Genomic DNA, 57671 nt, shown 5'->3' with positions numbered 1-57671 from the left:
GCAATCGCGTCCAGCTCAACTAAAGATCAACGCCCGGCGATCTCGCCGGGCGTTTTGTTCTTGATGTCCGTCAAACACGTCGCATAATCGACCACTAAAAAAATGGAGTTGAGCGAGCATGGATGGTCGTGCGGCAAGTTGATCGTCGCACGAAGTTTCATGATCCAATAACAACGGTGTGCATGGTGGCAGCCAGAGGTTGTCCTGTGCGATCAGTCATCGAGGGAAGGATTCGACATGGCACGTGTGGCGTTGGTGACGGGGGGAACGCGCGGTATCGGAGCGGCGATCAGCAAGGCGCTGAAGGCGGCTGGGTACAAGGTCGCGGCGAATTACGGCGGCAACGATGCCGCTGCGGAGAAGTTCAAGAGCGAGACCGATATCCCCGTCTACAAATGGGACGTCAGCTCGTTCGAGGCCTGCGGTGAGGGCATCAAGAAGGTCGAAGCCGATCTCGGTCCCGTCGATGTCCTGATCAACAATGCCGGCATCACCCGTGACACCGCCTTCCACAAGATGACGCTCGAGCAATGGAGCGCGGTGATCAACACCAATCTCGGCTCGCTGTTCAACATGACCCGCCCGGTGATCGAGGGCATGCGCGCGCGCAAGTTCGGCCGCATCATCAACATCTCCTCGATCAACGGCCAGAAGGGCCAGTTCGGCCAGGTCAACTACTCCGCGGCGAAGGCCGGCGACATCGGCTTCACCAAGGCGCTCGCGCTGGAGACGGCCAAGGCCGGCATCACCGTCAACGTGATCTGCCCGGGCTACATCAACACCGAGATGGTGCAGGCGGTGCCGAAGGACGTGCTCGAGAAAGCCATCCTGCCGCTGATTCCGGTGGGGCGCCTCGGCGAGCCCGAGGAGATCGCGCGCGCCGTGGTGTTCCTCGCGGCCGACGAGGCAGGGGCCATCACCGGCTCGACGCTGTCGGTCAATGGCGGCCAGTACATGGTGTGATCTGCGCCGGCGGCGTTGCCTCCGGCCGCCGTCTGCGGCTAAGGAAAACGTGATGCCCGCGCTCGCCGCGGGCATTCACGTCTTGGACGCTCCCCGCACGGACGCAGGCGTGGGTGGCCGGCATGAGCCGGCCGTGACGGAGCCTGCCGCCTGATGTCCCAGCGCACTGCGACCCTGATCGGTCTGACCGCGATCCTGATGTGGTCGCTGCTCGCCTTGTTGACGGTCGCGACCGGCACGATTCCCGCCTTCCAACTGGCGGCAATGACCTTCGCGATCGGCGGTGCGGTCGGCCTGGCCAGTTTGATCCGCCGAGCGGCCGGGCTGGAGGTGCTGCGGCAGCCGGTGGCGGCGTGGGTCGTGGGCGTGGGCGGGCTGTTTGGCTACCACGCGCTTTATTTTCTGGCGCTGCGCTTCGCGCCACCGGCCGAGGCCGGGCTGCTGAACTATCTCTGGCCGCTGCTGATCGTGCTGTTCTCGGCCTTTCTGCCGGGCGAGCGGCTCGCGGTTCATCACGTGATCGGTGCCGGGATCGGTCTCGTCGGCACCGCGCTGCTGTTGCTCGGCAATGGTGCGAGCTTCGCTGCGAGCCAGTTGCCGGGGCTTGCGGCCGCCTTCGTCGCGGCGTTCGTGTGGGCGATCTATTCGGTGCTCTCGCGCCGTCTGAAGGCGGTGCCGACCGATGCCGTCGCCGGCTTCTGCCTGGCGACGTCCGCTCTCGCGGCTCTGGTCCATGTTGCGGTCGAGCGAACGGTCTGGCCTGACGGTCCGATGCAGTGGCTCGCTGTTGTCGGTCTCGGCATCGGTCCGGTCGGTGCTGCGTTCTATGCCTGGGACATCGGCATGAAGCGCGGCGACATTCGGGTGCTGGGTGCGGCGTCCTATGCGACGCCGCTGTTGTCGACGGCGTTCCTGATCGTTGCCGGCTACGCGCGGCCGAGCGCGACGATCGCCGTGGCGGCGCTGCTGATCGCCGGTGGCGGTCTGGTCGCGGCCAAGGACATGTTCCTTCTGCGCAAGCGCTGAGCGCTCGGGTGAAGGGCGAGGTGAGCGGAGTCAGGCCTCGCATGCGAACTTCGGCGGCCCAATCCGACGGTTATCCTTGATGCGCACTTAACCGTGCGCAAAACCAGCGCGCCGGCCGGTAGCTCACAACCGTCGATTACAGTTTGACGCGTTCTGCACCTAACCCGCCCTTTACCCGTCCTGAGCGATAGTCCCTGCGAAATGGTGCTGACAACGGGGCGGCAATGCCGGACGTGAGACGTTACATGGCCCGCGCGGCGGAGTTGTTTCGCGTTCCCGCCGACAATCCCGAGCTGACGCGTGCGCAGTTCCAGGCGTTCTCCAAGCAGGTGCCGCTGCTCTATTTCATTCTCATCACCAATAGTCTGGCGCTCGCCTACACGTTCCTGCCGGTGGCGCCGGCGTGGCTGACGATTTCAGTGCCGGCGCTGCTGTCGACGATTACCGGCGTTCGCATGCTGTGGTGGCTGCGGCAGGGCGAGTCCGCCAGCAGCGACGCCGAGGTGCTGCGCAACCTCCGTGTCACCAACCGGATTGCCGGTCCGATCGGAGCGCTGTTCGTCGTCTGGTCGTTCGCGTTGTTTCCCTATGGCGATCCGTTCGCCAAGGGGCAGGTCGCGTTCTACATGGCGGTCACGGTCATCGGCATCATCTTCTGCCTCATGCATCTGCGCTCCGCGGCGCTGATCGTGACCCTCGTGGTCATCGTCCCCTATGTCGTCTTCTTCATGTCCACGGGCGTTCACGCGCTGCGGGCGATCGCGGTCAATCAGCTGCTCGTGTCCGGCGCCATGGTCACGGTGCTGTTCATCTACTACCGCGATTTCGCTGCGCTGGTTGCCAGCCGCAAATCGCTGCTCGCGGAGCAGGCCGCGACGCAAGCGCTGTCGGATGAAAACTTCCGGCTCGCCAATCTGGATTCGCTGACCGATCTGCCCAATCGCCGTCGCTTCTTCTCGGAGCTCACGCAAGCCTTCGCCGAGGCCGAGCGGGACGGCACGCGGCTTGCCGTCGGCATCATCGATCTCGACGGCTTCAAGCCGATCAACGACACCTATGGGCATACGGTCGGCGACCGCGTGCTGATGGAGGCCGCGCGCCGCATCCGCGACGCCTGTGCCGGCCATGGCGGCCAGGTCCATCTCGCCCGGCTCGGCGGCGACGAGTTCGGACTGGTGGTCGCCGGCAATCCAACGGACGACGATCTGCTCAACCTCGGACGGCAGATCACCGACCTCATCAAGCTGCCTTATCAGTTCGACACGACTCATACGGGCCTGTCGTGCTCGACCGGCTTTGCGCTGTATCCGCGCTCGGCCATGGTTGCGGATGCGCTGTACGAATGCGCCGATTATGCGCTCTACCACGCCAAGCGTCGCGCCCGCGGCCAGGCCATCATCTTCTCGACCGAGCTCGAGGCGGAGATCCGCAGCCGCAGCGTGATCGAGCATCTGTTGCGCACGGCCGATTTCGACGCCGAGATGGATCTGGCGTTTCAGCCGATCATGGACGCCACGAACTCACGCACCACCGGCTTCGAGGTCCTGGCGCGCTGGCACAGTCCCAAGCTGGGCACGGTGTCGCCCGCGAGCTTCATCCCGGCCGCCGAGCGGATCGGCGTCATCCGCAGCCTGACGCGTTGTCTCCTGGTCAAGGCGCTCGCCGCGGCGCGGACCTGGCCGGACGACATTCGCGTGTCGTTCAATCTCTCCGCACACGACATCTGTTCTCCAGACGGCGTTCTGCCGCTGCTGGCGGTCATCCATGCCAGCGGTGTGCCGCCGCGCCGCATCGAGTTCGAGATCACCGAAACCGCCGTCACCTTCGATTTCGCCCGCGCCGAGCAGTCGATCGCGGCATTGAAGGCGATCGGTTGCGGCATCTCGCTGGACGATTTCGGCACCGGCTACTCGTCGCTCAGCCACGTTCACCGGCTGCCGCTCGACAAGCTCAAGGTCGACCGCAGTTTCGTGAGCGACGTCAATGCCAATCCGATCAGCCACAAGATCATCAAGTCGCTGACCGGCCTCTGCGCCGACATGGAAATTTCGTGCGTAGTCGAAGGTGTCGAGACCAAGGAGCAGCTCGACAGCCTGCGGCGTCTGGGCGCGGACTACATCCAGGGCTACTACTTCGCCAAGCCGATGCCGGCCGATGCGGTTTCCGGCTTCCTCGCCCAGGAGCGCGAGCGCTTCGCCGAGCCGGCCGCGAAGGTCGTCGGCGCGAGCGCCTGACTCAGACCTCCGGCTCCCAGCCGGGCGGCGCGAGTTCGAATCCTTCGAACATGAAGCCCGGCGCCACCGTGCAGCCGACGAGCGTCCAATCGCCGCTGCTCTCGGCGGCCTGCCAGGCATGGGCGGGCACCACCGCCTGCGGTTGCTGGCCGGCTGCGAGGTCGATGCCCAGCGTCGTCGTTTGCAGCGCCTGGCCTTCGGCGGCGATCCGCAAGGTCAGCGGTGCCCCGGCATAGAAGTGCCAGGTCTCGACTGCATCGACCCTGTGCCAATGCGAACGCTCGCCGCGCGCAAGCAGGAAATAGATCAGCGTCGATGCGGCGCGGCCGGAGGCGTCGACGGCCGGATCGCGAAACGTCTCGCGAAAATGTCCGCCCTCCGGATGCGGCTGCAGACCGAGACGCGCGATGATGTCGGCAGCCGAGAGCGTAGCCATCGTCCTCAGCCCTACGACTTGTTCTTGCGCTCGCGCAACTCGCCGAACACCTGCTCGGCGCTCGCGCCCTTCATGCGCAGCCGCAGCGCGACGGCCGGATCGTCGGCGCGCAGGAACACGTTGGTGCTCTTTTCGTCGCCGAGCAGCGACGGGATGGTCGGCCGGTTGGCGGCACGGAGCCGCGCCACCTCGTCGGCGCGGGCTTTCAGTGCCTCGTTGTCGCCGTCGACGGTGAGGGCGAATTTGACGTTCGATGCGGTGTATTCGTGGCCGCAATACAGCCTGAAATCGTCCGGCAGGGCGCGCAGCTTGAGCAGCGAGTCCCACATCATCGAATAGGTGCCCTCGAACACGCGGCCGCAGCCGACCGAGAACAGCGTGTCGGCCGCAAACAACGCCTTGTCGGCATCGAACACGTAGGAGACGTGGTCGAGCGTATGGCCTGGCGTTTCCAGCACGCGCGCGAGCAATTCGCCGATCTTCACGACATCGCCATGGGCGACTCGCAGATCGACGTTGGCGATCGCCGTCGTCTTGTCGTGCGGCGCGACGACCCGGCAGCCATATTTCTGCTTGAGCTCGGCGACGCCGCCGACGTGGTCGTGATGATGATGCGTGATCAGGATGTCGGTGAGCGTCCAGCCTTCGGCGTCCAACTGCCGGACGATCGGTCCGGCCTCGGGGGCGTCGATCGAGGCAGTCGCACCGGTCGCAGGGTCATGGATCAGATAGCCGAAATTGTCGGACAGGCAGGTGAAGGCGCGGATGTCGGCGGCCATGATGTCTCCGTCGGCGGGACCGGGCGAGGCACGATGGTCGCGCTCGCGATGCCAGAAGGTCGTGGAGGCGGAGCCCGGGCGCGGCGTTGCGGGCGGCCTCCGATGTGCCGGGCAGAGATATGGCGTTAACGCTGGAGGCGCAACGCAATATTGGGCGCGCGGCGGCGCGCGCCCGCATGATACATTGACGTCATGGACGTGATCGATCTGCGAAATTTCTATTCGGGTCGCCTCGGGATCGTCGCGCGGCTCCTGATCAACCGCGGTATCCGCGCGCGCTGGCCGAGCGCGGCCGGGCAGCGGGTGCTGGGCATCGGCTACCCCACGCCCTATCTCGGCTTGTTCCGCGAGGATTCCGAACGCTGCATCGCCTTCATGCCGGCGGCCCAGGGGGTGCTGAAATGGCCGACGGCACGGCCGACGCTGGCCTCGCTGGTGGACGAATTCTCGCTGCCGCTGCCTGATGCGGCGGTCGACCGCATCCTGATCGTGCATGCGCTGGAGATGTCGGACGACCCGGCCGGGCTGCTGCGCGAGATGTGGCGGGTGCTGGCGCCGGCGGGACGCATGATCATCGTGATCCCGAACCGGCGCGGCGTCTGGACGCGGACCGACAACACGCCGTTCGGCCATGGCCGGCCTTATTCGCGCTCGCAGATCACGCAGCTGCTGCGGCAGACCTGGTTCACGCCGACCGGCTGGGGCGAGGCGCTGTTCATGCCCCCGGTTGGCGGCTGGTTCCTGAAATCGGCGATGGCCTGGGAGCGCGTCGGCGCGGCGCTGTCGCTGCCGTTCGCCGGTGTCCACATCGTCGAGGCGACCAAGCAGGTCTACCGGGTGATCCCGGCGCGCCGCGAGCGCATCCGGCTGATCCCGCGGCTCGAACCGGTGCTGGCGCCGTCGCCGTCGGCCCCCGGATCCAGTGGCTCCGGTCGCCGCGAGGTCGGTCCGCCGTCGCGCGAGGGATGATCCCGGGCCGTTCTCCTGCGCGCCTCCCGCACAAAAAAACGGGTGGGCTCTGAGCCCACCCGTTTCGTCATGATGGAGCGTAATCGCTATTCGCCCGGATTGAGATCCTCGCTCGGCGCCGGTGCAGCAGCGGCCGCTTCAGTGCGCGGACCATGCGGACGCCGGCGGCGGCGCGGATAGCGCTCGGCAGCGCCCTCGAAGGCGGCCGGGGGATTGGCGATCTGCGGCTGCGGACCGGTGATGAAGGACGGCAGCCGATCGACGCCGCTGTCGGCGATGACGGGCTGGGGTTGCGGCTGCGGCTGGTACTGGACGGGCTGCGGACGCTCGCGGTGCTCGCGCGGCTCCCGCTCGCGATGCTCCCGCGGTTCACGGTGCTCCCGCGGCTCGCGGTGTTCGCGCGGCTCGCGATGCTCACGCGCTTCGCGATGCTCGCGTGGCTGCTGCTCGCGCTGATAGGGCTGGTTGTCGCCGCGCTCGCGCTGGCCGCCTTCGCGGTCGCGCATGAAGGGCTGGGGCTGAGGCTGCGGCTGGGCCGGAACGAAGCCGGGCTCCTGGCCGAAATGCGAGAAGCTCTCGCCGTCATCATCGAGGTCGTCGACGGTCAGGTCCTCGGTGTTGCGCGGCTGCTGCGGCTGGTTCTGGCGGAATTGCTCCTGCGCGGCGGCAATCAGGCGGAAATAGTGCTCGGCATGCTGGTAGTAATTTTCGGCGGCAACGGGGTCACCCGAGGAGCGGGCGTCGCGGGCAAGCTGGACATATTTCTCGGCGACATGAGAGGCTGTGCCGCGGATCTTGATGTCCGGCCCGTTGGACTCGAACACCCTGGTCAGCGGATTCTGGCCGCGCCGGTTATTATTGTTGTTACCGCTGTTCCGGTTGCGCATCCGCTTGTTGTTCTGACCGTTTCTCATGTCCTGCCTTTATTCCAACCCTGCGTTAGGAGCACCGATTGTCTGAGCACTGATTGTTATGCACTGATTGTTATCGGAATACCGAGAGCGTATTGAAATACCTTTGCTGGGCTCGGGCGCCTCGCGCGCGGTCCAAATGGTCCCATCCGACCCATGTCGGTTCCGACATGCCGGTTTGATCCATGCCGATGTGATCGACAGCCGATTCTCTCGACAAAAGCGCGTTCAAAACGCGTTCCCCACCCGCCAGCCCCTGGGACCGGCGAACCACGTCATTCAGCCAGCCAAGGCGACATGCGCCACGACCACCCAGTTTGCTTAGCGTAAGACCTCAAGTGCAAAGTCAGGCTTTCGTTCGCTTTGCAGTCGCGGGCTGCGCAGCCATCCGGCTCTCGCGCTCAGCAGATCTGCGTTCTGGAACCTATCGCCCGGCGTGGCTCTCTGGCATCTGACCGCGGCGGTGTTCCGTGAATACCGCTCGTCGTGGCCTGCACCGGTGCTGTGAATGGAACGTAGTCGCTCCCGGGGGATATTCCAAGAGCTTTTTCCGTATCCCCGGACCTTTACCGGAGCTTTTTTAGGCCCATGACGGTTCGGGGAATACCGGCCAGATCGGCCCGGATCGTGGAGGAATCGGCCGCCAGGCCAGCCCTCACCATCAATGCAGCGGCGCCGTCACTCTGGCCAAGCCCGACCTCCACGATGACAGCGCCGCCCGGCCGAAGCAGGGCCGCTGCCTGCGGGATCAGCGCGCGGTAGGCGTCGAGCCCGTCCTTGCCTCCGTCCAGTGCGCGCAGCGGATCATGACTGCGCACCTCGACGTCGAGCTCGCTGATCTCGGACGACGGAATGTAGGGCGGATTCGACACGATCAGGTCGAAGCCAGCGGACAGCGCTGCTGCATAGGAGCAGGCGACGAAGCCGGCGCGGTCGGCCAATCCGAGCGCGCGCGCATTGTCCCGCGCGGTGGCCAGCGCGCCCACGCTGATGTCGGTGCCGACGCCATGGGCCCGTGGCAGCTCGGACAGCAATGCCAGCAGGATCGCGCCGGAGCCGGTGCCGAGATCGGCGATGCGCAAGGGGCGCGTCAGGGCGCCGCCGGCGGCGAGATGCTCGAGTGCCAGTTCGACCACGGTCTCGGTGTCCGGCCGCGGCACCAGCGTATCCGCCGAGAGCTGCAGCGGCAGGCCCCAGAACTCCTTGGCTCCGAGGAGGCGCGCCACCGGCTCGCCGACCAGCCGGCGTTGCACCAGCGCTTCCAGACGCTGCGCATCCGCGTGGGATAGCTGCCGTTGGCCATGCATTACGAGACCGGTGAGGTCGAGCTGAAGCGCATGGCCCAGTAGCAGCCGCGCATCGAGCTCCGGCGAATCGAGACCGGCGGCCGCAAAGCGGGCCGCAACCGCGCGCCGCGCCGAGTCGATGTTTGCGCCGGCGATGATCTCGGTCATCGCCCGCGCTCTCTCCACGGGTCATCCCCGCGAACGCGGGGATCCATACGCCGTGCCGTTGCGAGGCGGAAGGTCGGAGTTGCAGCCTTTGCTAGCCACGGATGCCTGTGGTGATGGGTCCCGGCGTTCGCCGGGACGACAGCTGATGTGCCGCAACACGGTCGCGCTTCGGTTGGCAGCGCGCAGGCGCCGCTCACGCCGCAGCGCCCTGCGCGGCAAGCTGTGCCGCCTGATGCTCCGTCGTCAGCGCGTCGATCAGTTCGCCCAGCGCTTCGCCCGCGATCACCTGCGGCAGCTTGTAGAGCGTCAGGTTGATGCGGTGGTCGGTGACGCGCCCCTGCGGAAAATTATAGGTGCGGATGCGCTCCGAGCGGTCGCCGGAGCCGACCTTCTCCTTGCGCTCGGCCGAGCGCGCCGCGTCGACCTTCTGCCGCTCGGCGTCGTAGATGCGCGAGCGCAGGATGTTCATCGCCGAGGCGCGGTTCTTATGCTGCGAGCGGCTGTCCTGCATCATCACCACGATGCCGGTCGGAAGGTGGGTGATGCGGATCGCCGATTCGGTCTTGTTGACGTGCTGGCCGCCGGCGCCCTGCGCGCGCATGGTCTCGATGCGCAAATCGTCCTGCTTGATGTCGACGTCGACATCCTCGACCTCGGGCAGCACGGCGACCGTCGCCGCCGAGGTGTGGATGCGGCCCTGCGTCTCGGTATCCGGCACGCGCTGCACCCGGTGCACGCCGGATTCGAACTTCAGCTTGGCGAAGGCGCCGCGGCCCTGCACCTCGGCGATGATCTCCTTGTAGCCGCCGACGGTGCCTTCGGACGCCGAGATCACCTCGACCTTCCAGCCCTGCAGGGCGGCGAACCGTTCGTACATGCGGAACAGATCGCCGGCGAACAACGAGGCCTCGTCGCCGCCGGTGCCGGCGCGGATTTCGAGCACGACGTTGCGGTCGTCCATCGCATCCTTGGGCAGCAGCGCGACACGGATCTTCTGCTCGAGCTCGCCGCGGCGCGCGATCAGCTCGTCGCGCTCGGCCTCGGCCATCGCCCGCATCTCGGCATCGGTGGCGGGATCGGCGATCAGCGCCTCGGTGTCGGCGAGTTCTTTGACTCCTGCACGATAGGCCTTCACCGCGTCGATCAGCGGATTGAGCTCGGCCAGCTCGCGGGTGATCTGCACGTAGCGGTCGGAATTGACCTGGCCGAGCAGCTCCGCCTCGAGCGAGGCGTGATGCGCGAGCAGGACATCGAGTTTGGCTTCGGGAAGCGACGACATGTTGCAATCTGATCTAGGAGCAAACGATACGGACGGAAGGCGGCCGGCGCGACAGGCCGGCTACAGCGCGAGGCCTTCGCTCTCGGCGAACTCGGTCAGCTTCTGCCGCATCGAGAAGCTGCCGGCCGGCGCGGCCAGCCATTCGGCCATCTTCGTCGCCGCCTTGCCGGCGTCGAGTTCGAGGATCATCGCCTTCACAGGGCCGTGCGCGGTGGCCGACAACGACAGCGAGCGGTAGCCGAGCGCGATCAGCGCCAATGCGCCGATCGGCTTGGAGGCCATCTCGCCGCACAGTGACACCGACCGTTTCGCCGCCTTGGCCTTGTGCACGATCTGCTGCAACGCCCGCAGGATCGGCGTCGACAGCGTGTCGAAGCGCTCGGAGACCTTGGCGTTGCCGCGATCGACCGCGAACAGGAACTGGAACAGGTCGTTCGAGCCGACCGAGATGAAATCGACCTTCGAAAGCAGCTCGTCGAGCTGATACAGCAGCGCCGGGACCTCGAGCATGGTGCCGACGTCGACGCGCTCCGGCAGCGTATGGCCGTGCTGGCGCAGATAGGTCAGCTCGCGCTCGACGATCGCCTTGGCCGTGTCGAACTCGGCGACTTCCGAGATCATCGGGAACATGATGCGCAGCGAGCGGCCGCCGCCGGCGCGCAGCAGCGCCCGGATCTGGCCGCGCAGCAGGCCCGGACGGTCGAGGCCGAGGCGGATCGCGCGCCATCCGAGCGCCGGATTCTCCTCGATCACGGTCTCCATGTAGGGCAGAGCCTTGTCGCCGCCGATGTCGAGCGTGCGGAACGTGACCGGCTTGTGGCCGGCGGCGTCGAGCACCGTGCGATACAGCGCCAGCTGGTCGCTGGAGCGCGGCAGGCTGGCGGACACCATGAACTGCAACTCGGTGCGGAACAGGCCGATGCCGGCGCTGCCGGTGTCCTCGATATGCGGCAGGTCGATGACCAGGCCGGCATTGATCATCAGCTCGACCGGCTGGCCGTCCTTGGTCACGCAGGGCTTGTTGCGCAGCTCGCCATATTGCGCCTGGCGGCGGGCGCGGAAGCGCACCCGTTCGGCATAGGCGGATTCGATCTCGGAGGACGGCCGAACGTAGATCGAGCCCGACGTGCCATCGACGATGATGGCGTCGCCGGGATCGGCGATGCCCGGCGCGTTCGGCACCTCGCCGACGGCGGGAATGCCGAGCGCACGCGCCACGATCGCGACATGCGAGTTGGCGGTGCCTTCCTCGAGCACGAGGCCGCGCAGCCGTTTGCGGTCGTAGTCGAGCAGCGCCGCCGGACCCATCGCGCGCGCAATCAGGATGGCATTGTCGGGCAGATGCTCACGACGCGGCGCGTGGTCCTGGCCCACCAGCTGGCGCAGCAGCCGGTAGCCGAGATCCTCGAGATCGTGCAGGCGCTCGCGCAGATACGGATCGGTCGAGCGCAGCATGCGGGCGCGGGTGTCGGACTGCACGCGCTCGACGGCGGCTTCGGCCGTGAGGCCGGTCGCCACCGCCTCGTGCAGCTTGTGCGACCAGCCCTGATCGTTGGCGAACATGCGATAGGCTTCGAGCACCTCGCGGTGCTCGCCGCCGTCGGCGACGTCACCGCGCTCCAGCATGCGGTCGAGGTCGGCGCGCAGCTTGAGCAGCGCGGCGTCGAGCCGCTTGATCTCCTTGGGCAGGTCCTCGGCGATGTAGTTGTTGATGACGACGCGCGGCTCGTGCAGCACGACATGGCCGAGCGCGATGCCATCGGACAGCACCGTGCCGGTCTTGTGGATCGAGTGCCGCGCCGCCGGCTCGGCGCCGGGCTGGGCGAGCGCTGCGAGCTCGCCGGAGGCGATCATCTCGGCGAGCACCATCGCGGTGGTCTGCAGCGCCTCGACCTCTTCCTCGACATAGGTGCGCTTGGCGCGGTTCTGCACCACCAGCACGCCGAGCGTGTTGCCGGCGCGCAGGATCGGCACGCCGAGGAAGGAGTGGTAGATCTCCTCGCCGGTCTCCGGACGATACGAGAAGGCGGGATGGCTCTGCGCGTCGTTCAGGTTGAGCGGCGTGGCCTCGCTGGCGACGAGGCCGACAAGGCCCTCATGCGCGCTCAGCACGGTCATGTGCACGGCGTCGCGGTTCAGACCTTCGGTAGCGTAGAGCTCGAGCGTGTTGTCGACGCGCAGCACATAGACCGAGCAGACCTCAGCGACCATGTTGGCCGCGATCAGCACCACGATCTTGTCGAGCCGCTCCTGTGCCGAGACCTGCTCCGCCATGGTCTCGCGAAGCCGTCTGAGCAGGACGCGGGGGCCTCCCGACGCGCTTCGCATGTGGCACAATCCCCCTTCCTGGGGCCAGCCCGGCACGCGGCCGGATCTGGCGCTAGACTCGCGGCATCGAACAGCTTTCTCGATTCGGCACTATCGCACGCTCAGAGTGCCGGCCCGAACCAGAACAACCATCACTGGAGCACAGTTTGCGGCTGCCATCCTGCGATGGCGTATAGCGAATTAGGGCTTGTTTTGCCAAGCAAAACGCCTGCCACCGCGGGCGGCGTCAACGGCTTTCGAACGATCTTCGGCCCGTCCCGCTGTCACATAACGGGACAGGTGTGGTCGCGGAGGAGGATTTTCTAGGCCTGGTCCAGTCCGTAGAGCGTATGCAGCGTGCGGACGGCGAGCTCGGTGTAGGCGGCGTCGATCAGCACCGAGAACTTGATCTCGGAGGTCGTGATCGCACGGATGTTGATGTTGCGGGCGGCGAGCGCGGCAAATCCCTTGGCGGCGACGCCGGCATGGCTGCGCATGCCCGAGCCGATCACCGAGACCTTGGCAACGTCGGTCGCGGTATCCAGGCGCTGATAGCCGATCTTGTCCTTGGCCGCCGTGATGGTCTCGCGCGCGCGATTGTAATCGGTGGCCGGCACCGTGAAGGTGAGATCGGTGGTCTTGCCGTCTTCGGAGACGTTCTGGACGATCATGTCGACGTTGATGTTGGCATCCGCCAGTGGTCCGAAGATCGAGGCGGCAACACCCGGCTTGTCCTCGATCTGGCGCACCGAGATCTGGGCCTCGTCCTTGGAGAAGGCGATGCCGGTCACGACGTGATTTTCCATGATTTGTTCCTCGCTGCAGATCAGCGTCCCCGGCGGCTGGTTGGCGTGCGGGTCGATATCCTCGGGCTTGTCGAATGAGGAGCGGACAAAGATCGGCATGTTGTGGACCATGCCCAGTTCCACCGAGCGGACCTGGAGCACCTTGGCGCCCTGGGACGCCAGCTCCAGCATGTCCTCGAAGGCGATCTTGTCGAGCCGCTTGGCCTTCGGCACCACCCGGGGATCGGTGGTATAGACGCCGTCGACGTCGGTATAGATGTCGCAGCGGTCTGCCTTGATGGCGGCCGCGATCGCCACCGCCGAGGTGTCCGAGCCGCCGCGGCCGAGCGTGGTGATTCGCCCGGTTTCGGCGTTGATGCCCTGGAAGCCGGCGATGACCGCGACCTCCTTGCGGTCGCGAAAGCGCTGGATCAGCTCGGAGCCGTCGATATCGACGATTCGCGCCGAGGCATGGGCATCGCTGGTCTTGATCGGGATCTGCCAGCCCTGCCACGAGCGGGCCTGGATGCCCATGCCCTGCAGCACGATCGCCAGCAGGCCGGACGTGACCTGCTCGCCCGAGGCCACGACGGCGTCGTATTCGCGCGCATCGTGCATCGGCGACGCCTCGGTGCACCAGGCGACCAGTTCGTTGGTCTTGCCCGACATCGCCGAGACGACAACGGCGACCTCATGACCGGCATCGACCTCGCGCTTGACGTGGCGCGCGACGTTGCGGATGCGGTCGATGTTGGCGACGGAGGTGCCGCCGAATTTCAGCACGAGGCGACCCATGACGACGCGCTCATTCCCATCAGGAGGATAAGTTGACCGACTGAGCGCGAAACCGGAGGCGCGCCAGCCGAAACGCGCGTATACATAGCGCCGCGGCTGGGGGCAAGACGGTTCCTTGTGGTGACAGGGTCAGGTTACAGGGTCAGGTTAGAGGCTTGGAATGGCGCGTTACATCGACGAAATCCTGCAACCCGGCGAGAAGGTGCTGTATTCGACCAATGCGCACTGGATGTTCTACCTTCCGGCGATCGGGGCCTGGATCGTCGTGTTCGGATTGCTCGTCCTCACCCGCATGACCGTGAACGACAATCTGGTCATGCTGTGCCTGGCCACCGCCGCCGTCATCGCCATTGTTGCGCTGTATTGGACGGTCCGGGCCTGGTTCCATCGTCTCACCACCGAGACGGACGTCACCAATCGCCGCGTCGTGCACAAAACCGGTTTCATCAAGCGCCGTACCTTCGAGATGGCCCTCGACAAGGTCGAGAGCGTCGACGTCAACCAGACCATCATGGGACGGGTTCTCAATTACGGCGATGTCACCATCTTGGGTGTGGGCGAGGGCAAGGAAACCATTTCGACCATCGCGGAGCCGCTGGCGTTCCGGAACGCCATCACGGCGCGTTAGCCCGGTACGGCGCCGCAGCTTCGATCATTGAGTATTCAGCGATGACAATGCCTCAGGATTCCCGCAGCCCTTCTGTTCCCTCCGGCTCGACCGTCGATCCGGCCGAGATCGCGAAGTTCTCGAAACTGTCCGAGACCTGGTGGGACCCGAAGGGCAAGATGGCGCCCCTGCACAAGATCAACCCGCTGCGCCTGACCTATATCCGCGATGCCGCCTGCCGGAAATTCGAGCGCAACGCCAAGAGCCTCAACTGCCTGTCGGGGCTGCGCATGCTCGACATCGGCTGCGGCGCGGGATTGCTGTGCGAGCCGTTCACACGGCTGGGCGCGCAGGTCGTCGGCGTCGACCCTTCGGCCAGCAACATTGCCGCTGCCAGGCTGCATGCCGAGAAGGGGCATCTGTCGATCGACTACCGCTGCACCACGATCGAGGAGATGGACCCGCGCGAGCGCTTCGACATCGTGCTGGCGATGGAGGTCGTCGAGCACGTCACCGACGTCAGTGCCTTCCTCGGCCGCTGTGCCGCGGTGCTGAAGCCGGGCGGCATGATGGTGGTCTCGACCCTGAACCGCAACTGGAAGAGCTTTGCGCTCGCCATCGTCGGCGCCGAATACGTGCTGCGCTGGCTGCCGCGCGGCACGCACGAGTGGAGCAAGTTCGTCACGCCGGACGAACTGACCAAATACCTGCTCGACAACCGCCTGGTCATCACCGAGCAGAGCGGCGTCGTCTACAGCCCCTTCGCCGACCGCTGGAGCCTGTCGACCGACATGGACGTGAACTACATGGTGGTCGCCGAGCAGATGGTCTAGCCGGCGCGGTGTGCCCGGCTGCCGCTCCACAACCGGTGTCGATGGGGTGCGATCCCGCGCCACATCCGGCGATTGCCGGCGTCGGCCGCGCTCACGCCGTCCGATCCGCCAGCCCCACCGCCCACAGTGCGAACGCATAGACGATTGCGACCTCATCCAGCCGGTTGAAGCGCCCGGAGGCGCCGCCGTGGCCGGCGCCCATGTTGGTGCGCAGGAGGACCGGCCCGCCACCGGTCATCGTCGCGCGCAGCCGCGCGATCCACTTTGCCGGCTCCCAATAGGTGACGCGCGGGTCCGTCAGGCCGGCCATGGCCAGGATCGCCGGATAGTCCTTGGCCGCGACGTTCTCATACGGCGAGTAGGACAGGATGGTGCGGAAATCCGTCTCGCTCTCGATCGGGTTGCCCCATTCGGGCCATTCCGGCGGCGTCAGCGGCAGGGTGTCGTCGAGCATCGTATTCAGCACGTCGACGAACGGCACCTCGGCGACGATGCCGGCGAACAGCTCACCTGCGCGGTTGGCGACCGCGCCCATCAGCATGCCGCCGGCACTGCCGCCATGGCCGACGATGCGCTTCGCGCTGGTGTAGTTGGCCGCGATCAGCGCCCGCGCGCAGGCCGCGAAATCATCGAAACTGTTGGTCTTCTTCTCGCGCTTGCCGTCGAGGTACCAGCCCCAGCCCTTGTCGGTGCCGCCGCGGATATGGGCGATGGCGTAGACGAAGCCGCGGTCGACCAGCGACAGCCGGTTGGTGCTGAAAGACGCCGGCATCGCATGCCCATAGGAGCCGTAGCCATAGAGCAGCAGCGGCGCCGAGCCGTCGGCCTTGAAGTCGCGCCGGTGCAGCAGCGACACCGGCACCTCGGCGCCATCATCGGCCTTCGCCATGATGCGCGTGGTGACGTAGTCGGCGGGATTGTGCCCGGACGGAATCTCCTGGCGCTTGCGCAAGGTTTTCGCGCGCGTCACCATGTCGTAGTCCCACACCTCCGACGGCGTCGTCATCGACGAATAGGCAAAGCGCAGGTTGGTCGTATCGAACTCGTAGGAGCCCATCGCGTCGAGCGAATAGGCGCCCTCGTCGAAGGCGATCGCGTGCTCCTCGCCGGATGTCAGGTCGCGGATCACGATCGACGGCAGCGCGTTGGCGCGCTCCAGTCGCACCAGATGGCCCGCATAGAGATCGTGGTCGAGCACGTAGATGCCGGCGCGGTGCGGAATGAGGTCGCGCCAGTTGGCGCGCCCGGGCGCGGACAGCGGCGCGGTGACGATCTTGAAGTCGATCGCGCCATCGGCATTGGTCAGGATGAACAGCTCGTCGCCGCGGTCGGCGATCGAATATTGCACGCCGTTCTCGCGGGCGGCGATGAGCCGCGGCGGCGCCTCGGGATGGTCGAGATCGATCAGCCGCTGCTCGGAGGTCTCATGGTCGCCGCCGGCGATGACGCAGAACCGGCCCGAGGTCGACTCGTGCACATGGGTGAACCAGCCGGTGTCCTTCTCCTCGTACACCAGCACGTCATCGGCCTGCCTGGTGCCGAGCCTGTGCCGCCACACCTGCATCGGGCGGTGGTTGTCGTCGAGCTTGACGTAGAAGAAGCTTTTGCAGTCGCGCGACCACACCGCGCCGCCGTCGGTCTCCTCGACGATGTCGGCGAGGTCATCGCCGCCATCCCAGTCGCGCACGCGGATGGTGAAATATTCCGAGCCCTTGGTGTCGGCGCTCCACGCCACGCGCTTGTGGTCGTGCGAATGCCGGCTGCCGCCGAACTTGAAATACTCATGCCCGCGCGCCAGCGCGTCGCCGTCGAGCCCGATCGTCTCCGCCCCGCCGTTGCGCGGCGTCCGGCAGAACAATTCGTGCTGGCCGCCCTCGCGGTACTTGCGGAAATAAGCGTAGGGCCCGTCCGGCGACGGCACCGAGGAATCGTCCTCCTTGATGCGGCCGCGCATCTCCGCGACGAGCTTCTTCTGCAGCGGTGAGGTGTGGCCGAGCACGGATTCCGCATAGGCGTTCTCGGCTTCGAGATAGGCGCGGATATCAGCATCCAGCAGCGACGGATCGTGCAGCACCTCCTGCCAGCGCGCGTCTTTCAGCCACGCATAGTCGTCCTGCACGGTGATGCCGTGGCGGGTGAAGCTGTGCTGATGGCGCGGCGCCACCGGCGCTGTTTTGCTGCTGTCTGTCATCTCGTCCTTTACGGGGTCACGCTCTCGCCGAGCCATTGGATCGCGGCGTCGAGGCCGCCGCGGCCGTGCGGGATCTTCAACGCCACCAGCGCCATTTCGATCACGCCGAGCGTGCCCAGCACCATCGGCGCGTTGACATGGCCCATATGGGCGATGCGGAACGCCTGGCCCTGCAGGTCGCCGATCCCGGTGCCGAGCACGACGCCGCACTGCTCCTTGCAGTAGGTCTGCAGCACCGCCGGATCATGGCCGCCGCCGACCAGCACCGTGGTCACGGTGTTGGAGCGCTCGGCGGCGTCTGCGATATTGAAGCCGATCACCTGGCCCTCGCTCCACTTCGCCACCGCGCGTCGCACGGCCTCGGCGAGCAGCTCATGGCGGCGGAAGGCGTGCGGCAGCCCTTCGTCGAACAGCATGTCCATGGCCTGGCGCAGCGCGAACAAGAGATGCACCGGCGCGGTGCCGCCATATTTGCGATAGTGCTCGGTGCCCTCGCGCTCGCTCCAGTCCCAATAGGGCGTGCGCATGTTGGCGCGCTTGTGCGCCTCGAGCGCGCGGGCGTTCGCGGCGACGAAGCCGAGACCGGGCGGCGTCATCAGGCCCTTCTGCGAGCCGGACATCGCGACGTCGATGCCCCATTCATCCATCTCGAACGGCATGCAGCCGAGCGAAGCGACGGTGTCGACCATGTAGAGCGCCGGATGGCCTGCGGCCTTGATGGCGCGGCCGATCGCCTCGACGTCATTGACGACGCCCGACGCCGTATCGATCTGCGCCACCACGATCGCCTTGATGGAGTGCTCCTTGTCGGCGCGCAGCCGCGCCTCGACCTCGGCCGGCCGCACCGCGCGGCGCCAGTCGCCACGGAGCACTTCGACCTCGGCGCCCATCGCGCGTGCCGCATTGCCCCAGCCGATCGCGAAGCGGCCGCTCTCCAGCACCAGCACCTTGTCGCCGCGCGCCAGCACGTTGGAGAGCACGGCCTCCCAGGCGCCGTGACCGTTGGCGATGTAGATGTAGGTCTTGCCCTTGGTCGCGAAGAGACGGCCGAGGTCGGACATGATGCCGTCGGTCAGCTCGACCATCTGCTTGGAGTAGATGTCGAGCGCGGGGCGGTGCATCGCCTGCAGCACCTCGTCGGGCATCGTGGTGGGTCCCGGGATGGCCAGAAACTCCCGGCCCGCGCGAACGGTCATTGTCAGTGTCCTCGGCGATGTGGTTTGGCGGTTGAGGGTGGTGATGGGCTCTCGCACACGGCCGGCCCAGCGCCGTTTTACGTGGCGGCGCCGCATAAGAAAAGCCGGAGAACCCGGGGGGCTGTCATGCCCCGGCGGGCCGGCGCGGCGGGGCTCAGCGCCGGGTCTCGCGGCAGCCGGCGGCCTCGGCCTCCTCGACCGAGCAGAACCAGCGCGTGCCCTTCGACACGTGCATCTTGATCTGCGCGTACCAGCGGCTCTTCTGCGTGTGATAGATGCATTCGCCGGCGCCGTTGACATTGCCCTTGATGGTGCAGTCCGGCGAGGGCGCGACCGGGCCCGAAGCCGAGGCGAGCAGGATCTTGCGCGCGCCCTCCGGCGGCTTGGTGGCGCCGAGGATCGCAGTCTTCTTGTTGCGTACGCGCCAGTCCCATGGCGCGATGAACGCGCCCTGCCACATGCCGGCCTTGGCGGCTCGCGCCTCCGCCTCGTCCGGCTCGTAGTCATGCGAGAGGGTGCGATAGGCCAGCGCCCAGCCGCTGCGCACCAGCCATTTCTGGATGTCCTCGCCGTCGACGTCGCAGCGCGCCACCTGGCGGCCGCGGCGATCGATCGAGCGCGGATGACAGGTCCAGCTCTTGCCGTCCGCGTGCTTGATCAGTTCGTCACGCGCGGCCACGCCGCAGGTCCAGCGCTCGCCGTTCTTGTTGAGGCAGAGCTGATCCACGGAGGGCGCGTCGATGCCGCCGAGCCGGATGCGGGTGGCCCCGATCGTGATCCCGTCGGCCTCACGGATCTTGGGAATCCCGGTGATGTCGGCCGCGGACGCGACGGAGGGCAGCAGCAGGAGGAGCGCGAGCAGGGCTGGTTTCATCGACATCAACGGGCGCGGGTCGTCCTTGGGGATGGGCAATAGCAGCGATAGTGCGGCGGATCGCCCGCCAGTTCCAGCGCCGCGATTGCCTGAGTCGCTCAACTTCGCGCGATGGCGGCCGAAAGTAGGAGCCGAGCTATGGCCAAGGCGTCGCTCTGCTCCCCTCCGCGCAAGGGGGAGGGGAGCACACTGCCCTTGCCGCCGAGATCGCGCTCGATCAGTTCACCGCCACCCGCCGGGCCAGCGCCAGGCCCATCAGCACAAACGCGGATGTCACCTCGGGGCCGCCGACCAGGATGCGGGTCGGGGTCTTCATCTTGTTCCATTCATAGGCGCGGTACGGATGGCGCCGGCCGCCCTCGCCGAACGACGTCACGATGCAATGCACCGCCGGCGCGAAGCTCGCTGCGGCGCCGCCGAGATGGCCGAGCGCGATCAGCGCCAGCGCGGCGTCGAACGGATTCATCTCGCGGCCGACCAGTTCGTCCTCGACATAGGCCAGCACGCGCAGCCGAATGAGCTCGAACGCGCCGTCGGGATCGATCGCCTGCCGCGCCGCCGGTGGCAGCGCCATGAAGGCGTGGTAGCAGCGGCCGAAATAGGCGCAGTACAGCTCCGGCAAATAATAGATGTGCGAGCGCGGATCGGCGAAGGCGCCGCTCAGCACCAGCCGCTGCTGGAAGCCGACGATCCGCCTGACGACGTCGAGCCTCGCTTGCGTCTCCAGGACCTGCCAGCGCTTGAGATTGCGGAACGAGACCTCGAGCACGTCGAGATTCAGCGTCGGATCGAGATCGTTGCCGTAGGGCCGCTCGCCGGCCAGGCTGTCGATCCAGGTCGCGACGCCGCCTTCGTAGTCGACGTTGTCGTTGATCGGCACCGTCACGCGCGGCTCGTTGCCGCCGGCGCGCACCTGGTAGCCGGCGTAGAAATCCAGCAGCGGCTGGCTCAGCATCGGATCGTCCGATCCGGCCTGCGTCGCCGCCGAGAACGAGCATGCCGTGGTGTCGCAATCCGGCACGTAGACGCCGAAGCCGAGGTCCTGCTTGATCTGGGTGAAGAAGCGCGAGAACCGCGGATGCGGATGCGGCGCCAGCGCGGTGACGACGTCGTAGCTCTTGCCGTCGGCGCCGCGCACCTGCTCGCGGCTGATGGTCAGGCAGAACTCGACCATCGCCGCGATGGCGCCGCGCGCCGCGCTCGTCTGCTCCGATGAGGCGAGGCCGGTCTCCAGATAGCTCAGCAGCGCCTCGGTGAAGAACGCGTCGTAATACGCCGAGCGGTGGCGGATCTGCACCGGCTCCCACATCGGCTCGGCGATGCCGCGCCACGGCGGATTGATCACCGCGGCCGCCGGCGAGCGCGCGATGAAGACGCGGGCGAGGTTGAACAGCAGGGTCGAGTTCTTGTAGCCGCGCGCGTCGAGCCCCCGCAGCGCCATCTGGACCTCGGAGCCCTTCATGTCGGGATCGCCGATCAGGTTGAAGGCGGCATAGGTCGGGATGAAGCCATTGCGGCTGAACGAGCCGAGCAGGTCGGCACCGCAGGCCCGGATCACCCGGTCGATCTCGCCGGCCGGCGGCATGGCCGCCGCCGCAGTCCGGCGCGGCGGGGCAGGGTGGTGCAAGGCGATGCTGTCGACGAGATCGGCGACCGGGCGGCCGACCTGCTCCCAGTCCGGCGTCGGATTGTCGCGGGCGAGAACCAGCGCGTCGCGCAGCGCATTGAGGCGAGCGGGATCGTTCAGCTCGGGCAGGCCGGCACGGCGCAGCAATGCGCGCAGCGCCGGGTTCCCCAGCGCGGTCCGGTAGAATTTCGACAGATGCGGGTCGCCGCTGCCGGGCCGGCGCAGGATGGGGTCGCAGACCTCGTACAGCGAGGGCCCATCCTTCCGGGCCGTCAGTGCGCGACAGGCCGCGCCGGCGAAATACTGGAAACTCAAGCGAGGACTCGCGGGTTGTCGGAGGCGGGACGAACGGCATGCGCTGCTCGAAACGCCCCACAAACGGCGCGCCGTGCGCATGCATGGGGCAAACTGACACGCTCGACCGCCAAAGACAACGTGACGGCGGTCACGGCGCGGGAGGCGGATTTGGCGGCAATGTGGCCTCCCGGCGGTCCGCCCAGGGCCGTTTGGAGATCGCCGCCATGGTTAAATTTGCGTTTCTCTTCAAGTGCTTGAAAAGTCAATGGTGTTCCGATGTTGCCCTGGGTGCTCGTTCGGGTTAATCCTTTCTTCGTTGCGGCGCCGCAATTTGCGCGCATTGGGACGACACATCGTCTCGCAACCCCTCAAACCTCAGAGGCGCCAGCGCGACCAAAGGGTGCACCCCTTTGGCATCGACGGGCAGGCTCGGACCAGGATTGACGTGATGACCGCAAGGCAGCCTTCTCTTTCCCGCCGATCGGCCGTGATCGCCGCCGCGCTTCTCTGCACGGTGTCGCTCGCGATCGGCGCGCATGCTGCCCTCAACAAGCGTTCGCTCGAGGCGCCCAAGGCGGCCGCCTCCGAGCAGAGCAGCGTGGCGACCGGCAACGGCGCGCGCCTCGCGCTCGTCATCGGCAATGGTCACTATCCCGATGCGAATGCGCCGCTCGTCCAGCCGATCAACGATGCCCGCGCGCTGACCGGCGCGCTGCGCCGCGACGGCTTCGATGTCGATGTCGTCGAGGATGCCAATAAGGACGACATGACCCGCGCGGTCGAGCGCCTCAAGGCCAGGATCAAGCCCGACTCGGTGGTGATGCTGTTCTTCGGCGGCTACGCCATCCAGGCGGGACGCGAGAGCTACATGATCCCGGTCGACGCCAAGATCTGGCGGGAATCCGACGTGCGCCGCGAGGGCACCAGCATCGAGCGTCTGCTCGATACGGTCCGCGAGCAGGGCGCGCGCGCCAAGCTGGTGGTGATCGACGCCTCCCGCCGCAATCCCTATGAGCGCCGCTTCCGCGCCTATTCGCACGGCCTCGCGCCGATCAACGCGCCGGCCAATGCGCTGATCCTGTCGTCGGCGACGCCGGGCAAGGTGTTGGACGATCCGAAGGGCCAGAACAGCGTGCTGGTCAGCGAACTGCTGAACCAGCTCGGCAGGAGCCCGAGCGCCGAGACCGTGTTCAACAAGACCCGCAACGCCATCGCCCGCAGCTCCGACGGCGAGCAGGTGCCGATGGTGTCGTCCTCCCTGGTCGAGGACATCCGCTTCAGCGCCGACGTCGCCAACGCCGGCAGCTGAGGCCTGGGGTTTCCATCTCTCGTTCAACGCGTCTGACGCTCAGAGCGCCTGAGCGTTTGCCCCCCTCTCACCAAGCTGACGGTCAGCTCCCCTCCCCCTTGCGGGGAGGGGTTGGGGGTGGGGGTCCACGGGCGCCGCGCGTCGTTGGCTTGAGCCTTTGCTGCAAACATCCTGCTTTGGCGGATGCGGGAGCGATCCCTCCCGCATGGCGCTGCCTTGGATCGCTGAAAACCTCCCAGGAGCGGGCTCGCAAATCACGTCGAGCGCGACTCGGAGAACCCCCACCCCCGACCCCTCCCCGCCAGGGGGAGGGGAGCCGACCGCCACTGGCGCGACCTCCCCATTTCATCCGTTCCGCAGGACTCGGCCGCCGCCCTCAATTGCTCGCCATCACCGGCCGCACCGGGTCGCCCTCGCGCAGCAGCGCGCCGGCGCGGGCGACGACGACGTCGCCCTCGGCGAGGCCGTCGCGGATCTCGACCTGGCCGCCGGCCATCAGGCCGATTTCGACCCGCTTGGTCTCGATGCGCTGGGCGCGCACCACCTGCACCACGGTGCCGTCCGGATCGTACAGCACGGCGGTCAGCGGCACCGCGACGCCGCAGCTCTGGCCGATCTTGATCACGGCGCGCCCGAACGAATTCACCAGCAGCCGCGCCGTGCCGTTGATGCCGATGAAGGCCTGGCCGAGCTGGCTGTTCGGCTCGACGGTCGGCGCCACCCTTCGGATCTTGCCCTCGACCTCGCCGGCCCCGACGATGCGGATCCGCGCGGTCTGGTTGACCGCGAGCTTGCCGAGCTGCGCTGATGGCACCAGGCCGACGAGATCATATTCGTTGCGGGCGAGAATGGAGAACAGCGCCTCGCCGCGACCGGAGGCGAAGGCGCCGATGGTGGCGCTCGACGACAGGATGGTGCCCGCGACCGGCGCCTGGATCATGATCGTGCCGCCCTCGGGCGGGGTCAGTCGTGCCAGGTTCTGTCCGGCCGTGACGGTGTCGCCGGCGTCGACCAGCACCTCCGCGACCTTCAGGCCGGGACGGTCGGGCCTGACGGCGGTCTCGTTGCGCGCCAGCACCATGCCGGACACCTCGACCGTGTTGTCGAAGCAGGCCTTGGTCGCCTTGAGCACGCTGACCGCGGCGCCCTTCGGCGCGCTGTCGTCGGCTGCCAGCGCAGGCTGGATCAGGGCCAGCACGCCGGCCGCGGCCAATAGCGGCATCTGGCGCATCGTGGCAATTGCGGCATGTCGCATGCGAAACCGATCCTCGCGAACTCACGTCAATTGAACGGCTGAAGTCGGGATAGCAGACGTGCAGCCGCCGGGCCAGCCGACCCGCGTCCCTGGTAGTCGCGCCAGCATGCTGCGACGTTCAGCGGAGGACCCCCGAACTTTCTCGGCAGGGTCCACGTTGACGCTGCCGAATGTCGGCCATCTCTATTTGGGACTCACGATCATGCTTCGGCTCTGGATACCACTTCTGCTCTGCGCCGCCCTCGTCACGCCGGCGGTCTCCGCCGAGCTCACCGCCGACGCCGTCAACGGCGCGGAGCTGCGCAAGCGGCCGCCGGCCGAAGAGAAGATGGACCCGGTGGCGATCCGCGCCCAGGTGCTGCTCGATCGCGCGCGTATCTCGCCCGGCGAGATCGACGGCCGCTTCGGCGACAATGCGCGCACGGCGCTCGCCGCGTTCGCGCGCGCCAAGGGGCTTGCCGGTGATGCGAAGCTGACGCCCGAGCTGTGGGACGCGCTGCTGCGCGGCGACCAGGCGCCGGCGGTCGTTCCCTACACGATCACCCGCGATGACGTGAAAGGGCCGTTCCTGAAGAAGCTGCCGCAGCACATGGAGGACATGAAGGACCTGCCGGCTCTCGGCTACACCTCGCCGCGCGAGGCGCTGGCGGAGAAATTCCACATGAGCGAACAGCTGCTGTCGGCGCTCAACCCGAAGGCCAGCTTCGACAAGGAGGGCGAGCAGATCGCCGTCGCCAACGTGATCCGGCCGGACGAGAAGGCGCCGGAGATCATGCGGCTCGACATCAGCAAGGACGCCGGCACGGTGCAGGCATTCGACAAGGACGGCAGGCTGGTGGCGGTGTTTCCGGCCACCGTCGGCAGCGAGGAGAAACCGACGCCCGACGGCACCTTCAAGGTCACCTCGCGCGATGCCGATCCCAACTACCGCTACAATCCGGACTACGAGTTCAAGGGCGTCAAGTCGCGCAAGCCGTTCACCATCAAGCCCGGCCCGAACAACCCGGTCGGCGCCTATTGGATCGGCCTGTCGGTCGGCAACGGCTACGGCATCCACGGCACGCCCGAGCCGTCCAAGGTCGGCAAGTCGGAATCGCACGGCTGCGTCCGCCTGACCAATTGGGACGTGCGCTTCCTCGGCGACCACCTGTCGAAGAAGGCGAAGGTGGAGCTGCATTGAGCGGGCACCGTTGCCTGGCGAAGCTACGCCATCATCCCGGCCGAACGACGTGACCCGGCTCGATCCACACCCACCGCCGTCATCCCGGCGAACGCCGGGACCCACAACCCCAGGGAGCGGTTTGAGGCAGGCCGGTCATTGACAGTTCGCCCATCGCGACCGCCGCCGCGTATGAGTCTCGGGTCGGCATCGCAACCACGCGATCGCGCGTCGCTACTTGCTCGGGACGGCGAGTGGCGGAGTACAGCAGCATCGCTGCAACGACCAATTCACCGCGTATGGTGGGCAAAGCGCGCAGCCATCGTGCGTGTCGCGAGGACGTGCCAGCGCCTTTGCCCACCCTACCGGCCGCATCGTCTTTCCTGCGCGCCGCGGCGAATTTAACGAGCAATGCCAAGCCGATCGGGCCTGTCCAGATCTTCCGATAAAAAGAATTCTCTTGCGCCGTCGGGCAAATCAGGTGGAGACTTCCGCCCGTCCCGCCTCATTGAAGAGGGGCGCTCGCGAACGTCACGACGCGTTGGGGTGGGATGCGATGGCCGCGAGATGGCGCAGCGTGCTCAATGCATGCCGACGTACGCCATGCCGCGGACGGTGAAGTCGCAGGGTCCTGACCTCCCGACGCTGAGGTCCGCGCAACGTGCGTGATGCGCGCGTTGTCGCCACGGTGGCAAACAAGCCGGTCACCGGGGAGACTGCGTATAAATCGTAAAGCCATCGCGCAGGGAGGGCCGGGTCGTTCCGGCTGTACCTGTGGTTCTGCCGCCTGCATTTTTTCTCGCAGGCGGGCCGCAGGCCTCAGCCGAGGCCTGGCTCTCCCTGCGCCCTCTCACAAAAGAGGGTGTCCCGATGATCACAGCTCGGACGCAAAACGCGCCGCGAGAACGCGGACCTGCAACCGCGTGGGCTGTTTGATAATTACATCAGAACAACAGGTCTCCGCCGCTACGTCGCAAACGACCGCGACGGTGCGACATGCAGCGCATAGACGTCGAGCTTGTCGCTCACGCGAGGATACAACTCGGTCACCAGCGGATCGTGCCCTGGGATGAATCGATCCGGATGGCCGGCGAGGCGTTCGATGATCTCCCAGCCCTGCGCCATGTCGCCGATGTTGTAGACGATCGGAAACGGGCTACGGCGCTGCAGATTGGCGTAGTAATGCGCGGCGTCGGAGGCGAGCACGACGGGGCCGCGCGCGGTGTCGACGCGCACCACCTGCAGCCCGTCGGAATGCCCGCCGACCCGGTGCACGGTGACGCCGGGCGCGACCTCGCCGTCGCCGGCGTGGAAGGTGACGCGGTCGCCATAGACGTGGCGCACCATCGTGGTGACGTGCTCGACCGTGAACGGGTAGCGCAGCATGCCGTTGCACATGCAGCGGCCGGTGGCATAGGCCATCTCGCGCTCCTGCAGGTGAAAGCGCGCGTTCGGGAAGCGGTCGAGATTGCCGGCGTGATCGTAGTGCAGATGGGTGACGATGATGTCGCGGATGCCGGCGGCGTCGACGCCGAACGAAGCGAGCGCATCGATCGGATCGCGCGTCAGGGTGCGGTGGCGGATCTCGGCCTCCGCGGCGTTGAAGCCGGTGTCGACCAGGATGTCGCGCCCGTCAGTGCGGATCAGCCACACGAAATAGTCGAGGTCCTGCGCCGTGCTGTCGTGCGGATCGGGCTGCAGGAAGTTCATGTGCGGCGTGCGCGGCGACATCGTCGCATAGCGCAGCGCGTAGATCTCGGTGGCGTTCCCCATGATGGCCTTCTCGTTGGTTGGGCACGGCAACCATCGAGCCATCGGCAGGCATCGAGGTCAATCGCATCGAGGTCAATCGCGGCGCGCGTCGAACCGGACGGTGCGCTGCCGCGACACAGCGTGAGGCATCTCACATTGCAAGACATTGGGATCGTTGCATGGTGCGCTCGTGTCATGGCCCGCAGCCCGCAACAGGCGCCTGCGGGCGGTCGCTGCCTCAGACGATTCTTCAACCGCTGCAATCGGTTGACGGACCGTCACGGCGATTTGATAATGCCTGACGCGTGGGATATGGTCGCCGCGGCGCAAGCTGGACGGCGCCTGATTGCTGACCGCTGGACCGCCATCGTGATGACTTTCCGCCTGCTGCTGCCGCTCGGCCTGATGTTCTCCGTCGCGTTCTCGGCCGTGGTCTCATGGCCCGCGCGCGCGGCCGGCGACCGCTTCGCCCTGGTGATCGGCAATGCGAAATATCCGGATGCCGAGGCGCCGCTCAAGGAACCGGTCAACGACGCCCGCGATCTCACCGACGAGTTGAAGCGCGACGGGTTCAGCGTCGAGACGCTGGAAAATGCCGGCGGCGACGCGATGCGCCGCGGCCTCGACCGGCTTTATGGAAAGATCAAGCCGGGCTCGGTGGCGCTGCTGTTCTTCTCCGGCTACGGCATCCAGTCGAGCCGGCAGAGCTACATGATCCCGGTCGACGCGCAGATCTGGCAGGAGGCCGACGTGCGGCGCGACGGCATCGGCCTCGAGCAGGTGCTGCAGGAGATCAACAGCCGCGGCGCCGGCGTGAAGATCGCGCTGCTCGATGCCTCCCGGCGCAATCCCTATGAGCGCAGGTTCCGCACCGCCTCGGCTGGGCTCGCGCCGGTCATCGCACCGAGCGGTACTTTGGTGATGTACTCGGCCGCGCTGTCCGCCGTCGTGTCGGATAGCGGCCGGGATCACAGCCTGTTCGTGCAGGAGCTGCTGAAGGAGATCCGCGTTCCCGACCTCACCGCAGAGGAGACGCTGAACCGCACCCGCGTCGGCGTAACCCGCGCGTCGCGCAGCGAGCAGGTGCCGTGGATCTCGTCGTCGCTGGCGGAGGACTTCTCCTTCGTGCCGGGCAATGGCGGCGTCAGGCCGCCGCAGGCCGAGAGCAATGCCGCGCCGATTCCGGCACCACCTGTCCCTGCGCCGACCCCGACGCAGGTCGTGGTGGCACCGCCGGTGCCGTCGCCGCTGCCGCCGGCTCCGCCCGCGCCGCAGCCGACGCCGGTGCAGAAGGTGGATACCCCACCGCCCGCGCCGGTTGCTCCGGCGCCGCCGGCGCCCGCGCCATCTCCCGTGATCGCGAACGTGGCGCCCGCCGCGCCTGCTGCGCCAGCGGCCCCCGCCGCTCCGGCGGAGGATGCGTTTGCCGACGATCCCACGATCAAGAGCCTGACCGCCAAGATCGCGGCCAATCCGGAGGATGCCGGCGCGCTGTACCGGCGCGGCCAGGTGTATGCGAGCAAGGGCGCCTACGCGCAGGCGATCCGCGATTTCGACGACACCATCCGGATCAATCCGAAGGACGTCGAGGCGCTCAACAACCGCTGCTGGGCGCGCACGGTCGTCGGCGAGCTGCAGCCTGCGCTGCGCGACTGCAACGAGGCGCTGCGGCTGCGGCCGAATTTCGTGGACGCGCTCGACAGCCGCGGGCTGGTCAACCTCAAGAGCGGCGCGGTCAAGAACGCCATTGCCGATTTCGATGCGGCGCTGAAGATCAATCCGCGCCTGACGTCATCATTGTACGGCCGAGGTCTCGCCAAGCAGCGTAACGGCGCCGCGCAGGAGGGCGCGCTCGACATCGCCAACGCCAAGGCGATGGACCCCAACATCGTCCGCGAGTTCGAAGCTTACGGCGTGCGCTGATTTGTTGCGCGCGTCGGCCGGCCGGCTCGAACCATGCGGCAGGCCGGACCGACATAACAGCGAACAGCCGGGTGTCGCGTGTGGGCGCGGCGGAGACCGGGACGATCAGTTCGCGTGAGGAGGGATTGGCAATGACCGCACCGAAAACGAATTCGACCATGACCGCCGGCCTTACGGCTCTCCTGGCCGCGACGGTCCTGAGCGCAGCCGCGTCGCTCGTCGCGATGCCGGCCTTCGCCGCCGATGACGTCAGCGAGGATCAGATCGTCCGCGCCCTGGCCGGGCAGAAGAAGCCGCTGACCCGGGGACTGTCGATGTCGCCGCCGTCGGAGGCTGCGCCCGCGGTTTCGCCGGAGCAGGACAAGTTCCTGCAGAGCATTCGCGGCCGCTCGACGCGGTCGCTGTCATCAGCCGAGCGCGAGGAGATCGCGGCGGTCGCCAAGACCAAGCCGAACATCGATCTCGAGATCACCTTCGACTACAACTCCGCCAACATCAGCCAGAAGTCGCTGCCGTCGGTGCAGGCGCTCGGCCGGGCGCTGACCAACGCCGAGCTGAAGGGGTCGACCTTCGTCGTCGCCGGTCATACCGATGCCGCCGGTGGCGAGGCCTACAATCAGGACCTGTCCGAGCGCCGCGCCGATTCGATCAAGCGCTATCTGGTCGAGAAGTTCGGCATCGCCGGCGCTGACCTGGTGACGGTGGGCTACGGCAAGAGCAAGCTGAAGGATCCGAGCCAGCCGCTCGCCGAGGTGAATCGCCGCGTCCAGGTCGTCAACATGCAGAGCAAGACGGCGGCGGCCAAGTAGCGCCGCGTCCATCAAGCGCCGTCGGAGGTCGCGTGGCCGGAGATCGAGGTGGCCGGATGCGTCCCGCAGGATTGCGGGGCGCATCGCCTTGTCGGAGCGTCCCGCGCCAAATTCGCAGCATCCATAACCCGCATCTCGCGCCGACCGGATCCCCCTGCCGATGAAGCTGCCAAAATCCCTTAAAACCGCGGCCAGCGCGGTGGTCTTCGTGGCCCTGTTCGCCGGCTATTACTGGTACGAGCATCGTCCCCATCACACTGCCGAGGAGCCGCCGATGCAGGCCCAGGTGCTGGTGACCAAGGCGGTGAAGGCCTGCTTCTCGGATCTCGTGCGCGTCACCGGCTTCGTCGTGGCCCGCCGCGAGGCGGTGGTCGGCGCCGATCAGGAGGGATCGCGGGTCATCGACGTTCTGGTCAAGGAGGGCGACACCGTCACCGAGAACCAGGAGCTGGCGCGCCTGACGCCGCCGCCGCAGCAGCCGGGAGCGCCGGCAGCGGCCGCGAGCCGGCCGGTGCCGCTGCGTGCGCCGGCGTCCGGACTCGTCACCGAGGTGCGCACGATCGCCGGTGCGCCGGCCTCGCCGCAGGCCGGCCCAATGTTCCGCATCGCCGTCAACAACGAGCTGGAGCTCGACGCCGAGGTTCCGAGCGTTCATCTCCTGAAGCTCGGCACGGGCGCGCCGGTGCGCATCACCCGTGACAACCTTCCCGACATTGTCGGCCGCCTGCGCGTGGTGGCGCCGCAGGTCGACCGGACCACCCAGCTGGGCCATGTGCGCATCGCGCTGACCAGCAATCCGTCGCTCAAGCCCGGCATGTTCGCGCGCGCCAATATCGATGCCCGGCGGAGCTGCGGCGTCGCCGTGCCCAATACGGCGATCGATCATCTCACCATCCAGGTCGTGAAGGGCAACACGATCGAGACCCGCCGGGTGCGGGTCGGCCTGGTGTCGGATACGTCGAGCGAGATCCTCGACGGGCTGACAGAGGGAGAAATCGTGGTGGCCGACGCCGGCAGCTCGCTGCACGATGGCGACCAGATCAAGACCATGTTTGCCGAAGACATCGATCGCACGCGGGTACGCTGATGGCACTGAATATTTCGGCATGGTCGATCCGGAACCCGCTGCCGTCGATCCTCTTCTCCATCATCCTGCTGATCCTGGGCTGGATGAGCTTCACCAAGCTCGCGGTGACGCGGCTGCCGAACGCCGACATTCCGGTGATCTCGGTCGCGGTGGCGCAATTCGGCGCGGCGCCGTCGGAGCTTGAATCCCAGGTCACCAAGATCATCGAGGACGGCGTCTCCGGCGTCGAGGGTGCGCGCCACATCCAGTCGCTGATCACCGACGGCCTGTCGGTGACGACGATTACGTTCGCGCTGGAGACCAACACCGATCGCGCCATCAACGACGTCAAGGACGCCGTCACGCGGGTCCGGTCCGACCTGCCGCAGAACGTCACCGAGCCGCTGATCTCGCGCGTCGACAAGATCGGCCTGCCGATCGTCACCTATGCGGCGATCTCGCCGGGCAAGACCCCGGAGCAGCTGTCGTTCTTCGTCGACGACGTGGTCAAGCGCGAGCTGCAGGGCGTGCGCGGCGTCAGCCAGGTCGAGCGCATCGGCGGCGTCGAGCGCGAGATTCTGGTCTCGCTCGATCCCGACCGTCTGCAGGCCATGGGCCTCACCGCCGTCAATGTCAGCCAGAGCCTGCGCGGCACCAATGTCGACGTCGCCGGCGGCCGCGCCGAGATCGGCAAGAACGACCAGGCGATCCGCACGCTTGCCGGCGCCAAGACGCTGAACGAGCTGTCCAACACGATGATTCCCTTGTTCGGCGGCGGCGAGGTCCGGCTCGCCGATCTCGGGACGGTCACCGACACGATCGCCGATCGGCGCACCTTTGCGCGCTTCAACGGCGAGCCGGTGGTCGCGCTCGGCATCAAGCGCGCCAAGGGCGCCAGCGACGTGGTCGTCGCCGCCGCGGTCCAGAAGCGCATCGACCAGGTCAGAGCCGCCCATCCCGATGTCGAGCTGAAGCTGATCGATACGTCGGTCGATTTCACCAAGGGCAATTACGAAGCGGCGATCTCGACCCTGTTCGAGGGCGCGATCCTCGCCGTCATCATCGTGCTGCTGTTCCTGCGTGACTTCCGCGCCACGATGATCGCGGCGATCTCGCTGCCGCTGTCGATCTTTCCGGCCTTCTGGGCGATGGATATTCTCGGCTTCTCGCTGAACATGGTGTCGTTCCTGGCGATCACGTTGTCGACCGGAATTCTGGTCGACGACGCCATCGTCGAGATCGAGAACATCGTGCGCCACATGCGGATGGGGAAGTCGCCCTATCGCGCGGCGCTCGATGCCGCGGACGAGATCGGGCTCGCGGTCATCGCGATCAGCCTCACCATCATCGCGATCTTTGCGCCGGCCAGTTTCATGTCCGGCATCGCCGGACAGTTCTTCAAGCAGTTCGGCATCACCGTCTCGGTGCAGGTGTTCTTCTCGCTGCTGGCGGCGCGCTTCGTCACGCCGATGCTGGCGGCCTACTTCCTCAAGCACCACGACCATGACGATCCGCCGCCCGGATTCATCCTGCGTGCGTATCAGCGCATCGTCACATGGTCGGTGAAGCACTACTTCATCACGGTTCTCCTGGGCATCGGGATATTCGCGGGCTCGATCTGGAGCACGACCCTGCTGTCGCAAGGGTTCCTGCCTGCCCAGGACGCCGCGCGATCGCTGCTCGCGATCGAGCTGCCGCCCGGGGCGCAGCTCGCCTACACCGAGAAGGTGACCGAGGACATCGTCGCGCGCCTGCGCAAGCGGCCCGAGGTCCGCAGCGTGTTCGTTGACGGCGGCCGGCTTCAGGGCGCGATGGAGGTTCGCCGCGCCGGGATGATCGTCAACTACACGCCGAAGACCGAGCGCAAGATCACCCAGAAGGAGCTCGAGCTCGAGATCACCAAGGATCTCGAGAGCATTCCGGACATCCGCTTCTGGTTCACCGACGAAAATGGTCTGCGCCCGATCAAGCTGGTGCTGACGGGCTCGGATCCCAAGCTGGTCGACAACGTTGCCAGCGAGCTCGCGTCGCAGATGAAGCGGATTCCGATCATCTCCAACGTCGTGTCGGACACCTCGCTCGACCGGCCGGAGTTGCGGGTGCAGCCGCGCGCCGACCTGGCCGCGCGTCTGGGCGTGTCGACAGAAAGCCTGTCGCAGACCATCCGCGTCGCCACGATCGGAGATGTCGGTCCCGCGCTGGCGAAATACGATGCCGGCGGCCGCCTCGTCCCGATCCGGGTGCAGCTCGAGGATGCGGCGCGCAGCGACGTCAAGATCCTCGAACAGTTGCGGGTGCCGCTCGGGCAGTACGGCGAAAAGGGCGGTGTGCCGCTGGCGGTGGTCGCCGATATCAAGCTCGATCAGGGCCCGACCAGCATCAGCCGCTACGATCGCGGGCGGCAGGCCACCGTCGCGGCCGACCTCGTCGGGCTTGCGGCGCTCGGCGATGCGACCAGGCAGATCGACGAGCTGCCGGTCAGAAAGAGCATGCCGGCCAGCGTCAAGCTGATCCCTTCGGATGATGCCGAGAGCCTGAACGAGCTGGCGTCCGGCTTCATCACGGCGATCACGGCAGGGCTGATGATCGTCTACGCCGTGCTGGTGCTGCTGTTCGGCACCTTCCTGCAGCCGATCACGATCCTGTTCTCGCTGCCGCTGTCGATCGGCGGGGCGATCGGCGCGCTGATGCTGACGGGCAAGCAGCTCACGATCCCGGTCTATATCGGCATGATGATGCTGATGGGCATCGTGACCAAGAACGCGATCATGCTGGTCGAGTTCGCGGTCGAAGCGATTCATGCCGGTGTCAGGCGCGACGAGGCGATCATCGACGCCGGCATGAAGCGGGCCCGTCCGATCGTGATGACCACGATCGCGATGGTCGCCGGCATGATGCCGAGCGCGCTCGCGGTCGGTGCCGGCGGCGAGTTCCGCTCGCCGATGGCGCTCGCGGTGATCGGCGGCCTGGTGTTCTCGACCGTGCTGTCGCTCTTGTTCGTGCCGGCGATGTTCCTGGTGATGGACGATGTCGGCGCGTTGTTCGCCCGCCTCGGCCGCAAGCTGATCGTCTCCTCCGGCGAGACTGCCGACGAGGCGCAGTCCGGCCATGGGCCGGAGGCGGGGCATCAGCCAAAGCCGCCGCCGTCGGCGATGTCGCCGGCTGCGGAATGAGATGACGTGCTGGTACGTGCTGTTTCAGTTCGCGGTCGAGGGCGTACGGCGGCGCGCGCTGAGATCGTGGGCCACGTTCGGCGCGCTGTCGACTGGCGCGGTGGTCTCAGGCGGAACGATCAGGGCAACGAAGCCCTGGCTCGCGCCCTCCAGGCCGAACAGCTTGGTCCGGAGCGTGAAATCGGCCCGTACCGAACGTCGCGCCTGCGCTGCCGCGGCTTGCATGCCGGAGATGCAGGAGGTGTCGGTGTCGTAGCACAGCGCCGCCCAGCCCTGCGCAGTCAGCTCTTCCGACGGAGGGTGCAGCTCGTGCGGGTGCACAAGCGCCATTTCATAGTGCGGGTGGTCGGGACTGTAGAACGCGGCGGCAAAGGCGAGGCCGTCATCGCCGCCGACGGCGACAAGGGCTCCGTTCGACGCCGTATGCCACAGGCGGTCGAGCTCGGTCACGGCCGGCTCGTAGAAATCGCGGCCCTCGTTCAACGGAACGTAGTTCCGGTACAAGGCATGGAAGGGCGCTACGACTGTGGCCGCGAATGCCGCGATCGCGATCGTCGCAGCGGCGAGATTGATCGTGACGTCGCGGGGAGCGTGATAGCTCGCGCCACACACGATCACGATGACGAACAGGAAGACGCCCTGCAGGCCCCAGAGCGGCGGCATGTCGGTGCCGAACACGATCGAGACCAGCGCGGGGAACACCACGGTCCCGATGCTGATCATCGCCAGCAGCCGGAGTCCGGGGTCGAGGCTGAGCGAATCGTTCAGCACGCGGGTGGCGCGGGGCCGGGTCATGGCGAGCCATATGAGGCCGGGGATACCGGCGATGCCGGCCATCGCCAACAGGAAGCCGCTGCCCTCGACCAGGGCGGCCGAGGCGGTCTTGCCGACGTGATGCTCGATCGCATGCGAGAACGGCTGGGCGCCGGTCGTGGCGAGCCAATAGATATGGGGGGCGAGCGCGACCAGGCCGGACAGCGCCGCGATCCAAGGCGCGGACGAGGTGAAATAGGCCCGACGCTCGCCGTGGCACAACGCCGCGACCGCAAAGCCCGCGATCAGGAAGACCGAGTAGTACTTGCCGAGCATGGCGAGTGCCGCGGTCAGGCCGGCCGCGACGGCCCAGCCGACGTGACGTGTCTCGAACGAGCGCAGGAAACACCAGGTCGCCAGCGGCCAGCTCGACAGCAGCACGGCGTTGGCGTTGAAGCGTTGCGCGTGCAGTTGATAGACCGGCAGCAGCATGAGCAGCAGCAGGACGACCAGGCGCTTGTCACCGCGCGCGAAACGCCGGGTGATGAGGTCGACGGCCCAGAGGCCGACCGCCGCGTTGGTCAGCGCCAGCAGGTTGAACGACCAGTTGGTCAGCGGAAACACGGTGGTCCAGGCCCGCGCGGCCCAGCCCATCAGCGGCGGATGCTTGGTCGAGCCCCAGTCGAAGCTGCGTCCGAGCGACCAGGTCTCGATCACATCCTGATGGAGATCGCCCCCCAGATAGGCGACCGAGAAATACACCATCCAGACCGCGACGAACCCGACGATCAGGGCCGGAACGGCCCAACCGTCCTCCACGGCGTCGATCCAGATCGTGAGAGCTCTGCGCCACCGGCCTACCGAACCACTGGCCTCGATCGCGATCGCCGGCAACGCAAGACTCATGACTTCGCTTCCACCACGCTTGTCTGGCGCGCAAAGCCCCACCCCGCGCACCGTCCGTGCGCGAGCCCGTGGAGTTCATCGCTGCCGGATTGAACCCTGTTAGAACTGTTAAAAAGAGTTCATGTCGCAAATTGTGAGGCGTGGTGGCCCAATTGCGATCATCTTTGGCCGATGCTGATACGAAACGATGCACGACGGGCAGTTCCCGCCATGGACTGGACCCGCAATCGACAAATTCGCGGTGAACGACGCTGCGCGCTTGCCGCGCTCGGCCAACTAATCGTTGCGTGCGATCGTGTTCAGCCTGGTCAGGTCATGCAGCAGGATGCGGCCGCGTTGCAGATCCAGGATCTTGTCCTTGCGCCAGGCCTGCAACTGGCGGTTCACGCTTTCGCGCGCCGCGCCGACGAAGACGCCGAGCTGTTCCTGCGAGATGTGAACCTCGGAGCCGAAATCCTCCGCCAGCGCGCACAGCCGGCGTGCCAGCCGCACCGGCAGCGGCTGCAGCACGGATTCCTCCATGCGCTCGCTCTGCCAGCGGATGCGCTGGCACAGCAGCTGAATGATCCTGATCGCCACCTTGGGCTCGCGTTCCAGGAAACTGAGGAAATCCTCGCGGCGGAGCACGAACAGCTCGGTTGCTTCACCGGCGGTGGCGTCCGCCGTGCGCTCCTGCCCGTCGAGCACGGCGACCTCGCCGAACAGATCGCCGGGCCCCATGAAGTTGAGCGTCAGCCGGCTGCCGTCAGTGGCACCGGTCTCGATGCGAATCTGGCCGCGCCGCACCCCGAACAGGGCATTGCCGGGGTCGCCCTTCTGGAACAGTACCTCGCCCGACGACAGATGCTGAGTGTGGCAGAGGCCCGAGATTCGCTGCAACTCGTCCGCACCGAGGTCGGCGAACATCGGGTTCATCTTCAGAATGACCGCAAATTCGGCCTGCTTGCTCATCACTATACCTTCGGCAATGGTTCAAAGCCTCAGTTACAGAAACCCCCCGGTCGGAAGTGTGTCATAAGTCACATAATGACGCACGGGCTTCCGACTATTTTGGTCGCGCTGGGAGCGGTCTTCGTTCCGAGAAAATTTCGGATTGAACCGGGTCGGCATTGCCGCACGCTAACCGGTGGAGACCGCTCGCGCCTCGCGCTTGGGACATCGACATGAAGGCATTGAAGATCGCAGGCGGTTTGATTGGCGCCGTCATCGTCGTGCTGGCTCTGGCGCTGGCTTTTGGACTTCCGGCGAGCTTCCTTACGGTGGCCATCCAGGACCGCGTCGAACGTGACACCGGCTATCGCCTGAGCATCGCCGGCTCGGCAAGCGTCAGCCTGTGGCCGTCGCTGCATGCAACCCTGACGGACATCACCGTGCAGGATCCGAAGGAGCGGGACGGCAACAATCGGCTGACGATCGGCAAGCTGCAGGCTGACGTGGCGCTGTCGAGCCTGTGGTCCGGCCGGCCCGACATCGGCGAGATCATCATCGACAAGCCCACACTCTATCTGCCGCTGCTGCGCGAGCGGCTGCGGGATAATGCGCCGCGCAGCCGTGCCTCGGCGAAGCCAGAAGCGGCGCCTGCGGCCCGGATCGAACGGGTCACCGTCAGGGACGGCGCCGTCATCCTGTCCAACCCGCGCGACCGCGTCGAGAATCGTCTCGAGGGCATCGGCGCGACGGCGTCTCTGTCCGATGGCAAGGTCAAGATCACGGGTACGGCCCGGGCCGGCGACCGCCCGGTCACGTTCGACGTCACAGCGCCGGCGCCGGCGCTGCCGATTGACCGCCAGACCCTGCCGGTCGAGTTCAAGATCGACGTGGCCAATGCATTCCGCGGCGGTCTTGCCGGCCGCGCCGACGTTCGCCTGAATGGCCCGGTGGTGATGATCAACGGTCTCAGCGGAACGCTCGGCGATGGCGATTTCAACGGCTGGGCCTCGGTCGATCTGGCGAGCAAGCCGCTGGTGAAGGTCGATCTCGACGTTCGCCGGCTCGACTTGGGAGCGCCTGCCGCGCAGGGCCCTGCCGGCGCGTCGGGATGGAGCACGGCGGCAATCGACTTGCGCGGTCTCAACTACGTCGATGCCCGTGTGAAGCTGTCGGCGACGGACGTCGTTCTCTCCGGGGCCCGCCTCGGTCCGCTCGATCTCGAAGCCTCGCTGGCCGGTGGCCTGCTGAAGGCGACCATCGCCAATCTCGGCGCCTATGAGGGGCAGGCCAGTGGCGAGGTCGTGATCGACGCCTCCACGGGCAATCCGGCCTATGCGATGCACTGTGATCTCGTCGGCATCCGGGCGCTGCCGCTGCTCTCTAACGTCGCCGGATTCGACAAGCTCGATGCGCGGATGCAAGGCAAGCTCGCCTTGCGCTCCAATGGCGCCAGCCAGCAGGCGATCATGAGCAACCTGAGCGGCTCGGCGTTCCTGTTGTTCCAGGACGGCGCGATCCGCGGCATCAACGTTGCGCAGATGATCCGCTCATTGACATCCAATCCGCTGTCGGGATGGCAGGATTCGAAGGAACTGACGACCGATCTCACGCAGCTCTCGGCCTCGTTTCAGGTCGAGCGCGGGCAGGCCGCCACCAGTGACCTCAATTTGGTCGGACCGCTGGTCAAGGTCGCCGGTACGGGGACGATCGATCTGGGCAATCGGGCGCTGGCGATGCGGGTCGAGCCGAAGCTCGTGATGACGACCGAGGGCCAGGGCCGCACCTCGGAGCCGATCGGCCTTGGGATTCCCGTCGTCATCGACGGCCCCTGGAGTCAGCCGCGCTTCTACCCCGACATGGCCGGCATCCTCGACAATCCGGACGCGGCCTACGCCAGGCTCAAGCAGATGGGCCAGGGCCTGTTCGGCAAGGACGGAGCCGGGCTGAACAATTTGATCAACGGCATCGGCGGCCTGATCGGAAATTCTGCGCCCACCGGTGCTGCTGGTCCGAACGGCGCGCCGTCAGCGGCAGCCCCGAATGGGCAGGCCCCGGCCCCCGGCCAATCCGACCTGCTTGGCGGCGATCTCGGATCGGCGATCGGCAATCTGATTCAGCAAGGACTGCAGGGCGCGTCGCCGCCCGCCAAGAGCCGCGGCCGTACGCTGGTTGCGCCCCAGGACGGCGCTGTTTCGCGGCCTCCGGGCGACGCCGGCCAGGGCGCGGCAGAGGCCGCTCCCGCCGAGCCCTTGCAGGACGGTGCCCAGGACAGCCAGCCGATGAACGACGTTCTGAAGCGCATCTTCAATAGGTAATATATGACCGCTACCGGCCGAGTCCGCGAAGGATGTCCCCCGAGCGGTGGATGCAATTCAGGGCCAGCCGCACGATAACGAGGCGCGCGAGCGCGCGCGGCGTGGGCGCCGCTGTGCATGCCATTCTGTGCTAAACGGATGCCGGCGACGGATCGTCTCGCACCCGAGCGGTCCCGTCTCCGAGGTGTTGCTGCCGCGAGGACGGCAGCGGACGCGCTTGTCCGAGGCTGACCTCGGCGATGATGCGCGTGAGGGGTCCGGATGAGCGAGGTCGAGAACAGAGGCTGGTCGTTGCGGCAGGGCCTGTTCGCCAAATACGTCGTGTCGCTGGTCGGGCTCGTCGTGTTCGTCCTGGCCGTGAACGGCGCGACCGAAACCTGGATCAGCTATCAGTCCACCAAGGCGAGCCTGACCGCCGCCATGGCCGAAAAGGCCGACGCCAGCGCCCGGCGGATCGATCAGGCGCTCTCGGATCTGCAGCGGCAGATCAGCTGGGTGACGCGGGCGAGCGCCAACACGCTGGAGCTGCGCCGCGCCGACTATGTGCAGCTGCTGAGTCAGGCACCGGCCGTGCGGCAGTTGTATCAGCTCGACGGACAGGGCCGCGAGCAGCTCAGGGTATCGCGCACCTCGATCTCGTTCTCCTCGGGCAACGACCTGTCGCGCGATCTGCGCTTCACCGACACCGTCACGCATGGAAGCAGCTTCTCGGCCGTGACCTTCAAGGGCGCGCAGCCGATGATGTCGATCTCGGTCGCGCATTCCGGCTTCAATGCCGGTGTGACCGTGGCTGACATCGATCTCGACTTTCTCGAAGACTTCATGACCGAGGCACAGGTCGGCAAGGTCGGCACCGCCTACGTGGTCGATCCGCGCGGCCAGGTGCTGGCGAGCTCCGCGAAAGGGCCGGCCGTCGGCCAGGACCTCGCCAAGCTGCCGCAGGTCGCGGCGGTGCTCGCGCCGGATGGCCAGCCGCTGGCCTCCGGCGCGGACAGCGCCGGGCACGCCGTGCTCTCGGCGGTCGCGACGCTGCCCAAGCTCGGCTGGTCCGTGTTCTTCGAGCAATCGACGGCGCACGCGCTGGCGCCGATCCGGGACCAGCTGTTGCGTGGGGCGCTGTTGATCGCGCTCGGTCTTTCCGTGGCGATCCTCGCGGGCTCGCTGCTGGCGCGCCGCATGCTCGTTCCGATCACCGCATTGCGCGCCGGCGCGCGCAAGCTCGGCGCCGGGGATTTCGCCCAGCGCATCGAGGTCAAGACGCATGATGAGCTGGAGGAGCTCGCCGATCAGTTCAACAGCATGGCCGGCCAGCTCGCGCAGTCCTATGCCGTGCTGGAAGCCAAGGTCGAGGAGCGGACGCGCGATCTCGCTCAGTCGATCAATGAGCTGAAGGTGCTCGAGGAGGTCGGACGCGCGGTGGCCTCCTCGCTCGATCTCAATGCCGTGCTGCCGACGGTGGCGGCGCGCGCGCTGGAGATCACGCATGCCGATGCCGTGCTGATCTATTCCTACGATGCCACGGAACGCCGCTTCAGGCTGGTGGAGGCCAAGGGCGTCGACCGGGACGGCGCGCACAATGTGCTCGACGAGCGCACGAGCCTGCTCTCCGATTCCGTGCGCAGCGGCGAGCCGATCGCGATCGCCGAGCTTGAAAGCGCACCCGATCACCCGCTGCGCGATGTCGCCGTCGCCGCCGGCTTCCGCGCCGTGCTGTTCACGCCGCTGGTCGATCAGCAGGGCGTGCTCGGCGCGCTGGTGGTGCTTCGGCGGGCGGCCGGCACGTTCCCGCCGAACCTGATCGGACTGATGCGGACATTTGCCAACCAGGCCGTGCTGGCGATGCGCAATGCGCGATTGTTCACCGAGGTCGACCAGAAGGGCCGCGAGCTGGCGCTGACCCACGCCACCGTGCAGCAGCAGGCCGCCAAGCTCACCGAGCAGACCGAGCAGTTGCGCGAGTGGAACAAGTCGCTCGAGGAGCGCGTCGAGAAGCAGCTCGCGGAGATCGAGCGGATCAGACGGCTGGAGCGCTTCCTGGCGCCGCAGGTGGCCCAGATCATCGCGTCGTCGGATGGTCACGAAGCGCTGCTGGAAAGCCACCGCCGCGAGGTCACGGTCGTGTTCTGCGATCTGCGCGGCTTCACCGCGTTCACCGAGACCACCGAGCCCGAGGAGGCGATGAACGTGCTGCGCGAATATCACGCCGCGCTCGGCAAGCTCATCTTCAAATATGAGGGCACGCTCGATCGCTATGCCGGCGACGGCGTGATGATCCTGTTCAACGCGCCGATCCCGTTCGAGGACCACACCACGCGCGCGGTGAGGATGGCGCTCGAAATGCGCGAAGAGATCGGACAATTGACCGAGCGCTGGAAAAACCGCGGCCACAGCCTGGGGTTCGGCGTCGGCATTGCGCTGGGATATGCGACGCTCGGCCAGGTCGGCTTCGAGCACCGGCTGGAATATGCCGCGATCGGCAGCGTCACCAATCTCGCCTCGCGGCTGTGCGACGAGGCCAAGGCGGGACAGGTGATCGTGTCGCGTCGTGTCTACGGCGTGGTCGAACAGTCGGTCGACGCCAGGCCGATCGACGACCTGCATCTGAAGGGATTCAACCACCCGGTGCTGGCGATGGAGATTTTGCGCTGGCGGGGAGAGGGTATCGACGTGTTGGACGTCCCAGCGGAGCCGCGGCGTTCGTCGGCGACCAACAAGTAGGGTGGGCAAAGGCGCCTGGGCGGTGCTTGTTGCTTGGCAGCAGTCTCACGCGCCGCGCCCACCGTCTCAATCCGACGAAGAACGGCGGGCACGCGCCGCCTCCGGCGGCGCTTTGCCCACTCTACACCTTGGCAACTAATAGGCCTGCTTCGCGTCGGCCTCCTCGCTCGTCTGGATCAGGTCGAGGCTCGCCTCGATCTTGCCGATCAGGCGGTCGAACGTCCTGCGCTCGTCGGCGGACAGGCATGCCATGATTTCGCGCTCGCGCTGCTGCAAACGCGGGATCAACTCCTCGTACAGCGTCTTGCCCTTCCGTGTCAGGCGCAGGCGGAACTCGCGGCGATCCTCGGTGTTCTCGACCCGCTCGATCAGCCGCCGCTCCAGCAGCGACGTCACGGCCCGGCTGATGGTCGATTTGTGCGTGCGGGTGCACGCTGCGACATATTGCGCGCTGCAGGCCTCGCGGCGGAAGCCGAGCGTCGCCAGCACGCGCCATTCCGGAATGTCGAGCCCATAGCGCTCGCGATACTCGACGGCGAGCGCCGCGCTGACCTCCGCGGCCAGACGGTTGAGCCGGAATGGCGCGAACTTGAACAGGTCGAGCCGCTCGTCGTCCTGCGGCACCGCGGCATTTCGGTCATCCTCGACCGGCTTCGCCTGCTGCCTGGACGCCGCGGGAGATGGCTTCGCCAAGATCGCGCTCCGATTTTTGAGTTGACGCGGCCGAAGCCGTCGGCTTTAGAATAGTTGCAGGTGAGACTATCTGGCAAGACGGCCAGATGGCCTCGCCCGAGGAAATGTCGGTCGCTTCGAAAATCGTCGCGTCGAAAAGTCCAAGAAAACCACAAGGCGAGCAAGCCATGGTGCAGGCCAATCCGGGGCAGGGCGCGGGCCAGGCGAAGGTTCAGTTCGGCTATCATCGGCACGAAGACCAGGATCAGGCCACGCCGGCCGCGCATCCGGTCGTCGTCGTAGGTGCGGGTCCCGTCGGGCTGTCGTTCGCGATCGATCTCGCGCAGCGCGGCCATGCGGTCGTCGTGCTCGATGATGCCGATCGTATCGGCGAGGGCTCGCGTGCGATCTGCTTTTCGAAGCGCTCGCTGGAATATTGGGATCGGCTCGGCGTCGGCGACCGGATGGTCGACAAGGGCGTGGTGTGGAACGTCGGCCGCATCTTCCACGGCCCGTCCGAGCTCTATCAGTTCAACCTGTTGCCGGAGCCCGGGCACAAGCGGCCGGCCTTCATCAACCTGCAGCAGTTCTACGCCGAGGCCTATCTGGTCGATCGCGTCAACGCGCTGCCGGCGATCTCGCTGCGCTGGCGCAACAAGGTCACCGCGCTCGAACAGCGCAATGATCACGTGGTGCTGACGATCGAGACGCCGGACGGCCCGTATCGGCTGTCGGCGCAATATGTGATCGCCTGTGATGGCGCGCGCTCCTCGCTGCGCCAGATGGTCGGCGCGGGCTTCTCCGGCAAGGTGTTCGAGGATCAGTTCCTGATCGCCGACGTCAGGATGACGGCCGAATTCCCCACCGAGCGCTGGTTCTGGTTCGATCCGCCGTTCCACGCCGGACGCTCGGCGCTGTTGCACCGGCAGCCGGACAATGTCTGGCGCATCGACCTGCAGCTCAGCCGCTATGCCGATCCCAACGTCGAGAAGCAGCCGGAGAATGTGCGGCCACGGATCGCGCGCATGCTCGGCCATGACCAGTTCGAATTCGAGTGGATCTCGCTCTATAAATTCCAGTGCCGGCGCATGGAGCGCTTCATTCATGGTCGCGTCGTCTTCGCCGGCGACTCTGCCCATCAGGTTTCGCCGTTCGGCGCACGCGGGGCCAATTCGGGGCTGGAGGATGCCGAGAATCTGGCCTGGAAGCTCGATCGCGTGCTGCGCGGAAGCTCGCCCGCGGCGCTGCTCGACACCTACCATCTGGAGCGAAGCGCGGCGGCCGACGAGAACATTCGCGAGTCGACGCGCGCGACGGATTTCATGGCGCCGAACTCGCACCAGGAGGCGCGGCTGCGCAAAGTGGTGCTCGCGCTCGCCCGGGATACCGAATTCGGCAAGCGCATGGTCAATGGCGGCCGGCTGTCGGTTCCCTCGGTCTACGAGACGCCGCTGTCGACCGAAGATGACGAGGCCTGGGAGACCGGACCGCGCCCGGGGACATCGATGCCGGATGCGCCGCTGAAGGCAGCCGACGGACGGCACCTCCATCTCACCGATGCGTTCAACGCTCAGGGCCGGCGCTTCACGCTGCTGTCGTTCGCCAATGGTGAGGCGATCGACGTGCCCGACGATGTCGGTGTCATCCGCATCGGCGATCCCGATGGACTCGCCGATGGCGAGGGCTTCGCGGTCAAGCGTTACGGTGCCAAACCCGGCACATCCTATCTGCTGCGTCCGGATGGCTATGTCGCGGCGCGCTTCCGGCACCCGAGCCGCGCCGCGATCGCGGCGGCGGTCGCACGCGCCTGCGGCCTGAACTGAGGAAGCCGCAACGATGACGCTCTCGACCGCCTCCAATTTCCCCAAGCCCGACGATGCCTTCCGCGCCATTGTCGAAGCCCATCGCGGCCTCTCGGACCTCGAAAGCGCCGACCTCGATGCGGCATTGGTCCTGATCCTCGCCAATCACATCGGCGACATCGGCGTCCTGCGCGACGCGATCACGCTGGCGAAACGCAGCATGGCTGATACCGGTCAACAGCAACAACAACAGCAGCAATAGGCTGCCGCGCACACAAGGAATGAACTGATGGCGAAAGGTTTCGCTTCCACGACGGATCTCACCGAGAAGAAGGTGACCTTCTCCGAGATCGGCCCGGATCTCTATGCGTTCACCGCGGAGGGCGATCCGAACTCGGCGGTGATCGTCGGCGATGACGGCTGCATCGTGTTCGATGCGCAGGCGACGCCGGCGATGGCCAACAAGGTGATCGAGCGCGTCAAGACCGTCACCGACAAGCCGATCAAATATGTCGTGCTGTCGCATTACCACGCGGTGCGCGTGCTTGGCGCTTCGGCCTATCACGCCCAGGGCATCGTCGCCTCGCAGGAGACGCGCCGACTGATCGTCGAGCGCGGCCAGCAGGACTGGGATTCCGAATACGGCCGCTTCCCGCGCCTGTTCCAGGACGCCGAGAGCATCCCCGGCCTGACCTGGCCGACGCTGACTTTCGAAGGCGAGATGACGATCCATCTCGGCAAGCGCGAGGTGCAGCTGATCCAGCTCGGCGCCGGCCACACCTCCGGCGACATCGTCGCCTGGGTGCCGGACGCCGAGGTGATGTTCTCCGGCGACCTCATCGAATATCATTCGGCCTGCTATTGCGGCGACGCCTATTTGCGCGAATGGCCGTCGACCTTGAACGAGATCCGCGACTTCAATCCCAAGGCGATCGCGCCCGGTCGCGGCGATGCGCTGAAAGGCGAGGCCACCGTGCGCGAGGCGATCGCGATGACGCGCGACTTCGTCAGCTCGCTGTACGGCGCGGCCGAGATGTCGGTCGCGAAGGGACGCAGCCTGAAGGAATCCATGGCCGCCACGCGCGACGTGATGGACCCGAAGTTCTCGAGCTTCGCGATCTACGAGCACTGCCTGCCGTTCAACGTGTCGCGCGCCTATGACGAGGCCAGTGGCATCGACGATCCCGTGATCTGGACCGCCGAGCGCGACCGCGAGATGTGGGCCCGCCTGCAAGGAGAAGGATGATGAACGTCAACACATCGCCTGACCAGCTCAACCGCGCCACGGGGCAGGTTACGCCGGGCTACATGTCCGGCTTCGGCAATTCGTTCGAGACCGAAGCGCTGCCTGGTGCGCTGCCAATCGGGCGCAACTCGCCGCAGCGCTGCGCCTATGATCTCTATGCCGAGCAGCTCTCGGGCTCGCCGTTTACGGCGCCGCGCGGGTCCAACGAGCGCTCATGGCTGTATCGCATCCGTCCGTCGGTGAAGCATTCCGGCCGCTTCACACGCGTCGATGCCGGGCTGTGGCGCACCGCGCCCTGCCACGAGCAGGAGATCACGGTACAGCAGCTGCGCTGGGATCCGACGCCGATGCCCTCGGGCGAGGTGACGTTCCTGCAGGGCGTGCAGACCATGACGACGGCGGGCGATGCGGCGACGCAGGCCGGCATGGCGACGCATGTCTACGTCATCACCAGGTCGATGGTCGATCAGCACTTCTACGACGCCGACGGCGAGCTGATGTTCGTGCTGCAGCAGGGCCGCCTGTTGTTCGTCACGGAGTTCGGCCGCATCGATGCCGAGCCCGGCGAGATCGTCGTGATCCCGCGCGGCGTGAAGTTCCGGGTCGAGATTCCGGCCGGACCTGCGCGCGGCTATCTGTGCGAGAACTACGGCGGCGCCTTCACCCTGCCGGAGCGCGGCCCGATCGGCGCGAATTGCCTTGCCAATGCCCGCGACTTCCTGACGCCGGTGGCGTCGTATGAGGACAAGGACACCCCGACCGAGCTCTATGTGAAGTGGGGCGGCGCGCTGTTCAAGACCGAGCTGAAGCACTCTCCGATCGACGTCGTCGCCTGGCACGGCAACTACGCGCCCTACAAATACGACCTGCGCACCTTCTCGCCGGTCGGCGCGATCGGCTTCGATCATCCCGATCCGTCGATCTTCACCGTGCTGACCTCACCGTCGGAGACGGCGGGCACCGCCAACATCGACTTCGTGATCTTCCCGGAGCGCTGGATGGTCGCCGACAACACCTTCCGCCCGCCGTGGTATCACATGAACATCATGTCGGAGTTCATGGGCCTGATCTACGGCGTCTATGACGCCAAGCCGCAGGGCTTCGTGCCGGGCGGCATGAGCCTGCACAATTGCATGCTGCCGCACGGGCCGGATCGCGAGGCGTTCGATCACGCCAGCAATGGCGAGCTGAAGCCGGTCAAGCTGACGGGCACCATGGCGTTCATGTTCGAGACCCGCTTCCCGCAGCGGATCACCAAGCACGCAGCGGAGTCCGGCACCTTGCAGCCTGGCTACGCCGATTGCTGGAACGGACTGGAGAAGCGGTTTGATCCGAACAGGCCTTAGCGCGAGCTGTGTCAACGCCGTCATGGCCGGGCTTGACCCCGGCCATCCACGTCTATCGTCCCGCCGGCTAGATGGATGCCCGGGCCTTCGCCGCGCCGAAGCGGCTTCGGCCGCGCAGGCGGGTCAAGCCCGGGCATGACGACCCGGTTTGGAGAAGCATTTTGACCCACCCCAACGACCCCTCACTCCGCTCCTTCATTCCGGCCGATCCGGCCTCGGACTTTCCGATCCAGAACCTGCCCTATGGCGTGTTCTCCGCCGCCGATTCGCCGAAGCCGCGCGTCGGTGTCGCCATTGGCGATTTCGTGCTCGATCTCGCCGTGCTCGAAGATGAGGGCCTGCTCGACCTGTCGCCGGCCTATGAGGTGTTCGCGCAATCCTCGCTGAATGCCTTCATGGCGCTCGGCCCCGCCGTGTGGTCGAAGACCCGCGCGGCGATCAGCGCACTGCTGCGCCATGACAATCCGCGCCTGCGTGACGACAAGCCGCTGCGCAGCCGCGCGCTGCTGCCGCGCAACGACGTCAACCTGCACTTGCCGTTTCACGTCGCCGGCTACACCGACTTCTATTCGTCGAAGGAGCACGCCACCAATGTCGGCGTCATGTTCCGCGGCAAGGACAACGCGCTGCAGCCGAACTGGCTGCACATGCCGATCGGCTATAACGGCCGCGCGTCGACCGTGGTCGTCTCCGGCACCAAGGTGCGCCGGCCGCGCGGGCAGCTGAAGCCGCCGAGCGCCGACGTGCCGAGCTTCGGCCCGTGCAAGCGGCTCGATTTCGAGCTGGAGATGGGCGTCGTCATCGGCCAATCATCTCCGCTCGGCGAGATGCTGACCGAGGCGCAGGCGGAGGCGATGATCTTCGGCTTCGTGTTGCTCAACGACTGGAGCGCGCGCGACATCCAGCAATGGGAGTACGTCCCGCTCGGGCCGTTCCAGGCCAAGGCGTTCGCGACCTCGATCAGTCCATGGGTGGTGACATCAGAGGCGCTGGAGCCGTTCCGGGTGGCCGGGCCAACGCAGGACCCGGTGCCGCTGCCCTACCTGCAGCAGAAGGCCGCGCAGAACTACGATCTCGCGCTCGACGTCGCCTTGCGTGCGTCGGGCAGCAACGCCGCGCAGACCATCGCGCAGACCAATTTCAAGTACATGTACTGGTCGAGCGTGCAGCAGCTGATGCACCATGCCTCGTCAGGGTGTGTCATGAGCGTCGGCGATCTCCTGGGGAGTGGCACCATCTCCGGCCCGGAGAAGCACCAGCGCGGGAGCCTGCTCGAGATCAGCTGGAACGGCACCGAGCCCATCGAACTCGCCGGCGGCGTGAAGCGCACGTTCCTGGAGGACGGCGATTCGCTGGTGATGCGCGGCTGGTGCCAGGGCAACGGCTATCGCGTCGGCTTCGGCGAGGTCGAAGGCACGATCGTCGCAGCGGAGTAGCCGCCCCATCCACTGCCGTCATTCCGGGGCGGCCCGCAGGGCCGAGCCCGGAATCCATAATGACGGGGAGAGAGCTCAACGCTCCACTGGCGGCACGTGCTTCACGCCGGCGACGAAGGCGGCAACATCCTCGGCCGCATATTTCAGGTGAACGCGCTTGTCCGACGGCACTTGTTTCACCGTGCAGACCCCCGGCCGCCACTGCCGCGCCGGCCGGATCGGCCGCGGCGCGAAGCCGCCGCCGCAGTTCGGGCAGACGTTGAACAGCCTGGTCTCGACGCAGTCGGCGCAGAAGGTGCATTCATAGGAGCAGATGCGCGCGTCCTGCGCGGCCGGCGGCAGGTCCTTGTCGCAATATTCGCAATTGGGCCGAAGCTGCAGGGCCATGGGCGTCTCGCAGGTCGGGGACGTGATCACTGTCGCAAAAGCAATGATGATGTTGAAGGGCGCATTTCCCTCGATTCGCGCCGCGAAAGCTCAACCAGTCGACAACGACGCCAGCGGCAGCTTGGCGCTTTCCTTGAGACGGTCGAGCACGATCGAGGAGCGCACGTGCGCCACGCTCTGGTGTGGCATCAGCACGTTGTTGACGATGTCTGACAGGCTCTTGAGGTCGCGCAGCACCACCTTCAGCAGGTAGTCGGAATCGCCCGTCAGCGCGTAGGCCTCCTGGATGTCGTCGATGCGGTTCACCAGCGCGCGAAACTTCTCGGCGTTGTCGGGCGAGTGCGTCGCCAGCGTGATCTGGATGAAGGCGATCAGCTCGAACCCGAGCGCCTGGCTGGCGAGCTGGGCGCGGTAGCCGGCGATGACGCCGTCCTCCTCTAGCCGCATCCGCCGCCGCGAGCATTGCGAGGCCGAGAGCCCGGCGATCTCGGCCAGCTCCTGGTTGGTCAGGCGACCGTCATCCTGGAGCGCGGCCAAGATGCGGAGATCGAAGCTATCGACGGAGTTCATGCGCTATCTCCCCTAATCATGCACGGATCGTGCATATCTCGGCGAGAATGACAATGGTTTGCATGCTCCATGCACCGAATTGGGGAGATCATGAACCCAATCAGCCTAGGAGCTTGCCATGGGTCCGTTTCCGCACGATGCGCCGCCTGCCACCATCTCCGCCGACAACCCGATGGGCACGGATGGCTTCGAGTTCGTCGAATATGCGCATCCCGACGCCGGCGAGCTGCATGCCCTGTTCAAGCTGATGGGCTTCGTGGCGGTCGCGCGCCACAAGACCAAGGCGATCACGCTGTATCGCCAGGGCGACATCAACTATCTCGTCAACGAGGAGCCCGGCAGCCACGGTCACGACTTCGTCGCCGCGCACGGCCCCTGCGCGCCGTCTATGGCGTTCCGCGTGGTCGATGCCAACAAGGCTTACGCGCGCGCGATCGCGCTCGGCGCCGAGCCGGCCGACCTGCCCGCATCGCAGAAGACGCTGGACGTTCCTGTGATCAAGGGCATCGGCGGCAGCCTGCTGTATCTGGTCGATCGCTATGGCGCCAAGGGCTCGGCCTATGATCTCGAATTCGACTGGACCGGCGCGCGCGACCCGCGGCCCGCGGGCTCGGGCCTCTACTATATCGATCACCTGACCCACAATGTGCATCGCGGCCGCATGAACGTGTGGGCCGGCTTCTACGAAAAGCTGTTCAACTTCCGCCAGATCCGCTTCTTCGACATCGAGGGCCGCGCCTCGGGCCTGTTCTCGCGCGCGCTGACCAGCCCCGACGGCAAGATCCGGATTCCGATCAACGAGGACGCCGGCGATTCCGGGCAGATCGAGGAGTATCTGAAGATCTATCGCGGCGAAGGCATCCAGCACATCGCCTGCGGCGCCCGCGATATCTACTCGACCGTCGAGGGCCTGCGCGCCGCCGGCCTGCCGTTCATGCCGTCGCCGCCCGACATCTATTTCGAGCGCATCGACGCGCGTTTGCCCAAGCATGGCGAGGACCTCGCCCGGCTGCAGAGAAACGGCATCCTGATCGACGGCGAGGGCGTCGTTGCCGGCGGTCACACCAAGGTGCTGCTGCAGATCTTCTCGGCCAATGCCATCGGTCCGATCTTCTTCGAGTTCATCCAGCGCAAGGGCGACGACGGTTTTGGCGAAGGCAACTTCAAGGCGCTGTTCGAGTCGATCGAGGAGGACCAGATCCGCCGCGGCGTGCTCAAGGTCGAGGCGGCGGAGTAGGGCCGTTCATCGGTGTGTGTTGTTCTCGCTGATGCAGCCCAGACTTCCGCTGTAGCCCTGGATTGCTTCCGCCTTCGCTCTTCGAGCTTCGGCGGACAAGTCGTTGCGCTCGCAATGACGGTGTGTGTGGGACGCACGCCGTCGCTCCACAGACAGTGTCGTCCCGGCGAACGCCGGGACCCATACCGCGTGATGTATCGATCGGGCACAGTCATCGATAATTTTCGTCACACGACGGCCGGTGGCTATGGGTCCCGGCGTTCGCCGGGACGACACCGCGTTTGAGGAGGGGGCGTGGCCAACTCATTCAGATCGGAATAGTCGCGTAGCGCACCGTCGGCGCGACCGCAGCCGTCCGCTTAACGCCCAGCCTTCCAAGCATTCACCAGCGTCCCGATCTCCGTCACCTCCGGCTCACGGATGGTCGACGGCGTCCGTGAGAACCTTGGCGCTGGCGCGGGCTGCGTCACGCCGTGCCGCTGGACGAACACGCCGCGCGCGGCCATGTGGGCGTGCTTGGGCGCCTCCGACATCGTCAGCACCGGCGCGAAGCAGATGTCGGTGCCTTCCATGATCGCGCACCATTCTTCCCGCGTCTTGCTCTTGAACACGCTGACCAGCTTCTCCTTCAGCGCCGGCCATGCGCGCGGATCCATCTGTGCATCGAAGGCGGGATCGGAGAGATCGGCGTGCTGCCGCAGCAGCGCGTAGAACTGCGGCTCGATCGAGCCGATCGAGATGAAGTTGCCGCAGGCGCATTCGTAGACGCCGTAGAAGTGCGCGCCGCCATCGAGGAAGTTGCGCTCGCGCCCCTCGGTCCAGCGGCCCATCGCGGTGAGGTCGAAGAACATCGCGAGCAGCGAGGCCGCGCCGTCGCACATCGCGGTGTCCACCACTTGTCCCTTGCCGGACTTTGACGCTTCCAGCAGCGCGGCAAGCACACCGACGACGAGGTAGAGCGCGCCGCCGCCGAAGTCGCCGACCAGGTTGAGCGGCGGCACCGGGCGCTCCCGGGGTCCGATCGCGGCCAGCGCGCCGGTGATCGAGATATAGTTGATGTCGTGACCGGCCGCATGCGCCAGCGGTCCCTCCTGGCCCCAGCCGGTCATGCGGCCGTAGACCAGCTTCGGATTGCGCGCGAGCACCACGTCGGGGCCGAGGCCGAGCCGCTCCATCACGCCGGGCCGGAAGCCTTCGATCAGCGCGTCGGCATCGGCGAGCAGATCGAGCACCTCGGCGATGACCGACTTGTCCTTGAGATCGAGCTCGATCACCTTGCGGCCGCGGCCGGCGACCGACTTCATCGTCTTGCGCGCGCCGACACGATCCAGCGTCACCACCTCCGCGCCCATGTCCGCCAGCAGCATGCAGGCGAACGGACCCGGTCCGATGCCGGCGAACTCGACGATGCGGAAGCCTGCGAGCGGTCCGGTGGCGCGGGTCTGGTTGTGAGGAGCGGTCTTGTCGAGCACGTCGTTGTGTCCTTGATTCACGCGTCTTTTCGGATCGCGTTCTGATCCGCAATTGTCCCGCGTGCATCAGGCCAACGCAAGCGCGCCGTATGCCGCAAAGCAAAACGGCGCGCATTGCTGCGCGCCGCATGGAATTTGTCGTGCCGTTGCGCGGAATGATCCGCGTTGTGAGGTCAGCCCGCGGCCTGCACCGCGCGCTGCGCCATCACCTTCACCAGATTGGCGCGATAATCGGCCGAGCCGTGGATGTCGCTGAGCAGGCCGCTCGCCGGGATGCTGACCCCGTCGATCGCCGACGCCGACCAGTTCGACTTCAAAGCCGCCTCGATCGCGGGCACGCGCATCACGCCGCTCTGCGAGGCGCCGGTGGCCGCGACGCGGACGTCGCCGCCCTTGGTCTTGGTGACGAACACACCCGTGAGCGCAAAGCGCGACGCGGGGTGGCGCATCTTGGCGTAGCCGGCCTTCTCCGGCACCGGGAACGACACCTCGGTGATGATCTCGCCGTCCTCGAGCGCCGTCGTGAACAGGCCCTTGAAGAAATCACCGGCCGCGATCGACCGCTTGTTGGTCTTCACGGTTGCACCGAGCGAGACCAGCGCCGCGGGGAAGTCCGCTGCCGGATCGTTGTTGGCGATCGAGCCGCCGATCGTGCCGCGGGAGCGTACCGCGGGATCGCCGAGCACCGAGGTGAGATGGGCGATGGCAGGGATCGCCTTCTTCACATCGGCATTGGTCATGATGTCGTAGTAGGTGGTCGCGGCCTTGATGGTGAGCGTGTCGCCGGTCAACTGGATGCCGATCAGGTCCTTGATCTTGCCGATGTCGATGACATCGGACGGAGCAGCAAGCCGCTGCTTCATCACCGGGATCAGGGTATGACCGCCGGCCAGGAACTTGGCTTCGCTGCCCTTGGAGAACAGCGCCGCGGCCTCGTCGACCGAGGAGGCGCGGTGATAAGTGGTCTGGTACATGGTTGCTCCTCCGTTCGATCAGGCGTTGCCATGGATCGCGTGCCACACGCGGTCCGGCGTCGCCGGCATTTCCAGCTTGTTGTTGCCGATCGCATCCGTGATCGCGTTGATCACGGCGGCGGATGCGCCGATCGCGCCGGCCTCGCCGCAGCCCTTCACGCCGAGCGGATTGCCCGGGCACAGGGTCGTGGTGTGGCTGAGCTTGAAGGACGGCACGTCGTCGGCGCGCGGCATCGCGTAGTCCATGAAGGACGCCGTGACCGGCTGGCCGTTGCTATCGTAGATCGCGTGCTCGAGCAGCGCCTGGCCGATGCCCTGGACGAGACCGCCGTGGACCTGACCTTCGACGATCATCGGGTTGATGAGCCGGCCGAAATCGTCCGCCGCCACGAAGTTGACGAACGACGTCTTGCCGGTGGCCTCGTCGACCTCGAGCTCGCAGATATAGGTGCCGGCCGGGAAGGTGAAGTTGGTCGGATCGTAGAAGGCACTCTCCTTCAATCCGGGCTCCATGCCGTCCGGCAGGTTGTGCGCGGTGTAGGCGGCGAGGGCGACCATCGGCAGCGCGATCGACTTGTCGGTGCCGGTCACCTTGAACTCGCCGTTCTCGATGACGATGTCGCCTTCCGAAGCCTCCAGCGCATGCGCTGCGATCTTCTTGGCCTTGGCCTCGACCTTCTCCATCGCCTTGAGGATCGCGGTGAGGCCGACTGCGGCCGAGCGCGAGCCGTAGGTGCCCATGCCGAACTGCACCTTGTCGGTGTCGCCATGAACGATCGAGACCTGGCTGATTGGCACGCCCAGGCGCTCGGCGATGAGCTGGCAGAAGGTGGTCTCGTGGCCCTGGCCGTGGCTGTGCGAGCCTGTGAGCACCTCGATGGTGCCGACCGGGTTGACGCGGATCTCAGCCGATTCCCACAGACCGACGCCGGCGCCAAGGCTGCCGACTGCCTTCGACGGCGCGATGCCGCAGGCCTCGATGTAGCAGGAGAAGCCGATGCCGCGCAGCTTGCCTTGCGCCTTGGCGGCTGCCTTGCGGCCTGCGAAGCCGGCATAGTCGATGGCCTTCATCGCCGCGTCGAGCGAGGCGTTGAAGTCGCCGGTGTCGTAGGCCATGATCACCGGGGTCTGGTGCGGGAACTGGGTGATGAAGTTCTTGCGCCGCAGCTCGGCCGGATCGACCTTGAGCTGACGCGCCGCGGTCTCCATCAGCCGCTCCAGCAGATAGCTCGCCTCAGGGCGTCCGGCGCCGCGATAGGCGTCGACCGGCGTGGTGTTGGTGTAGACGCCCATCACCTCGGCATAGATCGCCGGGATGTTGTACTGGCCCGACAGCAGGGTCGCGTACAGATAGGTCGGCACCGAGGACGAGAACAGCGACATGTAGGCGCCGAAATTGGCGTGGGTCTTGACCCGCAGCCCCAGGATCTTGTTGTCGGCATCGAGCGCCATCTCCGCCTTGGAGATGTGGTCGCGGCCGTGCGCGTCGGTCAGGAACGCCTCGGTGCGGTCGCCGGTCCACTTCACCGGGCGGCCGACCTTCTTGGAGGCCCACAGCGCCACCATCTCCTCGGGATAGATGAAGATCTTGGAGCCGAAGCCGCCGCCGACGTCGGGCGCGATGACGCGCAGCTTGTGCTCGGGTGCGATGTTGTAGAACGCCGACAGCACCAGGCGGGCGACATGCGGGTTCTGCGACGTCGTGTAGAGCGTGAAATGCTCTTCGGCCGCGTCGTAGTCGGCGATCGCGGCGCGCGGCTCCATCGCGTTGGGCGCGAGCCGGTTGTTGGTCAATTCCAGCGTGACGACGTTGGCGGCCTTGGCGAAGGCGGCGTTGACCGCTCCCTCGTCGCCAATGTGCCAGTCGTAGACGACGTTGCCGGGGGCCTCCGGGTGAAGCTGCGGCGCGCCGGGCTTCAGCGCGGAGGGCATGTCGGCGACCGCCGGCAGCTCCTCATATTCCACCACGACGGCCTCGGCGGCGTCACGGGCGAGGTTCTTGCTCTCGGCGATCACCACGGCGACGGCCTGGCCGACGAACCGCACGGTCTCCGGCGCCATCGCCGGCCATGCGCCCATCTTCATCGGCGAGCCGTCCTTCGAGGTGATGGCCCAGCCGCAGATCAGGTTGCCGACCTTGTCGTCGACGATCTGCCTGCCGGTCAGCACCGCGACCACGCCCGGCATCGCCTCGGCGGCCGAGGAGTCGATGCTCTTGACCTTGGCATGCGCGTGCGGGCTGCGGATGAAATGGGCAAAGGTCATGCCCACCAGTTTGACGTCGTCGACGTAGCGGCCCTTGCCGGTGATGAAACGCTTGTCCTCCTTGCGGACGACGCTGGCGCCAATGCCTTCCATACCCATGCGAATCTCTCCCCTACCGGAGTTCTATTGTCCCGCCGCGGCCATCGCGCGCAGCGGTCGTGGTCTCGGTATTGCGGTAAACGGCGGCTCTCGCCCGCCTCATTCGGCAGCTTGCGCGACCTTCATCCGTCCGGCAGCGTCGAGCACGGCCTTGACGATGTTGTGATAGCCGGTACAGCGGCAGATGTTGCCTTCCAGCTCCTCACGCACGGTGCTCTCGTCGAGCTCGCCTCCGTGGCGGTGCACAATATCGATGGCCGACATGATCATGCCCGGCGTGCAATAGCCGCATTGCAGGCCGTGATTGTCGCGGAAGGCGGCCTGCATCGGATGCAGCTCGTCGCCCTTGGCGATGCCTTCGATGGTGGTGACGTTGGCGCCGGCGGCCTGGCCGGCCAGCACGGTGCAGGATTTCACGGCACGGCCGTCGATATGGACGACGCAGGCGCCGCATTGGCTGGTGTCACAGCCGACATGGGTGCCGGTGAGATTGAGATGATCCCGCAGGAGGTGAACGAGCAGGGTGCGATCCTCGGCCTCGACCGAGACCGCCTTGCCGTTCACCGTCAGTTTGACTGTCGACACGAGTAACCTCCCGATGAATTTTTCTTATTCTGATTAGAAACAGCGCCCTCAGGACTTTGCAACTCGAATTTTCGTCTCTGATGTCATTGCGACGTCTTGCGTGCGGCCTCGGCGATTCGGTCGCATGTGGCCCGCCATGCGAGGCGGCACCGGCACAGGTGAGAGCGCAGGCCGTAGGCCGATGCCGCCCATTTACCGCCCCTTAGCCATTGTGACGTAGTTTTGATCACGCTCTGGTGCGTTGCCGCCGGGCGGGTTGGTTTGTGGCCAATATTAAAGAATGGCGTGTCGGGGGTGGGAATGTCTGCGCAGCTTGCGCCGCAGTCGCGGCGTGCCAATTTTCTGACCCTGCGATTTCGCGGCAAGATCGTCCTCGGCTTTGCCGTGGTGCTGGCCATCTCCGCCGTCAGCATCGGCTTCTCCTATCTGGGGTTCGAGCGGGTCGCCGCGGCGGTGGCGGCCTATCGCGGCAGCGTTGCGGAAGCCGACACCGCCCGCACCGTCGATCGCGAGCTGGTCTCGTACCAGGCGCTCGCCCGTTATTATGCCCTGACCGGCAAAGCCGAGGACGAGGCGGCGGCCACCGCTGCCCAGCAGGCGCTCCAGGCCGCGATCGACAAATCGATGGCCGCGACCGGCGCCGAGCGGCGTGCGCAGGTCGGCAAGCTGCAGGCGCAGTTTCAGGCCTTCGCCAAGACGTTCTCGAGCATCGTTGCCCTGACCCGCGAGAACGCCAAGCTGGCGACCGACCAGATCGGCATCACCGGCAACAAGATCCGATTCAAGTTCGATGATCTGGCGGACACCGCCGCGCTCGCCGGCCTGCCGTCGGTGCAGACGACGGCCAAGGACCTCACCGGCCAGTACCTGACCGTGTCCGCGCTGGTCGGGACCTATATCGCCAAGCCGGATGCCAAGACCGCCGACGGCGCCATCGCGCGGACGCGCTTCCTGGAAACCTCGCTGGTGACGATCTATGCCAATGACGAGAAGATCACCCAGCGTGTCGCCGAGCTCGGCGACCTGATCAAGCAGTATCGCGCCGCCTTCATCAAGCTATCGGAGAACATGAAGGCGCTCGGCAAGCTCGAACAGGAAATGAGCCTCGTCGGGACCGAGATCATCGCGCTGTCGAACGGGCTGAAATCCGAAGTCGCCTCCGACCAGCAGCGCATCGAGGCCGCCGCCAACACCACCATCGCGGACATCGAGCGGCTGATCGCGATGCTGGCGATCGGCGGGCTGACGCTCGGCGCCGTGCTGGCGCTGATGCTCGGCAACGGCATTTCCAAGCCGATGATCACGATGTGCAAGGCGATGCGCGAGCTTGCCTCGGGCAATTTCGACGTCCGGCTGCCCGGCCTCGGGCGCGCCGACGAGATCGGCGAGATGGCGGCCGCCGTCGAGGAGTTCAAAGTGCAGGCGGTGGCCAAGGCCGAGCGCGACGCCGCGACGCAGGACGCCCAGAACAAGGCGGCGGGCGCCGCGCGGCGGGCCGAGCTCATCCGCTTCGCCGACGAGTTCGAGACCGCCGTCGGCTCGATCGTGTCCAACGTCTCGACCTCGGCCGAGCACCTCGAGCAGGCGGCCTCGACGCTGACGCGCACCGCCGAGACCACGCAGTCGCTGGCGAGCCGCGTCAGCGGCACCTCCGACCAGGCCACCGGCCGCATCCACTCGGTGGCGAGCGCGACCGACGAGCTGTCGGCCTCGGTCGACGAGATCGGCCGCCAGGTCCGCGAGTCCAGCCGCATCGCGGAATCCGCCGTCGCCCAGGCCGAGGAGACCGACGGGCGCATCGGCAAGCTGTCGCGCGCGGCGCAGGAGATCGGCGACGTCGTCAAGCTGATCACCGCGATCGCCGAGCAGACCAACCTGCTGGCGCTGAACGCGACCATCGAGGCCGCCCGCGCCGGCGATGCCGGCCGCGGCTTTGCGGTGGTGGCTTC

43 protein-coding genes (1 of these 43 only partly in view) are annotated in these 57671 nt (G+C 66.6%); 21 read left to right on the top strand and 22 right to left on the bottom strand.

Annotated features, from left to right (window positions below):
• Nucleotides 1-237 precede the first annotated feature (237 nt).
• The 3 genes from ACQR1X_RS11765 (at nt 238) to ACQR1X_RS11755 (ending at nt 4223) form a co-directional block, all read left to right on the top strand.
• The gene (locus tag ACQR1X_RS11765) at nt 238-963 is read left to right on the top strand and encodes a beta-ketoacyl-ACP reductase (protein WP_315801745.1); all 726 of its coding nucleotides are present in this window, start codon (nt 238-240) and stop codon (nt 961-963) included.
• A 153-nt stretch (nt 964-1116) separates the two neighbouring features.
• Nucleotides 1117-1989 (top strand): aromatic amino acid exporter YddG, encoded by an 873-nt coding sequence (yddG, locus tag ACQR1X_RS11760; RefSeq protein WP_316238025.1) that lies wholly within the window; start codon nt 1117-1119, stop codon nt 1987-1989.
• A gap of 224 nt (nt 1990-2213) precedes the next feature.
• Complete coding sequence (locus ACQR1X_RS11755) at nt 2214-4223, top strand: putative bifunctional diguanylate cyclase/phosphodiesterase (RefSeq protein ID WP_316215285.1); 2010 nt, start codon at nt 2214-2216, stop codon at nt 4221-4223.
• Between the two features lies 1 nt (nt 4224).
• Here the strand turns inward: ACQR1X_RS11755 and ACQR1X_RS11750 are convergent, their stop codons facing one another.
• Together ACQR1X_RS11750 and gloB are read right to left on the bottom strand one after the other, a co-directional pair.
• Entirely contained in the window at nt 4225-4659 is a 435-nt protein-coding gene (locus ACQR1X_RS11750; protein WP_316215284.1) for a cupin domain-containing protein, read from the bottom strand.
• A gap of 11 nt (nt 4660-4670) precedes the next feature.
• The gene (gloB, locus tag ACQR1X_RS11745; RefSeq protein ID WP_316215283.1) at nt 4671-5438 is read right to left on the bottom strand and encodes a hydroxyacylglutathione hydrolase; all 768 of its coding nucleotides are present in this window, start codon (nt 5436-5438) and stop codon (nt 4671-4673) included.
• A 192-nt stretch (nt 5439-5630) separates the two neighbouring features.
• Between gloB and ACQR1X_RS11740 the strand changes: the two genes are divergently transcribed.
• Nucleotides 5631-6407, top strand: coding sequence for a class I SAM-dependent methyltransferase (locus tag ACQR1X_RS11740; RefSeq protein WP_434898883.1), 777 nt, complete (start codon nt 5631-5633; stop codon nt 6405-6407).
• 86 nt (nt 6408-6493) lie between these two features.
• Here the strand turns inward: ACQR1X_RS11740 and ACQR1X_RS11735 are convergent, their stop codons facing one another.
• From ACQR1X_RS11735 to ACQR1X_RS11715, 5 genes are all read right to left on the bottom strand, one after another.
• Entirely contained in the window at nt 6494-7321 is an 828-nt protein-coding gene (locus tag ACQR1X_RS11735; RefSeq protein ID WP_315801739.1) for a DUF4167 domain-containing protein, read from the bottom strand.
• A 563-nt stretch (nt 7322-7884) separates the two neighbouring features.
• Nucleotides 7885-8772: a peptide chain release factor N(5)-glutamine methyltransferase gene (gene prmC / locus ACQR1X_RS11730; RefSeq protein ID WP_434898882.1), complete on the bottom strand. Its 888-nt coding sequence runs from the start codon at nt 8770-8772 to the stop codon at nt 7885-7887.
• 193 nt (nt 8773-8965) lie between these two features.
• Nucleotides 8966-10051, bottom strand: coding sequence for a peptide chain release factor 1 (prfA, locus tag ACQR1X_RS11725; protein ID WP_315801737.1), 1086 nt, complete (start codon nt 10049-10051; stop codon nt 8966-8968).
• A gap of 60 nt (nt 10052-10111) precedes the next feature.
• A complete protein-coding gene (ptsP, locus tag ACQR1X_RS11720; RefSeq protein WP_315715187.1) occupies nt 10112-12379 on the bottom strand; it encodes a phosphoenolpyruvate--protein phosphotransferase in 2268 nt (755 codons plus the stop codon).
• A gap of 302 nt (nt 12380-12681) precedes the next feature.
• Nucleotides 12682-13938 carry an aspartate kinase gene (locus ACQR1X_RS11715; RefSeq protein WP_315801736.1) on the bottom strand — a complete coding sequence of 419 codons (1257 nt, stop codon included), beginning with the start codon at nt 13936-13938 and terminating at the stop codon, nt 12682-12684.
• A gap of 160 nt (nt 13939-14098) precedes the next feature.
• Here ACQR1X_RS11715 and ACQR1X_RS11710 point away from each other — a divergent pair, with 160 nt between their 5' ends.
• Nucleotides 14099-14566, top strand: a complete 468-nt coding sequence (locus ACQR1X_RS11710; protein ID WP_315801735.1) for a PH domain-containing protein — start codon at nt 14099-14101, stop codon at nt 14564-14566.
• 47 nt (nt 14567-14613) lie between these two features.
• On the top strand, nt 14614-15378 hold the full coding sequence (ubiG, locus tag ACQR1X_RS11705) for a bifunctional 2-polyprenyl-6-hydroxyphenol methylase/3-demethylubiquinol 3-O-methyltransferase UbiG (RefSeq protein WP_409997904.1): 765 nt from the start codon (nt 14614-14616) through the stop codon (nt 15376-15378).
• A gap of 91 nt (nt 15379-15469) precedes the next feature.
• On the opposite strand, the gene ACQR1X_RS11700 is transcribed toward ubiG, so the two are convergent.
• From ACQR1X_RS11700 to ACQR1X_RS11685, 4 genes are all read right to left on the bottom strand, one after another.
• A complete protein-coding gene (locus ACQR1X_RS11700) occupies nt 15470-17569 on the bottom strand; it encodes a S9 family peptidase (protein ID WP_434898881.1) in 2100 nt (699 codons plus the stop codon).
• Between the two features lie 8 nt (nt 17570-17577).
• Nucleotides 17578-18765 (bottom strand): pyridoxal-phosphate-dependent aminotransferase family protein, encoded by a 1188-nt coding sequence (locus ACQR1X_RS11695; RefSeq protein ID WP_434847380.1) that lies wholly within the window; start codon nt 18763-18765, stop codon nt 17578-17580.
• 154 nt (nt 18766-18919) lie between these two features.
• Entirely contained in the window at nt 18920-19645 is a 726-nt protein-coding gene (locus tag ACQR1X_RS11690) for a thermonuclease family protein (protein WP_434885464.1), read from the bottom strand.
• Nucleotides 19646-19856: 211 nt separating this feature from the next.
• Nucleotides 19857-21581, bottom strand: a complete 1725-nt coding sequence (locus tag ACQR1X_RS11685; protein ID WP_434898880.1) for a hypothetical protein — start codon at nt 21579-21581, stop codon at nt 19857-19859.
• Between the two features lie 430 nt (nt 21582-22011).
• On the opposite strand from ACQR1X_RS11685, the gene ACQR1X_RS11680 reads away from it, so the two are divergent.
• Entirely contained in the window at nt 22012-22872 is an 861-nt protein-coding gene (locus ACQR1X_RS11680; RefSeq protein ID WP_434898879.1) for a caspase family protein, read from the top strand.
• A gap of 376 nt (nt 22873-23248) precedes the next feature.
• Here the strand turns inward: ACQR1X_RS11680 and ACQR1X_RS11675 are convergent, their stop codons facing one another.
• Nucleotides 23249-24127: an efflux RND transporter periplasmic adaptor subunit gene (locus tag ACQR1X_RS11675; protein ID WP_434898878.1), complete on the bottom strand. Its 879-nt coding sequence runs from the start codon at nt 24125-24127 to the stop codon at nt 23249-23251.
• A 202-nt stretch (nt 24128-24329) separates the two neighbouring features.
• On the opposite strand from ACQR1X_RS11675, the gene ACQR1X_RS11670 reads away from it, so the two are divergent.
• Complete coding sequence (locus ACQR1X_RS11670; protein ID WP_434899029.1) at nt 24330-25307, top strand: L,D-transpeptidase family protein; 978 nt, start codon at nt 24330-24332, stop codon at nt 25305-25307.
• A 945-nt stretch (nt 25308-26252) separates the two neighbouring features.
• Here the strand turns inward: ACQR1X_RS11670 and ACQR1X_RS11665 are convergent.
• Nucleotides 26253-27059 carry an N-acyl homoserine lactonase family protein gene (locus tag ACQR1X_RS11665; RefSeq protein ID WP_434863667.1) on the bottom strand — a complete coding sequence of 269 codons (807 nt, stop codon included), beginning with the start codon at nt 27057-27059 and terminating at the stop codon, nt 26253-26255.
• A 351-nt stretch (nt 27060-27410) separates the two neighbouring features.
• On the opposite strand from ACQR1X_RS11665, the gene ACQR1X_RS11660 reads away from it, so the two are divergent.
• The 4 genes from ACQR1X_RS11660 (at nt 27411) to ACQR1X_RS11645 (ending at nt 34009) form a co-directional block, all read left to right on the top strand.
• Nucleotides 27411-28961: a caspase family protein gene (locus ACQR1X_RS11660; RefSeq protein WP_434899028.1), complete on the top strand. Its 1551-nt coding sequence runs from the start codon at nt 27411-27413 to the stop codon at nt 28959-28961.
• 131 nt (nt 28962-29092) lie between these two features.
• Nucleotides 29093-29770, top strand: a complete 678-nt coding sequence (locus ACQR1X_RS11655; RefSeq protein WP_315801727.1) for an OmpA family protein — start codon at nt 29093-29095, stop codon at nt 29768-29770.
• A gap of 160 nt (nt 29771-29930) precedes the next feature.
• Nucleotides 29931-30857 carry an efflux RND transporter periplasmic adaptor subunit gene (locus ACQR1X_RS11650; protein WP_434898877.1) on the top strand — a complete coding sequence of 309 codons (927 nt, stop codon included), beginning with the start codon at nt 29931-29933 and terminating at the stop codon, nt 30855-30857.
• Nucleotides 30857-34009: an efflux RND transporter permease subunit gene (locus ACQR1X_RS11645; protein ID WP_316179242.1), complete on the top strand. Its 3153-nt coding sequence runs from the start codon at nt 30857-30859 to the stop codon at nt 34007-34009. Before ACQR1X_RS11650 ends, ACQR1X_RS11645 begins: the two co-directional genes overlap by 1 nt.
• Before the next feature lie 24 nt (nt 34010-34033).
• Here ACQR1X_RS11645 and ACQR1X_RS11640 read toward each other — a convergent pair whose 3' ends face one another.
• The gene (locus ACQR1X_RS11640) at nt 34034-35668 is read right to left on the bottom strand and encodes a glycosyltransferase family 39 protein (RefSeq protein ID WP_316179244.1); all 1635 of its coding nucleotides are present in this window, start codon (nt 35666-35668) and stop codon (nt 34034-34036) included.
• Nucleotides 35669-35944: 276 nt separating this feature from the next.
• A complete protein-coding gene (locus ACQR1X_RS11635; protein WP_316179246.1) occupies nt 35945-36619 on the bottom strand; it encodes a Crp/Fnr family transcriptional regulator in 675 nt (224 codons plus the stop codon).
• 212 nt (nt 36620-36831) lie between these two features.
• Here ACQR1X_RS11635 and ACQR1X_RS11630 point away from each other — a divergent pair, with 212 nt between their 5' ends.
• The gene (locus tag ACQR1X_RS11630; RefSeq protein WP_315801722.1) at nt 36832-38913 is read left to right on the top strand and encodes an AsmA family protein; all 2082 of its coding nucleotides are present in this window, start codon (nt 36832-36834) and stop codon (nt 38911-38913) included.
• Between the two features lie 261 nt (nt 38914-39174).
• Nucleotides 39175-41631, top strand: a complete 2457-nt coding sequence (locus tag ACQR1X_RS11625; RefSeq protein WP_434874075.1) for an adenylate/guanylate cyclase domain-containing protein — start codon at nt 39175-39177, stop codon at nt 41629-41631.
• 135 nt (nt 41632-41766) lie between these two features.
• Here ACQR1X_RS11625 and ACQR1X_RS11620 read toward each other — a convergent pair whose 3' ends face one another.
• Entirely contained in the window at nt 41767-42324 is a 558-nt protein-coding gene (locus ACQR1X_RS11620) for a MarR family winged helix-turn-helix transcriptional regulator (RefSeq protein WP_316179251.1), read from the bottom strand.
• 167 nt (nt 42325-42491) lie between these two features.
• Here ACQR1X_RS11620 and ACQR1X_RS11615 point away from each other — a divergent pair, with 167 nt between their 5' ends.
• The 5 genes from ACQR1X_RS11615 to fahA all read left to right on the top strand — a co-directional run bounded on the left by ACQR1X_RS11615 (nt 42492) and on the right by fahA (nt 48133).
• A complete protein-coding gene (locus tag ACQR1X_RS11615; RefSeq protein ID WP_434874074.1) occupies nt 42492-44126 on the top strand; it encodes an FAD-dependent oxidoreductase in 1635 nt (544 codons plus the stop codon).
• Between the two features lie 13 nt (nt 44127-44139).
• The gene (locus ACQR1X_RS11610; RefSeq protein ID WP_434874073.1) at nt 44140-44367 is read left to right on the top strand and encodes a DUF2783 domain-containing protein; all 228 of its coding nucleotides are present in this window, start codon (nt 44140-44142) and stop codon (nt 44365-44367) included.
• A gap of 27 nt (nt 44368-44394) precedes the next feature.
• Nucleotides 44395-45351 carry an MBL fold metallo-hydrolase gene (locus ACQR1X_RS11605; protein WP_315801717.1) on the top strand — a complete coding sequence of 319 codons (957 nt, stop codon included), beginning with the start codon at nt 44395-44397 and terminating at the stop codon, nt 45349-45351.
• A complete protein-coding gene (hmgA, locus tag ACQR1X_RS11600; protein ID WP_434898876.1) occupies nt 45351-46697 on the top strand; it encodes a homogentisate 1,2-dioxygenase in 1347 nt (448 codons plus the stop codon). The genes ACQR1X_RS11605 and hmgA overlap by 1 nt, the downstream gene beginning before the upstream one ends.
• Before the next feature lie 161 nt (nt 46698-46858).
• Nucleotides 46859-48133 (top strand): fumarylacetoacetase, encoded by a 1275-nt coding sequence (gene fahA / locus ACQR1X_RS11595; RefSeq protein WP_315801715.1) that lies wholly within the window; start codon nt 46859-46861, stop codon nt 48131-48133.
• 75 nt (nt 48134-48208) lie between these two features.
• On the opposite strand, the gene ACQR1X_RS11590 is transcribed toward fahA, so the two are convergent.
• Both ACQR1X_RS11590 and ACQR1X_RS11585 read right to left on the bottom strand, forming a co-directional pair.
• Entirely contained in the window at nt 48209-48520 is a 312-nt protein-coding gene (locus ACQR1X_RS11590; RefSeq protein WP_315801714.1) for a DUF1272 domain-containing protein, read from the bottom strand.
• Nucleotides 48521-48610: 90 nt separating this feature from the next.
• The gene (locus tag ACQR1X_RS11585) at nt 48611-49090 is read right to left on the bottom strand and encodes an Lrp/AsnC family transcriptional regulator (protein ID WP_315801713.1); all 480 of its coding nucleotides are present in this window, start codon (nt 49088-49090) and stop codon (nt 48611-48613) included.
• Between the two features lie 118 nt (nt 49091-49208).
• Here ACQR1X_RS11585 and hppD point away from each other — a divergent pair, with 118 nt between their 5' ends.
• A complete protein-coding gene (gene hppD, locus ACQR1X_RS11580; protein WP_434898875.1) occupies nt 49209-50327 on the top strand; it encodes a 4-hydroxyphenylpyruvate dioxygenase in 1119 nt (372 codons plus the stop codon).
• 359 nt (nt 50328-50686) lie between these two features.
• On the opposite strand, the gene ACQR1X_RS11575 is transcribed toward hppD, so the two are convergent.
• The 4 genes from ACQR1X_RS11575 to ACQR1X_RS11560 all read right to left on the bottom strand — a co-directional run bounded on the left by ACQR1X_RS11575 (nt 50687) and on the right by ACQR1X_RS11560 (nt 55722).
• Nucleotides 50687-51799, bottom strand: a complete 1113-nt coding sequence (locus tag ACQR1X_RS11575; RefSeq protein WP_434899027.1) for a CaiB/BaiF CoA transferase family protein — start codon at nt 51797-51799, stop codon at nt 50687-50689.
• Nucleotides 51800-51972: 173 nt separating this feature from the next.
• Nucleotides 51973-52773: an FAD binding domain-containing protein gene (locus tag ACQR1X_RS11570; RefSeq protein ID WP_316179262.1), complete on the bottom strand. Its 801-nt coding sequence runs from the start codon at nt 52771-52773 to the stop codon at nt 51973-51975.
• Between the two features lie 18 nt (nt 52774-52791).
• Nucleotides 52792-55137 (bottom strand): xanthine dehydrogenase family protein molybdopterin-binding subunit, encoded by a 2346-nt coding sequence (locus ACQR1X_RS11565; protein WP_434898874.1) that lies wholly within the window; start codon nt 55135-55137, stop codon nt 52792-52794.
• Between the two features lie 99 nt (nt 55138-55236).
• Nucleotides 55237-55722, bottom strand: coding sequence for a (2Fe-2S)-binding protein (locus ACQR1X_RS11560; protein WP_315717018.1), 486 nt, complete (start codon nt 55720-55722; stop codon nt 55237-55239).
• 300 nt (nt 55723-56022) lie between these two features.
• Here ACQR1X_RS11560 and ACQR1X_RS11555 point away from each other — a divergent pair, with 300 nt between their 5' ends.
• Nucleotides 56023-57671 carry the 5' portion of a methyl-accepting chemotaxis protein gene (locus ACQR1X_RS11555; RefSeq protein WP_434898873.1) on the top strand. The gene runs 388 nt beyond the window's last position, so 1649 of the gene's 2037 nt are visible here — the first part of the coding sequence; it begins with the start codon at nt 56023-56025; its stop codon lies off the right edge, out of view.

The sequence above is a fragment of the Bradyrhizobium sp. HKCCYLRH3073 genome (genome assembly GCF_051167995.1).
In the GTDB taxonomy this organism is placed as follows: Bacteria; Pseudomonadota; Alphaproteobacteria; order Rhizobiales; family Xanthobacteraceae; genus Bradyrhizobium.
The sequence above is the reverse complement of the archived record's forward strand: the minus strand, read 5'-3'. Positions and strand labels throughout refer to the sequence as shown.

What these genes read in the sequence shown, in the direction of transcription:
- ACQR1X_RS11645 (WP_316179242.1), top strand. Translation starts at nt 30,857, where the DNA reads ATGGCACTGAATATTTCGGCATGGTCGATCCGGAACCCGCTGCCGTCG.
- ACQR1X_RS11700 (WP_434898881.1), bottom strand. Translation starts at nt 17,569, where the DNA reads ATGACAGACAGCAGCAAAACAGCGCCGGTGGCGCCGCGCCATCAGCAC.
- ACQR1X_RS11565 (WP_434898874.1), bottom strand. Translation starts at nt 55,137, where the DNA reads ATGGGTATGGAAGGCATTGGCGCCAGCGTCGTCCGCAAGGAGGACAAG.
- hmgA (WP_434898876.1), top strand. Translation starts at nt 45,351, where the DNA reads ATGAACGTCAACACATCGCCTGACCAGCTCAACCGCGCCACGGGGCAG.
- ACQR1X_RS11590 (WP_315801714.1), bottom strand. Translation starts at nt 48,520, where the DNA reads ATGGCCCTGCAGCTTCGGCCCAATTGCGAATATTGCGACAAGGACCTG.
- ACQR1X_RS11610 (WP_434874073.1), top strand. Translation starts at nt 44,140, where the DNA reads ATGACGCTCTCGACCGCCTCCAATTTCCCCAAGCCCGACGATGCCTTC.
- ACQR1X_RS11640 (WP_316179244.1), bottom strand. Translation starts at nt 35,668, where the DNA reads ATGAGTCTTGCGTTGCCGGCGATCGCGATCGAGGCCAGTGGTTCGGTA.
- ACQR1X_RS11605 (WP_315801717.1), top strand. Translation starts at nt 44,395, where the DNA reads ATGGCGAAAGGTTTCGCTTCCACGACGGATCTCACCGAGAAGAAGGTG.
- ACQR1X_RS11755 (WP_316215285.1), top strand. Translation starts at nt 2,214, where the DNA reads ATGCCGGACGTGAGACGTTACATGGCCCGCGCGGCGGAGTTGTTTCGC.
- ubiG (WP_409997904.1), top strand. Translation starts at nt 14,614, where the DNA reads ATGCCTCAGGATTCCCGCAGCCCTTCTGTTCCCTCCGGCTCGACCGTC.
- ACQR1X_RS11715 (WP_315801736.1), bottom strand. Translation starts at nt 13,938, where the DNA reads ATGGGTCGCCTCGTGCTGAAATTCGGCGGCACCTCCGTCGCCAACATC.
- ACQR1X_RS11660 (WP_434899028.1), top strand. Translation starts at nt 27,411, where the DNA reads ATGACTTTCCGCCTGCTGCTGCCGCTCGGCCTGATGTTCTCCGTCGCG.
- ACQR1X_RS11740 (WP_434898883.1), top strand. Translation starts at nt 5,631, where the DNA reads ATGGACGTGATCGATCTGCGAAATTTCTATTCGGGTCGCCTCGGGATC.
- ACQR1X_RS11690 (WP_434885464.1), bottom strand. Translation starts at nt 19,645, where the DNA reads ATGTCGATGAAACCAGCCCTGCTCGCGCTCCTCCTGCTGCTGCCCTCC.
- gloB (WP_316215283.1), bottom strand. Translation starts at nt 5,438, where the DNA reads ATGGCCGCCGACATCCGCGCCTTCACCTGCCTGTCCGACAATTTCGGC.
- ACQR1X_RS11650 (WP_434898877.1), top strand. Translation starts at nt 29,931, where the DNA reads ATGAAGCTGCCAAAATCCCTTAAAACCGCGGCCAGCGCGGTGGTCTTC.
- ACQR1X_RS11765 (WP_315801745.1), top strand. Translation starts at nt 238, where the DNA reads ATGGCACGTGTGGCGTTGGTGACGGGGGGAACGCGCGGTATCGGAGCG.
- ptsP (WP_315715187.1), bottom strand. Translation starts at nt 12,379, where the DNA reads ATGCGAAGCGCGTCGGGAGGCCCCCGCGTCCTGCTCAGACGGCTTCGC.
- ACQR1X_RS11655 (WP_315801727.1), top strand. Translation starts at nt 29,093, where the DNA reads ATGACCGCACCGAAAACGAATTCGACCATGACCGCCGGCCTTACGGCT.
- ACQR1X_RS11670 (WP_434899029.1), top strand. Translation starts at nt 24,330, where the DNA reads ATGCTTCGGCTCTGGATACCACTTCTGCTCTGCGCCGCCCTCGTCACG.
- ACQR1X_RS11680 (WP_434898879.1), top strand. Translation starts at nt 22,012, where the DNA reads ATGACCGCAAGGCAGCCTTCTCTTTCCCGCCGATCGGCCGTGATCGCC.
- ACQR1X_RS11750 (WP_316215284.1), bottom strand. Translation starts at nt 4,659, where the DNA reads ATGGCTACGCTCTCGGCTGCCGACATCATCGCGCGTCTCGGTCTGCAG.
- ACQR1X_RS11615 (WP_434874074.1), top strand. Translation starts at nt 42,492, where the DNA reads ATGGTGCAGGCCAATCCGGGGCAGGGCGCGGGCCAGGCGAAGGTTCAG.
- ACQR1X_RS11665 (WP_434863667.1), bottom strand. Translation starts at nt 27,059, where the DNA reads ATGGGGAACGCCACCGAGATCTACGCGCTGCGCTATGCGACGATGTCG.
- ACQR1X_RS11630 (WP_315801722.1), top strand. Translation starts at nt 36,832, where the DNA reads ATGAAGGCATTGAAGATCGCAGGCGGTTTGATTGGCGCCGTCATCGTC.
- prmC (WP_434898882.1), bottom strand. Translation starts at nt 8,772, where the DNA reads ATGACCGAGATCATCGCCGGCGCAAACATCGACTCGGCGCGGCGCGCG.
- ACQR1X_RS11625 (WP_434874075.1), top strand. Translation starts at nt 39,175, where the DNA reads ATGAGCGAGGTCGAGAACAGAGGCTGGTCGTTGCGGCAGGGCCTGTTC.
- ACQR1X_RS11585 (WP_315801713.1), bottom strand. Translation starts at nt 49,090, where the DNA reads ATGAACTCCGTCGATAGCTTCGATCTCCGCATCTTGGCCGCGCTCCAG.
- prfA (WP_315801737.1), bottom strand. Translation starts at nt 10,051, where the DNA reads ATGTCGTCGCTTCCCGAAGCCAAACTCGATGTCCTGCTCGCGCATCAC.
- ACQR1X_RS11710 (WP_315801735.1), top strand. Translation starts at nt 14,099, where the DNA reads ATGGCGCGTTACATCGACGAAATCCTGCAACCCGGCGAGAAGGTGCTG.
- ACQR1X_RS11735 (WP_315801739.1), bottom strand. Translation starts at nt 7,321, where the DNA reads ATGAGAAACGGTCAGAACAACAAGCGGATGCGCAACCGGAACAGCGGT.
- ACQR1X_RS11570 (WP_316179262.1), bottom strand. Translation starts at nt 52,773, where the DNA reads ATGTACCAGACCACTTATCACCGCGCCTCCTCGGTCGACGAGGCCGCG.
- ACQR1X_RS11695 (WP_434847380.1), bottom strand. Translation starts at nt 18,765, where the DNA reads ATGACCGTTCGCGCGGGCCGGGAGTTTCTGGCCATCCCGGGACCCACC.
- yddG (WP_316238025.1), top strand. Translation starts at nt 1,117, where the DNA reads ATGTCCCAGCGCACTGCGACCCTGATCGGTCTGACCGCGATCCTGATG.
- ACQR1X_RS11635 (WP_316179246.1), bottom strand. Translation starts at nt 36,619, where the DNA reads ATGAGCAAGCAGGCCGAATTTGCGGTCATTCTGAAGATGAACCCGATG.
- ACQR1X_RS11675 (WP_434898878.1), bottom strand. Translation starts at nt 24,127, where the DNA reads ATGCGACATGCCGCAATTGCCACGATGCGCCAGATGCCGCTATTGGCC.
- hppD (WP_434898875.1), top strand. Translation starts at nt 49,209, where the DNA reads ATGGGTCCGTTTCCGCACGATGCGCCGCCTGCCACCATCTCCGCCGAC.